This window comes from Sphingomonas sp. M1A8_2b (genome assembly GCF_053345535.1).
Window position 1 is genome coordinate 516,269 of record NZ_JBKFAH010000003.1, and the last position, 56,010, is coordinate 572,278.

56 protein-coding genes, 1 tRNA gene and 1 riboswitch (2 of these 58 only partly in view) are annotated in these 56,010 nt (G+C 66.0%); of the genes, 35 read left to right on the forward strand and 22 right to left on the reverse strand.

Annotated elements, in window-relative coordinates; all coding sequences use genetic code 11:
• Positions 1–48 carry the 3' portion of a translocation/assembly module TamB domain-containing protein gene (locus ACLBWL_RS14755; RefSeq protein WP_447794422.1) on the forward strand. It extends 4,032 nt beyond the left edge of the window, so only the last 48 of its 4,080 coding nucleotides appear in the window; the start codon falls outside the window, past its left edge; its stop codon occupies positions 46–48.
• A 38-nt stretch (positions 49–86) separates the two neighbouring features.
• A complete protein-coding gene (locus ACLBWL_RS14760) occupies positions 87–1,088 on the forward strand; it encodes a glycoside hydrolase family 3 N-terminal domain-containing protein (protein ID WP_447794271.1) in 1,002 nt (333 codons plus the stop codon).
• A gap of 150 nt (positions 1,089–1,238) precedes the next feature.
• On the opposite strand, the gene ACLBWL_RS14765 is transcribed toward ACLBWL_RS14760, so the two are convergent.
• On the reverse strand, positions 1,239–2,594 hold the full coding sequence (locus ACLBWL_RS14765; protein ID WP_447794273.1) for a voltage-gated chloride channel family protein: 1,356 nt from the start codon (positions 2,592–2,594) through the stop codon (positions 1,239–1,241).
• Between the two features lie 23 nt (positions 2,595–2,617).
• Positions 2,618–2,694, reverse strand: a riboswitch (Fluoride riboswitch).
• A 180-nt stretch (positions 2,695–2,874) separates the two neighbouring features.
• Here ACLBWL_RS14765 and ACLBWL_RS14770 point away from each other — a divergent pair.
• Genes ACLBWL_RS14770 through tatC form a run of 5 tightly spaced genes read left to right on the forward strand, consistent with a single transcriptional unit; the run spans position 2,875 to position 5,911 of the window.
• Positions 2,875–3,597: a segregation and condensation protein A gene (locus ACLBWL_RS14770; RefSeq protein ID WP_447794275.1), complete on the forward strand. Its 723-nt coding sequence runs from the start codon at positions 2,875–2,877 to the stop codon at positions 3,595–3,597.
• Entirely contained in the window at positions 3,594–4,196 is a 603-nt protein-coding gene (scpB, locus tag ACLBWL_RS14775; protein WP_447794277.1) for an SMC-Scp complex subunit ScpB, read from the forward strand. Before ACLBWL_RS14770 ends, scpB begins: the two co-directional genes overlap by 4 nt.
• Positions 4,197–4,231: 35 nt before the next feature.
• Positions 4,232–4,477, forward strand: coding sequence for a twin-arginine translocase TatA/TatE family subunit (locus ACLBWL_RS14780; RefSeq protein ID WP_447794279.1), 246 nt, complete (start codon positions 4,232–4,234; stop codon positions 4,475–4,477).
• Positions 4,478–4,515: 38 nt separating this feature from the next.
• Positions 4,516–5,070, forward strand: a complete 555-nt coding sequence (tatB, locus tag ACLBWL_RS14785) for a Sec-independent protein translocase protein TatB (RefSeq protein ID WP_447794281.1) — start codon at positions 4,516–4,518, stop codon at positions 5,068–5,070.
• A 58-nt stretch (positions 5,071–5,128) separates the two neighbouring features.
• Positions 5,129–5,911, forward strand: coding sequence for a twin-arginine translocase subunit TatC (tatC, locus tag ACLBWL_RS14790; RefSeq protein ID WP_447794283.1), 783 nt, complete (start codon positions 5,129–5,131; stop codon positions 5,909–5,911).
• A 73-nt stretch (positions 5,912–5,984) separates the two neighbouring features.
• Here tatC and ACLBWL_RS14795 read toward each other — a convergent pair whose 3' ends face one another.
• The 3 genes from ACLBWL_RS14795 to ACLBWL_RS14805 all read right to left on the reverse strand — a co-directional run bounded on the left by ACLBWL_RS14795 (position 5,985) and on the right by ACLBWL_RS14805 (position 8,138).
• Positions 5,985–6,119: an entericidin A/B family lipoprotein gene (locus ACLBWL_RS14795; RefSeq protein WP_132738056.1), complete on the reverse strand. Its 135-nt coding sequence runs from the start codon at positions 6,117–6,119 to the stop codon at positions 5,985–5,987.
• Between the two features lie 274 nt (positions 6,120–6,393).
• On the reverse strand, positions 6,394–7,977 hold the full coding sequence (locus ACLBWL_RS14800; protein WP_447794424.1) for a sensor histidine kinase: 1,584 nt from the start codon (positions 7,975–7,977) through the stop codon (positions 6,394–6,396).
• Between the two features lie 71 nt (positions 7,978–8,048).
• A complete protein-coding gene (locus ACLBWL_RS14805; protein WP_162233433.1) occupies positions 8,049–8,138 on the reverse strand; it encodes a NepR family anti-sigma factor in 90 nt (29 codons plus the stop codon).
• Positions 8,139–8,485: 347 nt separating this feature from the next.
• On the opposite strand from ACLBWL_RS14805, the gene ACLBWL_RS14810 reads away from it, so the two are divergent.
• The 3 genes from ACLBWL_RS14810 (at position 8,486) to ACLBWL_RS14820 (ending at position 10,292) form a co-directional block, all read left to right on the forward strand.
• Positions 8,486–9,289, forward strand: coding sequence for a response regulator (locus ACLBWL_RS14810; RefSeq protein ID WP_447794285.1), 804 nt, complete (start codon positions 8,486–8,488; stop codon positions 9,287–9,289).
• Between the two features lie 115 nt (positions 9,290–9,404).
• Complete coding sequence (locus ACLBWL_RS14815) at positions 9,405–9,542, forward strand: hypothetical protein (protein ID WP_447794287.1); 138 nt, start codon at positions 9,405–9,407, stop codon at positions 9,540–9,542.
• Positions 9,543–9,638: 96 nt separating this feature from the next.
• On the forward strand, positions 9,639–10,292 hold the full coding sequence (locus tag ACLBWL_RS14820; RefSeq protein WP_447794289.1) for a sigma-70 family RNA polymerase sigma factor: 654 nt from the start codon (positions 9,639–9,641) through the stop codon (positions 10,290–10,292).
• A gap of 30 nt (positions 10,293–10,322) precedes the next feature.
• Here the strand turns inward: ACLBWL_RS14820 and ACLBWL_RS14825 are convergent, their stop codons facing one another.
• Positions 10,323–10,574 carry a hypothetical protein gene (locus ACLBWL_RS14825; protein ID WP_447794291.1) on the reverse strand — a complete coding sequence of 84 codons (252 nt, stop codon included), beginning with the start codon at positions 10,572–10,574 and terminating at the stop codon, positions 10,323–10,325.
• A gap of 6 nt (positions 10,575–10,580) precedes the next feature.
• Here ACLBWL_RS14825 and ACLBWL_RS14830 point away from each other — a divergent pair, with 6 nt between their 5' ends.
• The 7 genes from ACLBWL_RS14830 to ACLBWL_RS14860 all read left to right on the forward strand — a co-directional run bounded on the left by ACLBWL_RS14830 (position 10,581) and on the right by ACLBWL_RS14860 (position 17,729).
• A complete protein-coding gene (locus ACLBWL_RS14830) occupies positions 10,581–13,277 on the forward strand; it encodes a bifunctional [glutamine synthetase] adenylyltransferase/[glutamine synthetase]-adenylyl-L-tyrosine phosphorylase (RefSeq protein ID WP_447794293.1) in 2,697 nt (898 codons plus the stop codon).
• The gene (locus ACLBWL_RS14835) at positions 13,270–13,722 is read left to right on the forward strand and encodes a peroxiredoxin (protein ID WP_447794295.1); all 453 of its coding nucleotides are present in this window, start codon (positions 13,270–13,272) and stop codon (positions 13,720–13,722) included. Before ACLBWL_RS14830 ends, ACLBWL_RS14835 begins: the two co-directional genes overlap by 8 nt.
• A 254-nt stretch (positions 13,723–13,976) precedes the next feature.
• A complete protein-coding gene (locus tag ACLBWL_RS14840; protein WP_447794297.1) occupies positions 13,977–15,164 on the forward strand; it encodes a M23 family metallopeptidase in 1,188 nt (395 codons plus the stop codon).
• Between the two features lie 175 nt (positions 15,165–15,339).
• Entirely contained in the window at positions 15,340–15,678 is a 339-nt protein-coding gene (erpA, locus tag ACLBWL_RS14845) for an iron-sulfur cluster insertion protein ErpA (RefSeq protein WP_447794299.1), read from the forward strand.
• Between the two features lie 7 nt (positions 15,679–15,685).
• Positions 15,686–16,456 carry an exodeoxyribonuclease III gene (gene xth, locus ACLBWL_RS14850; protein ID WP_447794301.1) on the forward strand — a complete coding sequence of 257 codons (771 nt, stop codon included), beginning with the start codon at positions 15,686–15,688 and terminating at the stop codon, positions 16,454–16,456.
• Between the two features lie 83 nt (positions 16,457–16,539).
• Positions 16,540–17,319 carry a transporter gene (locus ACLBWL_RS14855; protein WP_447794303.1) on the forward strand — a complete coding sequence of 260 codons (780 nt, stop codon included), beginning with the start codon at positions 16,540–16,542 and terminating at the stop codon, positions 17,317–17,319.
• An 89-nt stretch (positions 17,320–17,408) separates the two neighbouring features.
• Positions 17,409–17,729, forward strand: coding sequence for a hypothetical protein (locus ACLBWL_RS14860; protein WP_447794305.1), 321 nt, complete (start codon positions 17,409–17,411; stop codon positions 17,727–17,729).
• Between the two features lie 86 nt (positions 17,730–17,815).
• Here the strand turns inward: ACLBWL_RS14860 and ACLBWL_RS14865 are convergent, their stop codons facing one another.
• Positions 17,816–18,967 (reverse strand): N-acetyltransferase, encoded by a 1,152-nt coding sequence (locus tag ACLBWL_RS14865; RefSeq protein ID WP_447794307.1) that lies wholly within the window; start codon positions 18,965–18,967, stop codon positions 17,816–17,818.
• Between the two features lie 220 nt (positions 18,968–19,187).
• On the opposite strand from ACLBWL_RS14865, the gene ACLBWL_RS14870 reads away from it, so the two are divergent.
• Complete coding sequence (locus ACLBWL_RS14870) at positions 19,188–20,315, forward strand: fatty acid desaturase family protein (RefSeq protein ID WP_447794308.1); 1,128 nt, start codon at positions 19,188–19,190, stop codon at positions 20,313–20,315.
• 61 nt (positions 20,316–20,376) lie between these two features.
• Here the strand turns inward: ACLBWL_RS14870 and lptG are convergent, their stop codons facing one another.
• The 9 genes from lptG to ACLBWL_RS14915 form a co-directional block, all read right to left on the reverse strand.
• Entirely contained in the window at positions 20,377–21,474 is a 1,098-nt protein-coding gene (lptG, locus tag ACLBWL_RS14875; protein WP_447794310.1) for an LPS export ABC transporter permease LptG, read from the reverse strand.
• Complete coding sequence (gene lptF, locus ACLBWL_RS14880; RefSeq protein WP_447794312.1) at positions 21,471–22,664, reverse strand: LPS export ABC transporter permease LptF; 1,194 nt, start codon at positions 22,662–22,664, stop codon at positions 21,471–21,473. The genes lptG and lptF overlap by 4 nt, the downstream gene beginning before the upstream one ends.
• Before the next feature lie 111 nt (positions 22,665–22,775).
• A complete protein-coding gene (locus ACLBWL_RS14885) occupies positions 22,776–24,728 on the reverse strand; it encodes an ATP-binding protein (RefSeq protein ID WP_447794314.1) in 1,953 nt (650 codons plus the stop codon).
• A gap of 202 nt (positions 24,729–24,930) precedes the next feature.
• On the reverse strand, positions 24,931–26,193 hold the full coding sequence (spt, locus tag ACLBWL_RS14890; protein WP_447794316.1) for a serine palmitoyltransferase: 1,263 nt from the start codon (positions 26,191–26,193) through the stop codon (positions 24,931–24,933).
• Positions 26,194–26,318: 125 nt separating this feature from the next.
• Positions 26,319–26,564 (reverse strand): acyl carrier protein, encoded by a 246-nt coding sequence (locus ACLBWL_RS14895; protein ID WP_055880859.1) that lies wholly within the window; start codon positions 26,562–26,564, stop codon positions 26,319–26,321.
• Positions 26,565–26,622: 58 nt separating this feature from the next.
• Entirely contained in the window at positions 26,623–27,534 is a 912-nt protein-coding gene (locus ACLBWL_RS14900; protein WP_447794319.1) for an NAD-dependent epimerase/dehydratase family protein, read from the reverse strand.
• Between the two features lie 97 nt (positions 27,535–27,631).
• Positions 27,632–28,729: a glutamate 5-kinase gene (gene proB, locus ACLBWL_RS14905; RefSeq protein ID WP_447794426.1), complete on the reverse strand. Its 1,098-nt coding sequence runs from the start codon at positions 28,727–28,729 to the stop codon at positions 27,632–27,634.
• A gap of 118 nt (positions 28,730–28,847) precedes the next feature.
• Positions 28,848–29,894: a GTPase ObgE gene (obgE, locus tag ACLBWL_RS14910; RefSeq protein WP_056055836.1), complete on the reverse strand. Its 1,047-nt coding sequence runs from the start codon at positions 29,892–29,894 to the stop codon at positions 28,848–28,850.
• A 78-nt stretch (positions 29,895–29,972) separates the two neighbouring features.
• A complete protein-coding gene (locus tag ACLBWL_RS14915; protein ID WP_447794321.1) occupies positions 29,973–30,572 on the reverse strand; it encodes a TetR/AcrR family transcriptional regulator in 600 nt (199 codons plus the stop codon).
• 63 nt (positions 30,573–30,635) lie between these two features.
• On the opposite strand from ACLBWL_RS14915, the gene ACLBWL_RS14920 reads away from it, so the two are divergent.
• The gene (locus ACLBWL_RS14920) at positions 30,636–31,505 is read left to right on the forward strand and encodes a metal-dependent hydrolase (protein ID WP_447794323.1); all 870 of its coding nucleotides are present in this window, start codon (positions 30,636–30,638) and stop codon (positions 31,503–31,505) included.
• 271 nt (positions 31,506–31,776) lie between these two features.
• Here ACLBWL_RS14920 and ACLBWL_RS14925 read toward each other — a convergent pair whose 3' ends face one another.
• The 4 genes from ACLBWL_RS14925 to hspQ form a co-directional block, all read right to left on the reverse strand.
• Positions 31,777–32,322: a GNAT family N-acetyltransferase gene (locus ACLBWL_RS14925; RefSeq protein WP_447794324.1), complete on the reverse strand. Its 546-nt coding sequence runs from the start codon at positions 32,320–32,322 to the stop codon at positions 31,777–31,779.
• Positions 32,323–32,496: 174 nt separating this feature from the next.
• The gene (gene rpmA / locus ACLBWL_RS14930) at positions 32,497–32,799 is read right to left on the reverse strand and encodes a 50S ribosomal protein L27 (RefSeq protein ID WP_060527420.1); all 303 of its coding nucleotides are present in this window, start codon (positions 32,797–32,799) and stop codon (positions 32,497–32,499) included.
• Between the two features lie 13 nt (positions 32,800–32,812).
• The gene (gene rplU / locus ACLBWL_RS14935) at positions 32,813–33,160 is read right to left on the reverse strand and encodes a 50S ribosomal protein L21 (protein WP_107963253.1); all 348 of its coding nucleotides are present in this window, start codon (positions 33,158–33,160) and stop codon (positions 32,813–32,815) included.
• A 267-nt stretch (positions 33,161–33,427) separates the two neighbouring features.
• Positions 33,428–33,823 carry a heat shock protein HspQ gene (gene hspQ, locus ACLBWL_RS14940; protein WP_447794327.1) on the reverse strand — a complete coding sequence of 132 codons (396 nt, stop codon included), beginning with the start codon at positions 33,821–33,823 and terminating at the stop codon, positions 33,428–33,430.
• Between the two features lie 155 nt (positions 33,824–33,978).
• Between hspQ and ACLBWL_RS14945 the strand changes: the two genes are divergently transcribed.
• The 9 genes from ACLBWL_RS14945 (at position 33,979) to ACLBWL_RS14985 (ending at position 44,320) form a co-directional block, all read left to right on the forward strand.
• Positions 33,979–34,068, forward strand: a tRNA-Ser gene (locus ACLBWL_RS14945).
• Positions 34,069–34,256: 188 nt separating this feature from the next.
• Positions 34,257–35,390 carry an ROK family protein gene (locus tag ACLBWL_RS14950; RefSeq protein ID WP_447794329.1) on the forward strand — a complete coding sequence of 378 codons (1,134 nt, stop codon included), beginning with the start codon at positions 34,257–34,259 and terminating at the stop codon, positions 35,388–35,390.
• 107 nt (positions 35,391–35,497) lie between these two features.
• Positions 35,498–38,260: a TonB-dependent receptor gene (locus ACLBWL_RS14955; RefSeq protein WP_447794331.1), complete on the forward strand. Its 2,763-nt coding sequence runs from the start codon at positions 35,498–35,500 to the stop codon at positions 38,258–38,260.
• Positions 38,261–38,277: 17 nt separating this feature from the next.
• Positions 38,278–39,228 (forward strand): glycerophosphodiester phosphodiesterase family protein, encoded by a 951-nt coding sequence (locus ACLBWL_RS14960; RefSeq protein ID WP_447794332.1) that lies wholly within the window; start codon positions 38,278–38,280, stop codon positions 39,226–39,228.
• 358 nt (positions 39,229–39,586) lie between these two features.
• Positions 39,587–40,513, forward strand: coding sequence for a serine hydrolase (locus tag ACLBWL_RS14965; RefSeq protein ID WP_447794334.1), 927 nt, complete (start codon positions 39,587–39,589; stop codon positions 40,511–40,513).
• Between the two features lie 757 nt (positions 40,514–41,270).
• Complete coding sequence (locus ACLBWL_RS14970) at positions 41,271–42,521, forward strand: lipoprotein-releasing ABC transporter permease subunit (RefSeq protein WP_447794336.1); 1,251 nt, start codon at positions 41,271–41,273, stop codon at positions 42,519–42,521.
• The gene (locus tag ACLBWL_RS14975) at positions 42,514–43,227 is read left to right on the forward strand and encodes an ABC transporter ATP-binding protein (RefSeq protein ID WP_447794338.1); all 714 of its coding nucleotides are present in this window, start codon (positions 42,514–42,516) and stop codon (positions 43,225–43,227) included. The genes ACLBWL_RS14970 and ACLBWL_RS14975 overlap by 8 nt, the downstream gene beginning before the upstream one ends.
• On the forward strand, positions 43,224–43,814 hold the full coding sequence (locus ACLBWL_RS14980; RefSeq protein WP_447794340.1) for a GNAT family N-acetyltransferase: 591 nt from the start codon (positions 43,224–43,226) through the stop codon (positions 43,812–43,814). Before ACLBWL_RS14975 ends, ACLBWL_RS14980 begins: the two co-directional genes overlap by 4 nt.
• Positions 43,815–43,840: 26 nt before the next feature.
• The gene (locus tag ACLBWL_RS14985; protein WP_447794342.1) at positions 43,841–44,320 is read left to right on the forward strand and encodes a glutathione peroxidase; all 480 of its coding nucleotides are present in this window, start codon (positions 43,841–43,843) and stop codon (positions 44,318–44,320) included.
• Positions 44,321–44,568: 248 nt separating this feature from the next.
• Here ACLBWL_RS14985 and ACLBWL_RS14990 read toward each other — a convergent pair whose 3' ends face one another.
• Entirely contained in the window at positions 44,569–45,156 is a 588-nt protein-coding gene (locus tag ACLBWL_RS14990; protein WP_447794344.1) for an HdeD family acid-resistance protein, read from the reverse strand.
• A gap of 106 nt (positions 45,157–45,262) precedes the next feature.
• Here ACLBWL_RS14990 and dnaE point away from each other — a divergent pair, with 106 nt between their 5' ends.
• The 3 genes from dnaE (at position 45,263) to ACLBWL_RS15005 (ending at position 51,473) form a co-directional block, all read left to right on the forward strand.
• The gene (dnaE, locus tag ACLBWL_RS14995; protein ID WP_447794346.1) at positions 45,263–48,826 is read left to right on the forward strand and encodes a DNA polymerase III subunit alpha; all 3,564 of its coding nucleotides are present in this window, start codon (positions 45,263–45,265) and stop codon (positions 48,824–48,826) included.
• Positions 48,827–48,844: 18 nt separating this feature from the next.
• Complete coding sequence (locus tag ACLBWL_RS15000; protein ID WP_447794348.1) at positions 48,845–50,437, forward strand: long-chain fatty acid--CoA ligase; 1,593 nt, start codon at positions 48,845–48,847, stop codon at positions 50,435–50,437.
• 157 nt (positions 50,438–50,594) lie between these two features.
• Complete coding sequence (locus ACLBWL_RS15005; RefSeq protein ID WP_447794350.1) at positions 50,595–51,473, forward strand: IS1595 family transposase; 879 nt, start codon at positions 50,595–50,597, stop codon at positions 51,471–51,473.
• A 56-nt stretch (positions 51,474–51,529) separates the two neighbouring features.
• Here ACLBWL_RS15005 and ACLBWL_RS15010 read toward each other — a convergent pair whose 3' ends face one another.
• The gene (locus ACLBWL_RS15010; RefSeq protein ID WP_447794352.1) at positions 51,530–51,976 is read right to left on the reverse strand and encodes a hypothetical protein; all 447 of its coding nucleotides are present in this window, start codon (positions 51,974–51,976) and stop codon (positions 51,530–51,532) included.
• 415 nt (positions 51,977–52,391) lie between these two features.
• On the opposite strand from ACLBWL_RS15010, the gene rutB reads away from it, so the two are divergent.
• The 4 genes from rutB (at position 52,392) to rutA (ending at position 55,490) form a co-directional block, all read left to right on the forward strand.
• The gene (gene rutB / locus ACLBWL_RS15015; RefSeq protein WP_447794354.1) at positions 52,392–53,120 is read left to right on the forward strand and encodes a pyrimidine utilization protein B; all 729 of its coding nucleotides are present in this window, start codon (positions 52,392–52,394) and stop codon (positions 53,118–53,120) included.
• Positions 53,121–53,234: 114 nt separating this feature from the next.
• On the forward strand, positions 53,235–53,618 hold the full coding sequence (gene rutC / locus ACLBWL_RS15020) for a pyrimidine utilization protein C (protein WP_447794356.1): 384 nt from the start codon (positions 53,235–53,237) through the stop codon (positions 53,616–53,618).
• Positions 53,618–54,406, forward strand: a complete 789-nt coding sequence (rutD, locus tag ACLBWL_RS15025; protein WP_447794358.1) for a pyrimidine utilization protein D — start codon at positions 53,618–53,620, stop codon at positions 54,404–54,406. Before rutC ends, rutD begins: the two co-directional genes overlap by 1 nt.
• Before the next feature lie 10 nt (positions 54,407–54,416).
• Entirely contained in the window at positions 54,417–55,490 is a 1,074-nt protein-coding gene (gene rutA, locus ACLBWL_RS15030) for a pyrimidine utilization protein A (protein WP_447794360.1), read from the forward strand.
• A 354-nt stretch (positions 55,491–55,844) separates the two neighbouring features.
• Here rutA and ACLBWL_RS15035 read toward each other — a convergent pair whose 3' ends face one another.
• On the reverse strand, positions 55,845–56,010 hold the 3' end of the coding sequence (locus tag ACLBWL_RS15035) for a cation:proton antiporter domain-containing protein (protein WP_447794362.1). Its footprint extends 1,613 nt past the window's final position; the window shows 166 of its 1,779 coding nt (coding positions 1,614–1,779); its start codon lies off the right edge, out of view; its stop codon occupies positions 55,845–55,847.

The window sequence follows — 56,010 nt, forward strand, 5'->3', positions numbered from 1 at the left end:
ACGCTCGGCCGGCAGAGCGCCAACGTCCGCGTCTCGAAGGACTATTGACGCGTGATTGCGCGCGCCCGTTTCGCTAGGACCCAGTCATGAAGCCCGTCATCTTCGGCCTGTCCGGCCCCGTCCTCACGCCGCAGGAGCGCGCGTTCTTCGCGGAGTGCGAACCCGCCGGCTATATCCTGTTCAAGCGCAACATCGTCGACCGCGCGCAGGTCCGCGCGCTGACCGACTCGCTCCGCGACCTCGCTGGCCGCGACGACCTGGCGATCCTGATCGACCAGGAGGGCGGTCGCGTCGCCCGGATGGGACCGCCCGAATGGCCGGCTTTTCCCGCAGGCCCGGTGTTCGACGCGGCGTACGAACGCGCACCGATGACCGCGATCCAGGCGGCGCGCGCGAACGGGCAGGCGCTGGGCGCGATGCTCAGCGAAGTCGGCATCACCGTCGACTGCGCTCCGCTGCTCGACGTGGCGCAACCCGACACCACAGAGGCTGTCGCATGCCGCACGTTCGGCGCCGATCCGATGCGCGTCGCCGCGCTCGGCAGGGCGACGCTGGAGGGGCTCGCCGAGGGCGGAGTCGTCGGCATCGTCAAGCACATGCCCGGCCACGGCCGTGCCAAGCTCGACACGCACCATCACCTTCCGACCGTCACCGCGACCGACGCCGAGCTGGAAGTCGACCTCGAACCATTCCGCACGCTCAACCAGGCGCCGATGGGGATGACGTCGCATATCGTCTTCGACGCCTGGGACGCCGATCGCCCCGCGACGCTGTCGCCGCTTGTGATCGACCGGATCATCCGCCAGCGGATCGGCTTCGACGGCCTGTTGATGACCGACGACATCGACATGAAGGCGCTGTCGGGCACTGCCGGCGACAAGGCCGCCGGCGCGATCGCCGCGGGTTGCGACATCGTCCTCGACTGCTGGGCCCGCATGGACGAGATGATCGAGATCGCCGGTCGTTTGAGTGAAATCTCCGACGCCTCCCGCGCCCGTCTCGACCGCGCAATGGCGTCGGTCGGACCAGCAAAAGGCGACGTCGCCGACCTGATCGCCACGCGGGATGCGCTTCTCGCTGCCGCTTGATGGCCGCAGGCAGACCTCGTTACCGATCGCGGCGGGCGCAGTGCTCCAGTGCTCCTGCTTGTAGACGATCACCTTTTCGCCGAGCAGGTCGCCGACAGAAGACCTCGCGTTGATCGCGCTCGCCGACGGGACCTTCGATCGGTGCGGGCATCAGCGGTACGGGCGGCGGGTGGCGCGATGTGCCCGAGCCTCGCGCAACGTCGCGTTCGGGGTCAGGCCGGTTGCCGGCACCTTGGGGACAGCGATGCGCTGCGCCAGGTAGATGCCGTTGTGACCGGAGCATAGATAGGCGACGAAACAGGCGACCGCGATTGGCACCGCATAGGTCGCGCCGAACAGTTCTATCCCCATGAAGGTGCAGGCGAGCGGGGTGTTGGCCGCGCCGGCGAACAGCGCGACGAACCCGATCGCCGCGAACACGCCGGTCGGCACGCCGAAAATGGGAGCAAGCGCGTTGCCGAGCGCCGCACCGATGAAGAACAGCGGCGTGACCTCGCCACCCTTGAACCCGGCGCTGAGCGTGACGACGGTGAACAGCAGCTTCAGCGCCCAGCTCCAGGGATAGGTGTCCGGCCCGAAAAAGCTGAGGAGGGTGAGGCTGTCGGGGGTCGCGCCGAGCGTGCCGAGCCCGAGATAATCGCGCGTGCCGAACAGGTAGACGAGCGCGATGACCGCAACACCGCCGATGACGGGACGCAACGGACCGTAAGGGACGATCCGCTTGAGCCATCCCCCCAGTGCGTGATTGGCCTCGGCGAAGGCAAGTCCGACCAGCCCGAACGCGACGCCGGCGATGGCCGCCTTGCCGACGAGCAGCGCATCGACCGGCACCATCGCATCGACCCGGTAGATCCCGTGATGGATGCCCCAGGCGAGGCAGGTCCAGTCGCCGATCAGCGCCGCGACGAGGCACGGCACCAGCGCGCGGTATTCGACCCGTCCGATCGCAAGCACCTCCAGGGCGAACACCGTGCCCGCGATCGGCGTGCCGAACACCGCGCCGAACCCGGCCGCGATCCCGGTCATCAGCAGGATGCGCATGCCGTCCGCATCGAGCCGCAGCGCGCGACCGAAACCGCTGGCGAGACTCCCGCCCAATTGGACCGCGGTGCCCTCGCGTCCGGCCGATCCGCCGAACAGATGCGTAACTACCGTGCCGAAGAAGATCAGCGGTGCCATCCGCAACGGCACTCCGCCGCCTGGCTCGTGAATCTGCTCGACGATCAGGTTGTTGCCGCCTTCGACCGAGCGGCCGGTCACGTGATAGAGCAACCCGACCACGAAACCGCCCAACGGCAGCAGGTACAGCAGCCAGGGCCAGGCGAAGCGCAGCCGCGTGACGGCATCCAGGCTCCACAGGAACGCTGCGCACAGCGTCCCGACCAGCGCCGCCATCGGCACCAGGATCGCGGCCCATCGTACGACCGACAGGGCATGAGCCTGCCGGTCGCGGGCGAATGCCACGATGTTCAGTTGAGCGATGAGAGTTCGAAAGGTTGCGCGCACAAATCCTCCTTGCTGCCTGTCGGCGCCAAGTAGGAATCATCGGCTCGTGCTAGAGCGGTTCGGTCGAACGACCCGGCGGAAATCCATCGCCGTGGCGCCGCCTATGTCTTCCCGTCGCCCGCTCGTCAACGGTATGGCGTCACCGTGTGGTGGTCGCGTGGGGCGAAATGATCGATTTCGCGCGACGAGCACCCCAACATCTTAGCGATCTGGCAGGACGCGTCGTCCAAACGCGCTATTCCCAGATGTCGAACCGCCTGCGATCCTGTATCTCGCCCCGATGAGCGACGCACAATTGACGCTGGATCTGGACGGGTGGGAGGGGCCGCTCGATCTGCTGCTGTCGTTGGCCCGGGGGCAGAAGGTGGATCTGCGGACGATTTCAATCCTCGCGCTGGTCGAACAGTATCTGGCGTATGTCGACTCCGCGCGCGCGCTGAAGCTGGAACTGGCGGCGGATTATCTCGTGATGGCGGCGTGGCTGGCGTATTTGAAGTCGGCGTTGCTCCTGCCGCGCGATCCGCTCGCCGAGCCCGATCCCGAGGAAATGGCGTTGCGGTTGCAGCTTCGGCTCGAGCGGTTGAGTGCGATGCGCGAGGCTGGCGCGCGGCTGATGGCGCGCGATCGGACTGGTCGCGACGTGTTCGCGCGTGGCGCGCCGGAGGGACTGCGGACGGTGCGCAAGGCGGCCTGGCAGGCGGAGATATTCGACCTGATCGCCGCCTATGGCCGGATCTCGGCGCGAACCCGGCCGGTGATGCATGTCGTCGCCGACCGCGAGGTGATGACGCTGGAGGCGGCGCTTGAGCGCGTGTCGATGCTGGTCGGCGAACGGATCGACTGGAGCGTGATCGAGAGCTTCCTGCCCGAGGCGGGGGAACGGCTGCGGCGGTCGGCGTTGGCGTCGAGCTTCGTCGCGGCGCTCGAACTCGCGCGGCAGGGGAAGATCGAGCTCCGGCAGGCGTCGCCGTTCGCACCGCTGTACCTACGGGCTCGCGCATGACCCCGCCCGACGACTTCGCGCGCGCCGTCGAGGCGGTGCTGTTCGCCGCCGAAGCCCCGCTGACGATCGACGCGATCCGCGCGCATGTCGGAGCGGGCGACGTGAAGACCGCGCTCGAAACGCTGACCGCCGACTACGCCGGGCGCGGGATCGCGATCGTCCGGCGTGGTGAGCGCTGGCAGTTCCAGACCGCGCCCGACATGGCGCACATGCTCCGCCGCGATCGCGAGGAACCGCGCCGCCTCAGTCGCGCGGGGATCGAGACGCTGGCGATCATCGCCTATCACGAGCCGGTCACGCGCGCCGAGATCGAGGCGATTCGCGGGGTTCAGATTTCGAAGGGAACGCTCGACGTGCTGATGGAGGCGGGCTGGGTGCGTCCGGCCGGGCGGCGCGAAGTGCCTGGGCGTCCGCTGATGTTTGCAACCAGCCCCGAATTCCTCGTCCATTTCGGATTGGCGAGCCGCCGCGACCTGCCGGGGATCGACGATTTGCGCGCCGCCGGGCTGCTCGATCCGGTCGATCTCGCCTTCGATCGGCTCGAAGATGGCGAAGATGGCGGCGGGGATGGCGCAATCTCTGGCAATGAGGCGGGATGAGGCTTAGATAGGGCTCAGTTTTCAGGAGAATGGCCATGGGCGGTTTTAGCCCGATTCACTTGCTCGTCCTCGCGGTCGTCGCGATCCTCCTTCTCGGCGGCGGTCGGTTTTCCAGCCTGATGGGGGACGTTGCCAAGGGCGTGAAGAACTTCAAGAAGGGAATGGCCGAGCAGGACGACGATACGCCCGCCAAGCCGTCGGCGCGGATCGAAGCGCAGAAGTCGGCCGATCCCGCGTTCGACCGCGACGGCAATCGCGTTCGCGACGACCGCCCCGCTTGAAGTCGGCAGAGTTGAAGTTGCTAGATAGGCGCGGCTGAATGTTTGATATCGCGCCCTCCGAGTTCCTGCTTGTGGCTTTCGTCGCGCTCGTCGTGATCGGTCCGAAGGATCTGCCCAAGGCGATGCGCGTGGTCGGCTATTGGGTCGGCAAGGCGCGCGGTGTCGCACGTCAGTTCCGCTCGGGCTTCGACTCGATGGTTCGCGAGGCTGAACTCGAAGAGATGGAAAAGCGCTGGGCGTCGGAAAACGAACGCATCATGCGCGAGCATCCACAGACGGCCACGGACTCCGCGGTAGACACGACGCAGGTCGTGCATTCGCCCGAGAAGGAGGAGTATCGTCGCGACTATCGGTCGATCGACCATTCCGACGATCATACGGACGAGCCTGTGATGGTCGAGAAGCCGGTGGTTGCTCCCGCTACGGCAGGCGATGCTCCGGATCACGATGTCGGTCGCGGCGATCGGCCTGGGGTGGCCGCGCTTTCGCCTGATCGCGCCCCGGACCTGTTCGATGCGCAGGTGAAGGCTCCGGTTCCCGCACCCAAAGCGATCGACGACAAGACCGGCAAGTCCGACGTCGCGCCATCGTGATCGACCTCAACCTCCGCGCCCCCGGGGCCGCTGAAAGCAAGACAGCTGAAAGCAAGACATGAGCGAGATCGACGCAAGCCGGGCCCCGTTGCTCGACCATCTGATCGAGCTGCGTCGGCGGTTGCTGTATTGCATCGCCGCGCTGGTCGTGACGTTCGCGATCGCGATGTATTTTGCCGAGGATATCTTCGGTTTTCTGGTCCACCCGCTGCTCGCGGCCGGCCAGAACAAAGTCATCTATACCGAGATCTTCGAGGCGTTCTTTGTCCAAATCAAGGTCGCGTTCTTCGCCGCCATGATGCTGTCGTTCCCGGTGATCGCGAACCAGCTGTGGCAGTTCGTCGCGCCGGGACTCTACAAGAAGGAGAAGCGCGCGCTCCTGCCGTTCATCCTCGCGACCCCGGTGCTGTTCCTGACGGGTGCGGCGATGGCCTATTACGTCGCGATCCCGATGGCGCTGCACTTCCTGCTCGGGTTCGACGGCATGGTCGGCGGCATCCACCGCGAGGCGCTGCCGGCGATCGGCAATTACCTGTCTTTCACGATGCAGTTCCTGTTCGGCTTCGGGATCTCGTTCCTGCTGCCGGTGCTGTTGATGCTGCTTGAGCGGGCGGGGATCGTGACGCGCAAACAGCTGATCGGCGCGCGGCGCTACGCGATCGTCGCGGCGTTCGCGATCGCGGCGGTGCTGACGCCGCCGGATATCGGGTCGCAGCTGCTGCTCGCGATCCCGCTGGTGATCCTGTACGAACTCGCGCTGATCGGGATCTGGTTCACGGAGCGCAGCCGGGCGAAGGCCCAGGCTGTCGAGGGCGAGTCCACCGACGTCGTCGAAAGCTGAAACGGCCGATACGAAAACGGGGCCCGGTGCGTGTGCACCGGGCCCCGTTCTGTTAGCGCGAAAGCGCAAAGGCTTACTTGGCGCTGTCTGCGGTCTTCGCGACGGTCTTGCCTGCCGATGCGACGTCCTTGCCAGCGCCTTCGACCGTGTTGCATGCCGAAACCATGAGGGCGCCTGCGACGACGACCAGTCCAACCAACTTACGCATGATACTTCCTCCTAGAAGGGCTTGAATGCCACCGGAGATGCAATGTTCGGGCGGGAATTTCGTTCCGGACGCGAAACTCGGAAATTCAATGATTTAGATACGTAAAGGCCCGACTGCATCACCGGGGGGGAGGGTGATACGGCCGGGCCTGTGTTCCGGATAGCGAGAGCGGGGGGGCATAAATTCGCTATCCGCTTTATCAAACGGCGATCGCCGCAGTCGGTTCCCGGCTTTGAAGAATTTTCCCTTGCGGACCGAAAAATTCGAGATTCGGTCAGTCGCGCCCGGTGATCGCGAACGCGATCTCGTACGCACCGACCAGCGGATCGTGATGCAGCGGCGAGCGCAACTGGCGGGACAGACCCTCCATGACGCGGCCGTAGCGCGACACCGCCTCGCGCAGCGCATCGCTCTCGACCAGCGCGCGCGAGACGACGCGGAGCAGCCCGCGATCGGGCTTGTCGGCAATCTTCTCGGCGGGCTTCACGACGATCCGGATCTGCGCGACCGGATCGCAGCTGATCGCCAGTTCGATCATTTCGGTGACCAGGAACGCGATCGCCACGGCGACGTCCTGATTGACCAGATACGGGTCGATATCGAGCGTGATGCCAAGGCCGTGCGAGCGATCGGATGCGGTCGCGCGAATATTGGCCGACAATTCGCCGATCATCGTCCGCAGGTTGAGCCCGCGATTTTCCTCGAGCTCGGCGAAATGATTGCGGTGGACGACGGCCAGCGCATCGACGCGGCGCTGGATCGAGGAATAGGCCGCGGTCGCATCCGCGCTCGGTGCACTGCGCGCGTGGAAATTGATCAGGCTGGAGATCACCTGAAGGTTGTTCTTCACCCGGTGATGGACTTCGCGCGTCAGCTTGGTCTGGCGGACGAGGCCCTCGGCGAGCCCTGCCTCGTGCAGCGCGACGGTGCGGCTGATCGCCTGGAACGTTTCGCCAAGCTCGCGAATCTCCTGGGCGGGTAGCGTGCTGACAATGCCGAAGTCGAGCTCCTCGCCGGGCGTGAACGCGGCGACCGCCCCGCGCAGGCGCCGCAATGGCCGAATGAGCAGGCGATCGACCACGAACCAAGCGATGCTGGCGGCGGCGAGCCACATCAGCAAGGGCAACAGCATCGCGACGATTAGCGACGAGGTGACAGGTGCGCTGCGAACGCTGGTGCGCAGTGCGAGGCCAGCGACGCCGAGATCGGTCCGGGTCGTTTCCATGCGATCTAGCGGGCGTTCGTCGGGAATTGTCTCGAGGTGGAGCGCATCCTCGTCGAGCACGATGGCGCTGCTGACGGGCGAGGTCCGCGTCGATGGCTTGGCGATCTTCTCGAGGAAGGCGCGCGGGAAATAGGCGCGGGCCGAGGTGCCGCCGCCGGAACCAGAGCTGGGTCCGGAGATCGCAAGCAGCAGCCCGGCATCGGGAACGATCGCGGCCGAAATCGGCATATCGTCGCGCCGCAACGTCACCGGGTTGGGCAGCGCGACGCCGCACAGCACACGGCCGGCGCGGTCGGTGATGATGAAGCGCGTACCGGCCGAAGACTGTTGCGCGAACACGCCCTGGGCGCGAGCGCAGCTCGGTGCGTCGGCGGGATCGGTGCCGAGCGCATTCACCGCGACGCGCAGCGCGGTCATGTCGCCGACCAGCTCAATCGCGATCGCCCGTGCGCTTTCGTTGGCGGTGACGCGCAGTCGCGCCCGCGCTTCGGCGTCGGCGAGACGCGTGGTCTGCAAGGTGGCGAAAACCGCGATCAGCGCCAGCGGCAACAGCGCGGCGCTGATAATCAAGAACAGCTTGGCGCCCGTTGGCAGATGCCGCATCGTTGTCAGCAGGCGATGTTCGGTGGGCATTGCGAGATCTGGTGCGGCGGGCGACGGGCGTTCGTCCGCCGCGTCGGTTGGCGAGGCCATCCGGCCCGCCGTCAGTCTAGCTTGCCGAGGAGATCGAGCAGGTCGTCCGGAATCGCCTCGTCGACGGTCTTCTGGTAGACCGATCGCAGTGCCGATCCCATTTGTTGATCCTTATTTGGGACCGACTTTGGGCTCTTGGCAGGCAATGTCTTCTCCGTGTCGTGGCCCAAACTCAAAACTTCCCCCTGCACGACGCATACCGATGGTGTGGCTGCGAGTATGACACGGTCCTTACACAGGTCGCACACTCACAAAAAGCTGCTCGTGAAACCAAATAGCATCTCGATAGTTCCGCGTTGGAGCGAAAATTCCCTGTCTGCGTACAACGTTGTCATATGTTAAGGTGACTGCGCGACGGATCCGGGCCATTTTCGACCGACGCCATTGTAATGATGCGAGCCGCCCGACACATGAGGGGCCGTATAGGATCAGGGAGTATTCGTTACCCATGTCGCTTGGACAGCAACTCGCACCGCACCTGCCATTTTTGCGGCGCTATGGCCGGGCCCTCACGGGTAGCCAGATGCATGGCGACAAGTACGTGCGCGCCACACTCGAAGCGATCGTCGCGGCGCCCGAGGAATTCCCGCGCGATGTCGATCCACGTCTCGGACTGTATCGGATGTTCCAGGCGATCTGGAACTCGGCGAACTTCGACGAAGTTGCCGACGAGGGCGCAAACGAAGCCCAGGGCCATGAGGCCGTTGCGCGTGCGCGTCTGGCGCGGATGACCCCATTGTCGCGTCAGGCGCTGCTGCTAACCGCGATGGAAGGCTTCACGCCGGAGGACGCCGCGTATCTGATCGAGGTCGAGCCGAGCGAAGTCGACGATCTCGTCGCCGAAGCGCTGTCGGAAATCGAGAACCAGACCCGTGCCAAGGTCCTGATCATCGAGGACGAGCCGATCATCGCGATGGATATCGAGACGATCGTTCGCGATCTCGGGCATGACGTCACGGGTGTCGCGGTCACGCGCGACGAGGCAGTCGCGCTGGCGATGGAGATGCGGCCGGGCCTCGTGCTGGCCGATATTCAGCTTGCCGACGACAGCTCGGGCATCGATGCGGTCAAGGACATCCTGGCCGAGTTCGAAGTGCCGGTGATCTTCATCACCGCCTTCCCCGAGCGCCTGCTGACCGGCGAGCGGCCCGAGCCGACCTTCCTGATCACCAAGCCGTTCCAGCGCTCGACTGTGAAGGCTGCGATCAGCCAGGCGTTGTTCTTCGATCAGGCGACCGTGCCGGCAAACTGAATCATGGGTAATTCGGGGCGGTCAAAGCCTTGATTATGGCGCATTTATAATCCAGGTTGGGTCCGTGGTCGTTACGGACACGGACCCAAAACAGTTTCCGGGGGTTACACATATCATGGCTGACCCGAACGATCGTATCCACGTCGAAACCGATGATGCGCGCGCTGGCGCAACCCCCCACATGACGCGCTATATTTTGGCGATCTCGCTCATTCTGGTGATCGCAATCTTTGGCTTCCTCGTCATTCGCTAACTTTTGTTGGATGCGCGTCGCTGGCATTGACCAAAGCGCATCCCTATGCTTGTCGGACGTCGGCGGCATCCTACCATCGGGATTGATCGGAATACCATGACCCAGCCTGCTCCACGTACCGATGTCGAGGATGATATCGACGAAGTCGTCGTGCCGGTCGAGCATGTCTCGCTGTCCGATGCGGAGTTCAAGGTTCAACTCGCGCAGGTCATCCCGCATCTCCGCGCGTTCGGGCGCTCGCTGTCGGGCAGCCGCGATCTGGCCGACGATCTCGTGCAGGAAACGCTGTTGAAGGCCTGGGCGGCACGTCTGCGTTTTCAGGCCGGTACGAACATGCGCGCGTGGACGTTCATCATCCTGCGTAACCTCTACTTGTCGCAGATGCGCCGTGCGCGCTTCAAGGGCGAGTGGGACGATCTGGTTGCCGATCGTATCCTTGCGGCCCCCGCGAGCCAGGATCGCCATGTCGAACTCGGCGATATGCAGCGCGCGCTCATGCATCTGCCACAGCCGCAGCGCGAGGCGCTGATCCTGGTCGGGGCGGGTGGCTTCGCGTACGAGGAAGCCGCTGAGATCTGTGGTGTCGCGGTCGGTACGATCAAGAGCCGCGTCGCGCGTGGCCGGGTCGCGCTCGAGACGATCCTCAACGACGGATCGTTGCCGTCGCGCCGCGATCATGAGACTGACACGACGAAGACCGCGCTCGACTCGATCATGGGCGATGTCGAAGAACTCAGCCGCGGACGGTAGAGCCTCGCCGGTGATCAGCGGACGGTCTCGTCAGTTCAGACGATGCGGAATGCTGTCCAGTCTGCAGACCAAATGCATCATTTCAGGCGGCAAGGTGTGCGACTCGTCGAAAGCGCCGCGCAGCGTGTAGCCGATCACATCGGTCACGCGCGGGCGATCGACGATCTGCCGACCGTCCTCTTCGCGTCTGATCGTGAGGAATGCATAAGACATAGTATCATAACGGCCGATGCGGCTTTTTGTTGCTTTGTCGTGACACGCTGACGCCGCGGTCTGTATCACCCGTCCATGTCCGCAATAGCTCCCGATCTCTCCCAAGCCGATCGTATCGTCGATGCGACCCAGCGCGCTCGGCTCTGGTCGCCTTTCCTGGCAATGGTGCTCGACCGCGAGCCCGCGCTCGAGGCGTCGCTGCTCGGCGGAGAGTTGGACGTCTCGGCGTCGAGCGCCGAACCCGACATGCCGACTGCGAAGCGCCTGCGGATCGAACGGCGCGCGGTCGCCTTGACGGTCGCGGTCGGCGATCTGGCCGGCGTGCTCGACCTGACCGCGGTGACCGGCGCGCTCACCGACTTTGCCGATCGTGCCCTGGATACCGCGATCCGAACCGCGATCGAGGAGCGAACCCCCGGCGCAGAGATGCGCGGCTTCACCGCGATCGCGCTCGGCAAACAGGGAAGTCGTGAGCTCAACTACTCGTCGGATATCGATCCGATCCTGCTGTTCGATCCCGCCACGCTGCCCTGTCGTCCGCGCGAGGAGCCGGACGAGGCTGCGGTCCGGATCGGCAAGCGCGTTGTCGAACTGCTGCAGGCGCGCGACGGCGATGGTTATGTCCTGCGCGTCGATCTGCGGTTGCGGCCTTCGCCCGAGATCACCCCGATCGTCCTGCCGGTGGAGGCGGCGATCGGCTATTACGAGGCGCAGGCGCTGCCCTGGGAGCGCGCCGCGTTCATCCGGGCCCGGGCGGCGGCGGGCGATATCGCGCTCGGCACGCGGTTCCTGGAGACGATCCGGCCGTTCATCTGGCGGCGCGCGCGCGATTTCGGAGCGATCGGCGAAATCCGCGGCATGTCGCGGCGAATCCGCGATCATCATTCGCAGGGGCAGGCGTTCGGCCCGGGCTATGACCTGAAGCGTGGTCGCGGCGGCATCCGCGAAGCCGAGTTCTTCGCGCAGATCCACCAGTTGATCCACGGCGGTCGCGATCCGGCGCTGCGGGTGCCCGCAACCCGCGATGCCTTGGCTCGGCTCGCCGAGGCGGGCTGGATCGTCGGCGCGGAGGCGACCGCGTTGATCGACGGTTATACGCTGCTCCGCACGATCGAGCACCGCGTGCAGATGATCGACGACCGCCAGACTCACACGCTGCCGACCGGCGATGCGCTCGACCGGGTGGCGAAGCTCCATGGTCTGCCGGATAGCGATGCGTTGCTGGCGCTGCTGCTGCCGCGCGTGGCCGCGACCGGGCGGATCTACGACGCGCTCGACGATACCGTGCGCCCGGCGTTCTCGCACGATCCGGTGACGCTCGACGCCGATCTGACTCGCGCGGGCTATGCCGATCCCGAGGCGGCGCGTCGCCGGATCGAGGCGTGGCGTGGCGGCACCTATCCCGCGCTGCGCAGTCCCGCCGCGCGCGAGGCGCTGGAGGCGGTCCTGCCGACGCTCGTGCCCGCGCTCGCTGCGGCGCCCGAGCCGCAATCGGCGCTGCTCCGGCTCGACGCGTTGCTCGAACGGTTGCCCAGCGCGATCAACGTCTTCCGCCTGCTTGAGGCGCGACCGGGGCTGGCGACGTTGCTCGCCGCGATCCTCAGTCATGCGCCGACGCTGGCCGACGATCTGGGGCGACGTCCCGATCTGCTCGACGGACTGATCGACGCCAGCGCGTTCGACGCGGTCGGCGATGTCGCGGCGCTGGAGACGATGATGCGCGCAGGCGATGCGGGCGCGGACTATCAGGCGCGGCTCGATCATGTCCGGCGGGTGGTCGGCGAATTGCGCTTCGCGTTGGGCGCGCAGATCATCGCGGGCACGTCCGATCCACTCGACGTCGCCGCGGGTTACGCGCGGGTCGCCGAGGCGGCGATCGGCGTGCTGACGCAGGCGACGATCGACGCGTTCGCCAAGGCGCATGGTCGCGTCCCCGACAGCGAACTGGTGATCCTGGCGCTCGGTCGGATGGGCGGCGCGATGCTGACCCACGCGTCCGATCTCGACCTGATCTACCTGTTCACCGGTGCGTTCTCCGCCGAATCGGACGGCGCGAAGCCGTTGGGGGCGACGCTGTACTACAACCGGCTCGCGCAGCGCGTGACCGCGGCGCTGTCCGTGGCGACCGCGGCGGGCCCGCTCTATCAGATCGATACACGGTTGCGGCCGTCGGGCGGGCAGGGGCCGCTGGTCGTCACGCTCGACAGCTTCGCACGCTATCAGCGCGAGGACGCGTGGACGTGGGAGCATATGGCGCTGACCCGTGCCCGGCCGGTGTTCGGCTCGGCGGCCGCCCGCGACGCGGTCGCGACAGTGGTTCGCGATGTTCTTGCAGGCGATCGGCCGTCGCGCGATCTCGTGGCCGATGCGCGGTCGATGCGAACCGAGATGGCCGCGCACAAGCCTGCAAAGGGTCCGCTCGATGCCAAGCTGTTGCCGGGCGGGCTCGTCGACCTCGAATTTGCGGTGCATGTCGTCCAGCTCGTCCATCGCACCGGATTCGACCCGAACCTGGGACGCGCGATCGACCGCCTGGTCGAGGCGGCGCTGATGTCGCCGACGATGCGCGCCGCGCATGACCTGCTGACGCGGCTGCTGGTGACGCTGCGGCTGGTCGCGCCCGATGCGACCGCGCCGGGCGCCGCGACCGAGGCGCTGATCGCACGCGCGATTGGTGTCGACGACTGGCCGGCGGCGATTGCCAAGCTGGAAACGACGCGGCAGGAGGTCCGGCGATTCTGGGCGCACGTGACAGGAGAGCAAGATGGATGACGGTGCGACGATCCCCGACGTGACGGTGACGATCGACGACGAGGCGGTATCGCTGGCGAGCCTCGGCGCGCCGCTGGTGGTGTATTTCTATCCGAAGGACGACACGAGCGGTTGCACTGCCGAGGCGAAGGACTTTTCCGCGCTTGCCGACGCATTCGCGGCGGCCGGCGTCGGTGTCGTCGGCATCTCGAAAGACACCCCCGCCGCGCATGCCAAGTTCACCGCGAAGCATGCGCTCACCGTGCGTCTTGCGAGCGACGTCGACGGCGGGGCCTGCGAGGCGTTCGGCGTCTGGGTCGAGAAGGCGATGTACGGCAAGAAATACATGGGAATCGAACGCGCGACGTTCCTGTTCGGCGCCGATGGCACCTTGGCCAAAGCGTGGCACAAGGTTCGCGTGCCGGGTCATGCCGAAGCCGTCCTCGCCGCCGCCCGAGCGCTGTAAATCGTCCGGTCTGAAGAGGCCGCGGTAACCCCCGCAGATTCGCGCATTTTTTGCCGTTTGACGTCAGTGTTCCATCGACTCGCCGCACCACTGCGGCGCTCCGCCGCGCGACCGGCGGGGCGCTATTGCCGAAATCGGTTGTATCCGGCCTAAACCCGCAAGTCTGGCGCGCGGAGGGGCTGCGAATCAGGACAGAGTTTCGGAGCCGTCCGCTTTGGGGGCGAACGGTCCTGTATTTATTGTGTCGGGGACCAATGGTCGAATTTTCCGCTGCAGCCTTCGGAACGCGCCTGAAGGCGCTGTTCGCGACGCGCGATGTTCTCTTCCATGACGGTACGACGGTGCGGCGCATCCGGTTCGGCGGCAAACGCCAGGCAGCGATCGCCGCGATCGGTGCGGTGACGCTCGGGTTCTCGGGCTATGGGGCAGCGCAGGCCGCGTATGGCGCCGCCGCCGCGACCGGCGTGGTCGTGCCGCCGACCGCCGATATCAAGCTTGCTCAGATGCAGACCCAGATCGTCCAGATGCATCAGCGCGTCGCGACGATCCGTGAAACCGCCGAGGCGCACGCCAAGCGCATCGAGCAGCGTCAGGCCCTGATCACCGCCGCGCTGACCGGGACCGGCGACGCCAAGTCGCTGGCGCTCGCGACGCGGCCGATCGATCCCGCGGCGGACAAGCTCGCCGCCGACGTCGTCAAGCCGCTGGTCAAGGCCGAAGGGCGTCAGGTTCAGCTCGCCAGCGCCGCGCAGCAGGTCCTCGACCGGCGCTATGCCGAAACAGCGGCGACGGTGCGCAAGCTCGGTCTGCGTCCCGAGCGTTTGGCGAAGCGGTCGCGCGCGACGGCGATGGGTGGTCCGATGATCGCCGCGAACAGCGAAGAAGCCTCCACCGATCTTCGCGCCGATGCGCAGTTCCGCACGCTGTTCCAGACCTGGAAGAAGCTCGATACCTTGCAGCAGGGCGTGATCGCGATCCCGTCGGTCCAACCTGTGCATGCGCTGTCGTTCACCAGCAATTACGGGATCCGGACCGATCCGTTCCGCGGCACCGCGGCGATGCATGCCGGCGTCGACATCCCCGGCCCGATGGGTACGCCGATCTATGCGACCGCCGACGGCATCGTCGCGCACGCCGGTCGCCAGGGCGGGTACGGGAACATGGTCGAGCTGAACCACGGCAAGGGCATCGCCACCCGCTACGGCCATCTCTCGAAGATCCTCGTTGCCGACAACGCACGGGTGACGCGCGGCCAGCTCATCGCGCTGATGGGCTCGACCGGCCGCTCGACCGGGTCGCATCTGCATTACGAGGTGCGCATCGATGGCCATGCGGTGAACCCGGTGCCGTTCCTGACGACCGCCGACTACCTCCTCGCCGCGCAGGATCGCGGGGTAAGGGCGATTCCGGTGTCGACGACCGGCCCCGCCGCGCAGGACTGATCGCTGCAGCGACATATTGGGGTCAATTCCGGCCACACCCCCGTCATCCCGGCGAAAGCCGGGACCTCGACCCGCGGGGACGGACTCGCAGCATGAGACTCTAGCTTTTGCCGGGATCACGCTTGGACGGTGGCCCGAGGTTGCCGCGGATAGCGCGACCGCCTATCTCCTGATCATGGCAACGCTGGCACCCGACATCATCCTCACCCCCTCCGCCGCGGCGCGTGTCGCGGCGATCGCCGTCAAGCAGGGGAAGCCGGCGATCCTGCGTCTCTCGGTCGACGGCGGCGGCTGTTCGGGGTTCCAGTACAAGTTCGGGTTCGCCGACTCGGTCGAGCCCGACGACGTGATCGCCGAGCATGACGGTGTTCGTCTGGTCGTCGACAGCGTCAGCATCGACCTCGTCCGCGGCTGCGCAGTCGATTACGTCGAATCGCTCGCCGGCGCCGCGTTCAAGGTCGAGAACCCCAACGCCGCGTCGGGGTGTGGTTGCGGCTCCAGCTTCTCGGTCTGACGCATTCATGAAAATCGTCACGTACAACGTCAACGGCATCAAGGCGCGGTTGCCGCGGCTGATCGAATATCTGACCGAAGACCAGCCCGACATCGTCTGTCTTCAGGAATTGAAGTCGAGCGACGACACCTTCCCGATCGCCGATATCGAGGCGGCCGGCTACGGCGCGGTCTGGCATGGCCAGAAGGCGTGGAACGGCGTCGCGATCCTCGCCAAGGGGCGCGTGCCGGAGGTTCGGCAGCGCGGCCTCGACGGCGGACCGGAGGACGAGCACAGCCGCTATATCGAGGCCGAGGTCGACGGCCTGATCGTCGCGGCGCTCTATCTGCCCAACGGCAACCCGCAGCCCGGGCCCAAATTCGACTATAAACTGCGCTGGATGGACCGCTTGGCTGCGCGCGCGCGCGTCCTGCTCGCCGAAGAGAAGCCGACGATTCTCGCGGGCGACTACAATGTGATCGCCAACGACGACGACACCTTCTCGGTGCGCGCGATGCAGGACGACGCGCTGATGCAGCCCGAAAGCCGCGAGCATTACCGAGCGCTGGTGGCACAAGGCTGGACCGACGCACTCCGTACGCAATTCCCCAAAGGCGGCGTCTGGACGTTCTGGGATTATCAGGCGGGCGCCTGGCAGCGCGATGCGGGGTTCAGGATCGATCACCTGCTGCTTAGTCCGCAGGCTGCCGACCGGATGATCGATGCCGGCGTCGACAAGGCCTATCGCGGCCGGGAAAAGGCCAGTGATCATGCACCAACTTGGGTTCGGTTGCGCTAGCAATCGTCGCCACCCTCGCGCATGACTCCCCGCAACAGGGGAGTTTCGTGGTGGGGAAGTTTGGGATAACCGCCGTCGGGCTGATGGCGGCAGCGATTTTCGTGGCGTCGCCTGCGGTTGCGCAGGACGATCCGGTATTCTGTCCGAACCGGCCCAGTCTGGGATCGAACGCGTGCATCACCGCGCCCGGTCACGTCCAGGTCGAACTGTCCACGCTCGACTGGCAACGCGACGACAATGCCGATCAGCGCGAGGACACGATCCTGGCGGGCGATTTCGACGCACGGTTCGGCGTTGCCAAGAGCACCGAGCTTCAGCTGTCGTGGACGCCGTTCGGGCGGGTCCGCACGCGCGACAAGACGACGGGCCTGATCGATACGACGACCGGGATCGGCGATTTCCGGCTTGGCCTGCGCCGGAATTTCCGCAATCCGGACGGCAAGGGCTTTTCGTTCGCCGCCGAACCGTTCGTCACGCTTCCGATCGGTCGCGACCCCGTCGGCGCGGGCGACTGGGGCGCGGGTATCGTCCTGCCGGTCAGCTACGAAGTGAGCGAAAAGGTCCAGCTGTCCTTAACCGGCGAGGGCGACGCGGCGGTCGACGAGGACGGCAACGGGCGGCATCTGGCCTATAGCGGCATCGTCGGCCTCGGCTATTCGCTGGCCGAAACGCTCACCGCTACGGCCGAACTGTCGGTGCTGCGTGACGATGATCCGACGGGGCACCATACCGAAACTGCGGCGGCCGGATCGGTCGCATGGAAGGCGCGCAAGACCCTGCAAGTCCACGTGCTGGCGGTAGCGGGCCTGAACCACGATACGCCGGACCTGCGACTGGTGACCGGCGGCGCGGTCCTGTTTTAGGCTCCACGCGATCTCGGACGACCGCGCGGCGCTCCCGACCCTGCCGCGCCGCTTGACTTGACCTGCGTCACGCGGTTCCTTGGTCGTCGATGCTGATGGCCCTGCTGCTCCAGTCCGTTGCCGGGCCACCCGTCCCGCGCGAATTGCGCAAGCCGACGCCGCGGGTCGCGCTGCCGTGTCCCGTCACCCAAGCTGGGGAGGATATCGTCGTCTGCGCGCGTCCGACCGATCAGCGGCTCGCCAGGCTCCCCGAGCCGATCCAGCCACCGCGCGGCGACCCGCTCTCGTTCCGGTTACCCGGTGGCGGCAAGGGCAATGTCCACGCGATCCGCACCGAACTGCCCGGCGCGCGCGGGCAGGGGGTGGCGGTGACGCTGAAGATCCCGTTTGGCAGGGGGAAGCGGGAGTAGGGCGCGCCGGGACGCGCGATCGACATTCAATCTTTGCCGTTCCCAGGCAGCCTCGGCTCCAATCGCTATCGCCCCGATCCGCGCGGCTAGAGCGTCCGCTCGTACACCTGATACACCTTGTTCACCCGGCTCTCGATCGTCTCGGCGATCGAGCGCATGCCCTGGTTGTCGTCGAGAATCCAGCCGATCTCGCCGCGCACCGCCCCGTAATGTTCGACCGAGGCGCGGCGGATATATTCGATCATCATGAAGGCGAGCTGGCTCGCGAGCCGCGACGCCTGCAACTCCTTTACCACGCCCATCAGCGGCACGCGCACCGTCCGCACCTTGGGTTTGCGCAGCCACCACAAAAGCTTGGCCCAGCCGAACGGGAGCAGGCTGCCGTTCAGCGGCTTGATCGCCTCGTTCAGATCGGGAAGCGTGATCATGAAGGCGACCGGCTTGCCGTCCAGCTCTGCGATGCGGATCAGGTCGTTGAACACGATCGGCTTCAACTTCACGCCGACGTCCTTGATCTCCGGCGGGGTCAGCGGGACGAACCCCCAATTGTCGCGCCACGCGTCGTTGAGGATCGCGAGGATGATCGCGGCCTCCTCCTCGAACTTCGTCTTGTCGACCTCGCGGATGACGATCCGCGGGTTCTTCTCGCCCGACTTGATAATGCGCTGGACGATCGGCGGAAACTGCTTCGTGATATCGACCTCATAGGTCATCAACCGCTTGATCGGGCGATATTGCGCCCACTCGATCCAGCCGCGATATTCGGGCTTGGCGTGGCCCATCATGATCGTCGGCGGGTGATCATAGCCGTCGATCAGCAGGCCCGGCTCCTCCCAGATCGACATGCTGATCGGCCCGAGCGCGCGCGTCATGCCCTGATCGCGAAGCCATTGCTCGGCGCGCGCGAGCAGCGCCTGGAAGATGTCCTGCCGCTCGGCCTCCATCAGCCCCCATTGGCCGACGCCGGGGCCGAAGCCTTGCTCGGCGGGCATCGTCAGCGCCAGCGTATCGATGTGCGCGGATATGCGACCGACCACGCGGCCCTCTTCCTCGGCGAGGAACAACTGCGCCTTGGCGTGGCTGAACCAGCCGTTCTTTTCCGGCGTGATCAGCCCGAGCGCTTCGGACTTGAGCGGCGGCACCCAGTTCGGGTCATCGGCGTAGAGACGGAACGGGAGATCGATGAAGATCTTGCGATCCTTCTTGGTCTCGACCGGTCGGATGGTAAATTTCGCCATGTGTCGTTCCTGTGCGCCTGGACGCGGGTATCTAGCCAGACGCATCGACAAAGGCGAGCGACTCGTACATCGTCTCTCCATCCCGGCCCGGTACCGAAGACGGCCGCTGTCGGTTACCTTTGCGTGATCGCCGTGTGCGGTCACTGTGATCGCCTTTCCTTTGAATTTGATGCATTTGCCGCGCCTGTAAATGCCACGCTGCGGCCACTATGTTCGGACAATGGATACGCCCATGGACTCTTCGCTCAGCCTTTCGCGCGGCATGGCCGCTCCGGTCACACCCGTCGCCGGCGTCAGCCCCGTTGCCGGCAGCGGCATGGTGCGGATCGCCGACGACAAGGTGATGCTGCGCGCCGCCGCCGACTTGACCCGCGATCTCGTGAAGCCGCGACCCGCGGTGTATTGGGCCGATCTGATCGCGTCGGTGGTCATCGGTTACGGCGCGCTCGTCGTCGCGGCGACCTCGGGCTCAACTGCGGTCGCGATCGTCGCCGGTATCGTCGCGATGCTGGGCATCTACCGCGGGCTGAGCTTCATCCATGAAGTCAGCCACATGAAGCACGCCGCGGTGCCGAACTTCCGGCTGGGGTGGAATATCCTCGTCGGCGTGCCGTTGCTGACACCGTCCTTCATGTACGAAGGGGTCCATAACCTGCATCACGCGAAGACCCGCTACGGCACGGTCGAGGATCCGGAATATCTGCCGCTTGCGTTGATGAAGCCGTGGACGCTGCCGCTGTTCATCGTCGTATCGGCGCTCGCCCCGATCGCGCTGCTGTTCCGCTATGCGGTGCTGTCGCCGCTGTCGCTGCTGTCGCCGACGCTGCGGACGATGGTGGTCGAGCGCTATTCGGCGCTTGCGATCAACCCGCAATTCCGTCGTCGCAGTCCCGAAGGGGACGCCAAGACCTATTGGAACCGCCTCGAGGTCGCCGCCAGCCTGTGGGCGCTGACCTTGATCGGGCTGACCGCCACCGGCGTCCTGCCGTTGCGCGCCTTCCTGACGTTCCTTTGCGTGGCGTCGGCGGCGGCGGTCATCAACCAGGTCCGCACGCTGGTCGCGCATCTCTGGGAGAATGACGGCGAAGTGATGACGGTCACCGCCCAGTATCTCGACACCGTCAACGTGCCGCCGCCGGCCCTGCTGCCCGCGCTGTGGGCGCCTGTCGGGCTGCGCTATCACGCATTGCATCATCTGCTCCCGGGCCTGCCCTATCATGCGCTCGGCGAGGCGCATCGGCGGATCTCGGCCGAACTCGACGCGATGTCGCCGTATCACAAGGCGAGCTATCCCGGTCTGCCGGGGCTGGTAGGCAAGATCGCGCGGAGCACGATGATCCGCCGCTGACGCGATCGAATGCCAAGCGACAGAAACCAAGGGATCGCAGCGCCGCGCTGCGATCCCTTTTTTATTCCTCGGAGCGGATCAGGACGGCCTCGCCGATCAGGAAGAACAGCAGGAACGGCGCCCAGGCGGCGAGGAACGGCGGGTAGACGCCCAGATTGCCCATCGCGAGCGCGAAATTGTCGGCGACGAAGAACGCGAAGCCGAGGCCCATGCCGATCACCGCGCGGACGAACAGCTTGCCCGATCGCGCGATCCCGAACGCCGCGACGGCACCTAGCAGCGGCATCAGCACCGCCGACAACGGCCCCGACAGCTTGTGCCAGAGCGACCCCTCGAGCCCCTTGGTCGGACGGCCGGCATCGGACAGGTCGCCGATCGCGGACTTCAGCGCGCCGAACGACAGGCCGTCCGCGTCGACCGACGCCAGCGTGAACTGGTCCGGGCGCACGTTTTTGGCGATCACGACCGAGCCGAGCTTGGTCAGCGTACCGTGCGCCACCTCGAACCGCGTCGCGGGGCCGACCAGCCAGCCGCCCTCGACGCGCCGCCCATGATCCGCGCTCAGGATCGCCACGAGATTACCGCCGGTGCGATCGTACAGCGTGATCCCGCCGAGCCGCGTCGCCGCGCCGCGTCCGCGTATCTGCGCTACTTCGATCAGATCGTCGCCATCCCGGACCCACACGTTCGCGCGGTCGCCGCGATCGATCGGCAGCTTGCCGTAATTGACCTTCTGCCACTGGTTGAGCGTGGCGGTGGCGCGCGCGACGACGTGGTCGCTGAAGGCGAAGCTGATCGCCGCGACGCCCAGACTGGCGACGAGCAGCGGCGCCAGCACCTGGTGCGCGGACAGACCGGACCCCTTCAACGCGACGATCTCGCTGTTCTGGTTCATCGTGATCAGCGTCAGAATCGTCCCGAGCAGCACCGAAAAGGGCAGGAACCGGGCGATGATCTGCGGCACGCGCAACGACACGTAATACCAGATCTGCGCATCGCCATTGCCGGGGAAGGCAAGGATGTCGCCCGACTCGCTCAGCAGGTCGAGCGCCTGCAGCACGAGGACCAGCGCGGCGAGGACCGCGAACGTCCGCAACAGGAACATCCGGCCCATGTAGATCGCGACCGTGCGCGACGGGAAAAAGCTGACGAGTTTCATGCGACGCTTGCCTTGCGGCGTCCGGGCATACGCTTGGCGATGGCCTTGAAGGACTTGGAGAAGACGCGTTCGAGCGCGCCGATCGGCTGGCCGCCCGGAACATAGGCGATCGTGTAATACATCCAGAGCACCAGCCCCGCGAAGATCGTGAACGGTACCCATAGCGCGATGATCGGATCGATCCGTCCGAGTTCGCCGATGTCGGCCGCGTACTGGTTCACCTTGTGATAGGTGACGATCATCACGATCGACAGAAACACGCCGAGCGCGGAAGTCGATCGCTTCGGCGGCACACCCAGCGCCAGCGCGAGCAAGGGCAGCAGGAACATCGACGCGACTTCGGCCAAGCGGAAATGGAACTCCGATCGGCTGCCCTCGCGCTGCTCCAGCGTCGGCGCGCGCTGACCCTGCCGGGCGAGCTCGGGCAGCGTATATTCCAGGTTGCGCCCGCCGCGCACGCGGAAGCTCTCGAACTTGGGCAGGTTGATCGGCAGATCGTGGCTGGTGAAGGTCAGCACGCGCGGTGTCTTGAACTCTGGGCGATTGTGGATCAGCGTGCCGTTGGCCAATCGGAAGGTGATGACGTTGGGATCGTCGGTCGCGAGGAACTTGCCCTTCTCCGCGGTCACGCCGAGCCAGTCGCCATTCTGGCTCGACGCATGGACGAAGATCCCTGACAGTTCGCGGCCCTTGTCCTTGCTCTGCTCGATCCGCAGCGTCATCCGGCTGCCCAGATTGGTGAATTCGCCGACCTTGATCGACGCGCCGAGTGCGCCGGTGCGCAATTCGAAGCGCAGCCCTTCGTAATAATAGCGCGCGATCGGCTGGACATAGCCGACGATCGCCAGGTTCGTCAGTGCCAGGGCGATCGTGTACATGTACGGCACGCGCAGCAGCCGGTTGTAGCTCATGCCGACGCCGCGCAGCACGTCGAGCTCGGACGAGGTCGCGAGCCGGCGGAACGCGAGCAGGATGCCAAGCATCAGCCCGATCGGAATACCGAGCCCGAGATATTCGGGGAGAAGGTTGGCGAGCATCCGCCAGACGACGCTGATCGGCCCACCTTGGGTGGCAACGAAATTGAACAACCCGAGCATGCGATCGAGCACGAACAGCATCACCGCGATCAGCAGCGTCGACAAGAGCGGCACCGCGATCAGCCGGGCCATGTAACGGTCGATGGATTTCATGCGGGACGGCGCTCGGTATGCTGGATCGTGGGGGTATAGGGATGCGCGGGCGGGGCGTCATCCCCAATCGCACCGCCTTCGGGTGACGTCGTCCGCCGTCCTGCCGCGCGCCTATTCCGCGGCGATTCGGTCGCTTGCCGCCGGCCGTTCCGCTGCCAGCGCGGTCGCCACGGCGCGCTCCAGGCCGTTGAGCGTGAACGGTTTGCGCAGGACCTCATGCCCGCCGAACTGGCTGGCGTTAGCCTCGCCCGCGAACCCGGTCACGAACAGCACGGCAATGTGCGGGTAGAGTGGGCTCAGCGCGGCTATCATCTCGGGCCCGGTCTGGCGCGGCATCAGCACGTCGGAGATGATAAGCCCGATCGCCGGGTGCGCGGCGAGCAGCGCAGGGGCGGCCAGCGGATCGTCGCACGCGATCGCGTCGTAGCCGATCTCCTCCAGCGCGCCGGTGGTCGCGGCCAGCACGCGCGGATCGTCCTCGACGACCAGCACCTGCAACGCTTCGGGCAGGGCTGCCGGTACCGGCACGACCGCGACGATCGGCGCGGGCACGACGGGGATGGCCGTCGTGTCCGCCGCGCGCGGGAGGTACAGCGTGATCGCCGTCCCGCTGCCCGGCGTCGACACCAACTCGACCTGGCCGCCAAGCTGCTGGACCAGCGCGAAGATCTGGCTGAGGCCGAGCCCGGTGCCCTTGCCGACCTCCTTGGTGGTGAAGAACGGTTCGAACACGCGCTCGGCGATGTCCGCGGTCATGCCGCAGCCATCGTCCGCGACGCTGATCGTGACGTAATCGCCCGCCGTGCACTGGCCGACCTCGTTCGCCGCGAGCATTGCCGTGCCGGTGACGATGGTCAGCGTTCCGCGCCCGTTCATCGCGTCGCGCGCGTTGACCGCGAGGTTGAGGATCGCGTTCTCCAGCTGGACCCGGTCGCCGCGGACGCAGCAGCCCGTCACCTCTTCGCGCGCGACGATCGTGATCGCGTCACCGAGCGTCCGGTCGAGCAGATCCGACATCCCGGCGACCAGCGCGGCGGCGTCGATCGTCTCGGGCTTCAGCGAATCCTCGCGGCTGAAGGCCAGCAGGCGACGGGTCAGCGCGGCGGCGCGGTTGGCACCTTCGGTCGCGCTCTCGATATGGCGACGCGCGGTGGTCGGATCGCTGGCGAGGCTGCGCTTCGCCAGTTCGAGACCACCCAACACGACCGCGAGCATGTTGTTGAAGTCGTGCGCGATGCCGCCGGTGAGTTGGCCGACCGCCTCCATCTTCTGGACCTGACGCAGCTTGGCCTCCTGCACGCGCAGTTCCGCGGTGGCGGTGGCGACCGCGGTGGTCAGCGTCTCCGCACGCTCGCGTTCGAGTTCCGCATCGGCCTGCGCGACTCCGCGTTCGCCGACCGCGCGGATCGTAAACCAGCCGAGCAGGATCGCCCCCAGCACGATCAAGACGCCGAAGAGCGCCAGCACCCCCGCGACCCAACTTGAGCGCTCGACCGACCCCATCGCGGTCGCGGTCCGTTCGTCGAGCAGCGCGCGCTCCCGCGCGATTAGCGTGTCCAGCGTCTGGTTGATTTCGATGAGCGTCGGTGCCTTCCGCGCCTGGTAATAGCGCGCGAGCGCCTGGCCGTTCCTGCCGTAGCTCGTGTTCAGCGCGGTCAGCGACAGTTCGCGGCCACGCGCGTCATAGGCGGCGCGGAGCCGGTCGATCCGCGGTTGCTGCTCGACATTGTCGTTGGTGATCTGGTCGAGCCGGTCGATCTGCGTGCCCGCCAGCAGCCATTCGTCGAAATAGAGCTGACCGAGCTGTTTGTCGCCGCTGATGACGTAGCGGCCGAGCGAAGCCTCCGATCGTGCGATCGTGCCCGACAGCGTCCGCGCGAGGATCATGACGTCGTAGCTGTGCGCCTGCAGCCGCAGCGCGCGATCCCGCTCGCGGTTGGCATTGCCGAGCGTGACGATGAGCGCGACGAGGACGGCCGCGCCGAGCAGCCCCATCGCGACCAGCATGACGGTCCGCCACGTCGTCCCGTCACCCAGTGCCGCAGTCTCGGCCTCATTTCGCATCAGGCCGCCATCCTAGCGCGCCGTCGCCATCGCGCAATGACTTCGATTGTAGGGGGGAGGCGGCCCTTCCGATTCTCCCCCGCCAGGGGGAGGTGGCACCGAAGGTGACGGAGGGGGAGGACACGGAACAAGGGTTTTCCCTTACCTCCCCCTCCGTCTGGCAAGCGCCAGCCACCTCCCCCTTGCGGGGGAGGATCAAGGGTCAGCCGATCACGCCGACCGCGCGTCCCGCCGCCTCGAACATCGCGAGGATCGTCGTGCCCTGCTCGTCGGTATGCTCCGCGCACAGGGAACAGCGGAGCAGGAAGGTGCCGGCCGGCGTCGCGGGTGGCCGCGCCATGTTCACGTACAGCCCGCCCTCGAGCAGCGACTGCCAGATCGCGATCGCCTGTTGCTGATCAGTCAGGATCACGGCGATGATCGCCGAATCCGACGTCTCGGTTCCGAGCTTGAAGCCCATCGCCTTCAGCCCGCCGTGCAGCCGGCGCGCGTTCTTCCACAGCTGCGCGCGCTTGTCGTGCGCGGTCATCAGCTTGCGGATCGATGCGGCGGCGGTCGCGACCACCGACGGTGGCAGCGAGGCGGTGAAGATGTACGGACGGCACGCAAACCGCACCATCTCGAACTTCGGGTGGTTCGACACGACGAACCCGCCGACCGTGCCGACCGACTTCGAAAAGGTGCCGACAATGAAATCGACTTCGTCGGTCAGCCCCATCTCCTCGTACACGCCGCGCCCGTTGGGGCCGAAAAAGCCCATCGAATGCGCCTCGTCGACCAGCACCATCGCGCCATGCTTCTTGGCGACCGCGACCATTTCCTTCAGCGGGGCGATGTCACCGAGCATCGAATAGACGCCCTCGAGCACCACCAGCTTGCCCGCTTCCTTCGGCAAACGACCGAGCCGCTTGTCGAGATCGGTGACGTCGTTGTGGCGGAAGCGGACGATCTCGGCATTGCCCTGCTTGCAGCCGTCGTAGATCGAGGCGTGGCTGTCGGCGTCGAGGATGACGTATTCGCCCTTGCCGGCGAGCGTCGAGATGATCCCGAGGTTGGCCATGTACCCGGTCGAGAACACGATCGCGCCAGTCATGTCGTAGAATTCGCGGAGGGCCTGCTCGACGTCGACATGATCGTGGAACGTACCGTTGAGCATCCGGCTGCCGTTGGTGCCCGACCCGAACGCGTCGAGCGCGTCCTTGCCCGCCTGGATAACGTCGGGATCGAACGTCATGCCCATGTAATTGTAGGTGCCGAGCAGGATCGTGTCCTTGCCGCGGATCACCGCCTCCGTCGGGCCCTTCACCTCGTCCATCACGATCGCGAACGGATTGCGCACGCCACTGGCGATCAGCGCCTCGCGTTCGGCGATCAGCGCGTCGAATTTCGACATGAGGTCGCGTTCGGCGGCGACCTCGGGGGCGTCGACGGGGAGGGCGTGGGCGGTGGTGGCGGCTTCGGTCATGTTAGATTCCATGAGGTTGGAATGTGTCGTCTTTTCCCCCACCCCGTTCGGGCTGAGCGAAGTCGAAGCCTCGCCTCACGGGGCCACCCTTCGACTTCGCTCAGGGCGAACGGGGGAGGGTAGTGTTAGGCGGCCTTCAACTTCGCGACCGCATCGACCAGCTGGCCGACGGTCTCGATCTCGGCCTGCATGTTCATCGTGATGATGATGTCGAACTCGTCCTCGATCGCGGCGACGAAATCCATGACGGTCAGGCTGTCCCACTCCAGATCGCCCTGGAACGTCGTCGCATCTGTCAGCGCGACGCCTTTCTTGTTGAACGGCTCGATCTGCGCGGTGACGGTGTCGTAGATCTGCTGACGGTCGCTCATGCTATTCCCTTCGGTGTCGCACACATCTCTGGCAGGAAATTGCGGCGGCTTTTCGGCGCTATAGCAGCCCCGCCGCGCGATACCACGCTGCGGTTTGCGCGAGCGCCTGCGGGGTCGGGACCGAGGGCGTCCAGAGCGCGGGCGGCGGCGGCTTGTGCGAAACCCAGTCGGGGTGACAGAAATAGCTGACCCGGTCGCGGGTGAGCTTGGCCTTGCCCCGCCGAACGAGCCGGTCGGCGGCAGACGCCAGCGTCAGGAGCGCGCGCGGCGTGGAGAACACCTTGACCGACTTGCCGACCGCCCCGTTCACCGCCACGCCGATCGCGCGCGCGAAGTGGCGATTGTCCCAACCGTTGGGCGTGCCGTCGTCGGGCTCCATGATCGACGGTGCGTCGGCACTCTCGGCGAGCGCGAGCAGCAGCGCGGTCAGATCCTCGACATATAGCAGCGAGACGCGCGTGCCCTTAGGAGGCATCGGCACATAGCCCGATCGTGCCGCCTTGAAGACGTCGAGCAGCTCGTGGTCACGCGGGCCGAAGATCGCGGGCGGGCGGACGATCGTCCAGTCCAGCGCCGATATCTGCACGCGCGTTTCCGCCTCCGCCTTCGACCAGCCGTAATTGGAGAGCGACGGTTCGCGCGCGGCGAGCGAGGAGACATGGACGAAGCGGCGGATGCCCGCGTGCTTCGTCGCCTGGAGGATGCCTTCAGTGCCGGCGACATTGCCCTTGGCGAAGCCGGCGCGGTCGGGCGCGTTGACGACGCCGGCGACGTGGATCACCGCGTCCGAGCCTTCGACCAGCGCCGCGAGGCTCTTGGGCCGATCGAGCGCGCCTTCGATCCAGGTCACGCCGATCCGCTTGGCCTGCGGTTTGCGGGCGAGCGCGCGGACGGTGTGGCCCATCTCGAGCGCGTGGTCGATCAAATGGCTGCCGACGAACCCGGTGCCGCCGGTAATGGCCAGGATCATGACGGCGCTCCCGAGGTAGCAGTAGAAGTATGTTCACCCGCGAAGGCGGGTGCCCAGTCTGGGCACCCGCCTTCGCGGGTGAACAAGGCCCGGCCGGTCATACGAGCGCCAGGTGATTGCGGTGCACGAGTGCGGATCTTGGCGCGTAGCCAAGGATTGCAGCGTGGTCGTCGCTATGACGACCGAGCAGGCGTGCGGTGTCGGCCGCGTCATACTCGGCGAGCCCTCGTGCGACAGTCCCGCTCGGCCCTTCAATCGTCACCAGATCGCCGCGCGTGAACCCGCCATCGATTCGGGTCGCACCAGTGGCGAGCAAGCTCCGTCCCTGACCAAGCGCAGCCGCAGCCCCCGCATCGACATGGATCGCACCCTTCGCGGTCAGCCCCCCCGCCAGCCAAGCCTTCCGTGCAGACGCCGTCCGCTCGGCCGTAAAGATCGTGTGGCGGGCAGGGGTGGAGAGCGGATGCTCGATCCGCCCCGACGCGATCGCCAGCGGAATACCAGCGCCGGTCGCGATCCGCGCCGCGGCGATCTTCGAGGCCATCCCGCCCGACCCCATTCCCGAACCCGACCCATCGTCCGCCATCCCCGCCACCGCATCGATCCGGCCCACGCTGGCGATATGCGTCGCGGACGGGTCGGTATGCGGGTTGGCGGTGTAGAGCCCGTCGACGTCGGACAGCAGGATGACGCCCTGCGCACCAGCCGCCTGCGCCACCCGCGCGGCGAGGCGGTCATTGTCGCCGAAGCGGATCTCCTCGGTCGCGACGCTGTCGTTTTCGTTGATGACGGGTACGACCTTCAGCGACAACAGCCGGTTGAGCGTCGCGGCGGCGTTGAGATAGCGGCGACGGTCTTCGAGATCGTCGAGCGTCACGAGCATCTGCGCTGCGTTCAGCCCCTGCGCGGCGAGCAGTTCGGCCCAGACCTGGCTCAGCGCGATCTGGCCGGTTGCCGCCGCAGCCTGCGCATCCTCGAGGCTGGCCCGGCCACCCTTGGCGAGGCCGAGCCGCCGCGCGCCTAAGGCGATCGCGCCGGACGACACGATCGCGACCTGCTGGCCGTCGCCAGTCCGAGCGGCAATGTCGGCGACGAGCCCGGCCAGCCACTCCCGCCGAACGCTCCCATCAGGATCGACGAGCAACGCCGACCCGATCTTCACGATAAGCCTCGCGCAAGACGAAGGTGGAAACATCACTGCTCCCTCTCCCCTGCGGGGAGAGGGCCGGGGTGAGGGGCAGCCACGAACGGTGCCGCCGGAAACAGCCCCTCACCCAACCCTCTCCCCGCAGGGGAGAGGGCTAAGGCAGACGCTAAAGCGGCGACCATGCGACCGGCACTTCGCCTTCTTCTAGTTCCTTCGCCGCGCCCGGAGCCGGCCCGATCGCCTCGATCAGCTGGTCCAGCACCGCCTCGATACCAGCACCACTCGCGCCCGAAATCGCCATCACCTCGGCACCGCTGGCTTCCGCCAGCTCCGCCGACAGCGCCGCGATCAGCTCGGGATCAAGCATGTCGATCTTGTTCAGCGCGACGATCACCTTCTTGTCGGTGAGCCCCTCGCCGTAATTCTCCAGCTCGTCGCGGACGATCCGGTACGATTCGGCCACGTCACGATCGTTCGCATCGACCAGATGCAGCAGCACCCGGCACCGCTCGATATGCCCTAGGAACCGATCACCGATCCCCGCACCTTCCGCCGCACCCTGGATCAGCCCCGGAATATCCGCGACCACGAACTCGCGCTGCTTGTGGCGCACCACGCCCAGCTGCGGCCGCGTGGTCGTGAAGGCGTATTCGCCGACCTTGGCCTGCGCGTTCGTCACCTGGTTGATGAAGGTCGACTTGCCCGCATTCGGCAGCCCGACCAGACCCGCATCGGCGAGCAGCTTCAGCCGCAGCCAGACCCACGCCTCGCCGAACGGCCAGCCGGTGCCGTGCTGGCGCGGGGTGCGGTTGGTCGAGGTCTTGTAGCTCGCATTGCCGCGCCCGCCATCGCCACCGCGGAACAGCACTTCGCGCTGGCCGACCTCGGTGAAGTCGATCAGCACCTCTTCCTTGTCCTCCGACAGCACCTGCGTGCCGAGCGGAACGCGGATGACGAGGTCCTTGCCGCCCGCGCCGGTGCGGTTCGAACCCGATCCGCCCGAGCCGCGTGGCGCGCGGAAATGCTGCGTGTAGCGGAAGTCGATCAGCGTGTTCAGGCCGGCGATGCATTCGAACACGATGTCGCCGCCCTTGCCGCCATTGCCGCCGTCGGGGCCGCCATATTCGATATATTTCTCGCGGCGGAAGCTGACGGCACCGGGGCCGCCCTCACCCGAACGTACGTAGATCTTGGCTTGGTCTAGAAAATGCATCGCCGCCCCATAGCGAAATTGGCGAAAATCTCCACCCTCTGCGATTCGGCTCGCGATTCGAGCCCCGAACCGATGCGCTCAGCAGCGGGAAGGGGCAGCCGCGTCCTTGCTGGCGAGCAACGCATCGAGCGCGAGTTCGCGTGCCTTGCCGACCGGCAACCCGAGCGCACGCGCCATCGGTGCTCCCATCAGCGCATCGCCGAGTGCCATCAATACCAGCGTCAGCGTCTGCTCCTGGATCGGCTGATCGCCGGGCATGTCACCCTCCGCCAGCTCGTCGACGAGATCGTGGATAGCGGTCAGGATCGGGTCGAGCGCATCGGTATTGCCCGACAGGATCATCCAGCTCGCCAGCGCGCCCGCGCCGCCCTTGCCGAACGCGTCGAAGGTCATCTCCACGACCTCTCGCGGGTCCAACTCGCCCGCCCGCACGCGCAGCACCGCTGCACCTATAGTGCCGACGATATCCGCCGCCATCCGCGTGATCAGCGCGGTATGCAGCGCCTCGGCCGAGCCGAAATGGTGGAGCAAATTGGCGTGCGTCCGCCCGACGCGGCCTGCGACGGCCTTGAGCGTGACGGCGCCGGGACCGCTCTCGACAAGCAGGGCTCGCGCAGCCTCGACGGCAGCTTCACGCGATTCGGTGGGGGAGAGTCGCTTGCGCGGTGTTGACGTCACGGACCGGGAAACCTATTTACATCAATGTAAGTAACGAGTGTTCATTCCTGTTTGGAGGTTTCCGTGGCGAAAGCAACCACGCCTGCCGATCTGACGATCACCCCGCGCGACCGCCGCTTCGGCCGCGGTGCCGCGATTCGCCGCTGGTGGCTGAACGACGATCCGATCGCGACCGCGTTCTACAACGCGCTGTCGGTGACATTTCCGAAGGGCGAGGGCTATTTCGTCGACAGCGTGCGGAAGTTCCGCGAGGGCACGCCGCCGAAACTCCACGCCGAGATCAACGCCTTCATCAAGCAGGAGGTGATCCACACCCGCGAGCACGTCGCGTTCAACCGCCACGTCACCGACCAGGGCTACGACGTCGCGCCGTTGATCGTCGATGTCGACGCGGCCCTGGCGCTGACCAAGGGACGGCCGGAGATCGCGAGCCTCGCCGCCACCACCGCGCTCGAGCATTTCACCGCGATGCTGGCGCACGAACTGATCGCGAACCCGAAGCATCTGTGCGGTGGGGACGGGCAGGCGGCGGCATTGTGGCTGTGGCATGCGGCGGAGGAGATCGAGCACAAGGGCGTCGCCTACGACACGTGGCTGCACGCGACTCGCGATTGGCCTAGGTTCACGCGCTGGCGGGTGAAATCGCTGGTGATGCTGATCACGACGTGGCGGTTCTTCACCGGGCGCGCGAGAGGCATGGCGGAACTGCTGCGGCAGGACGGGCTTACCGGGCCGCGGGTGTGGGCGCGGATGGCGTGGTATGCGTTCGGTAATCCGGGGATGGCGCGTAAGATCGCGGGTGTGTGGGCGGCGTATTTCCTGCCGGGGTTCCATCCGTGGAAGCATGACGATCGCGCGCTGATCGGCTTGGCGGAGAGCGAGTACGAGGCGGCGGTGCTGCCGGTCGCGAAGCGGGGAGTGGCGGTGGCCTGAGCCTCAGGCTTGTCCCTCCCTTCCTAGTTCTCCCGCGAAGGCGGGAGCCCAGGATACCAAACGACACCGCTCGTAATTCCTGGACCCCCGCGTTCGCGAGGGAACGGCTAAAGGGGGGCGTACTATCAGCAAGGCCACCACCCCGGCGAAGGCCGGGGCCCAGTTGGAAAGCTCGCAGTAACGCAGCGCTGTCCTTCGTCAGCAACGTCCCCCAACTGGGCCCCGGCCTTCGCCGGGGTGGGGCTATCCGCTTACTGCAGGATCGCGCGACTCACGCCGCAAGCGGCATCGGCGCGCATCGATCGTCGTCCAGATCCAGCTCGAACATCACCGCAGGCGCCTCACCCCCACGCCCGCGCGACGTCCGCGGCTCGACCCGCCCCGTAGGCCGAAACCCGAGTTTCGCCAGCACACGCCCCGACGCCGGGTTGTCCACGAAATGAAACGCATCCAGCCGCCGCAAGCCCAGCGCATGCCGCGCCATCGCCACCACCGCCTCGCCAGCCTCGGTCGCATAGCCGCGACCCCAGGCATCGGGCGTCAACCAATAGCCGAGCTCATGGCCCCGACCCGCAGCCTGAAGTCCGATCCCGCCGACGAGTCGCGGCGTGCCCGCTTCCATCGTCTCGATCAGGAAATGCGGGTCATGGGCGCCGCGCGGGGCTGCCAGAAATGCCTCGGCATCGCCCAGCGCATACGGCCACGGCGCCCGCGCCAGCTTGGCGACCACCGACTCATGGCCGATCGCCCGCGCCAATGCAGGCGCATCCTCCGGCCAACCCGGCCGCAACGTCAGTCTCTTGGTGCGCGCGAACACGGCTCTCTCCTATCGCGTCATTGGCTGCGCGCATGCCACGTCGGGATGACGGGACCGCGACAGCCGCGTGGAGGGAGCAATAAAAAAGGGAGCCGGGGTGACCCGTCTCCCTTGTTCAGGTTCGCTTTCGCGACCCGGGTCACCCTGGTGGGCAACCCGGATGGTTACCCGATGTTATTCGGCTGCTGCTGCCATGTCGCCAGCGTCTTGGCCGACGTCGTTCGCTGCCAGCTCGACCGAGCAGAACTTGCGCCCGAGTTTGCCCTGGCTGAATACGACGCGGCCATCGACCAGCGCGAACAGCGTGTGGTCGGTACCGATACCGACGTTCGTGCCCGGGTAGAACTTCGTCCCGCGCTGACGCACGAGAATGTTGCCGGCGACGCACGCCTGGCCACCGAACTTCTTGACGCCGAGGCGACGACCGGCCGAATCGCGACCGTTGCGCGAAGAGCCGCCTGCTTTCTTATGTGCCATCTGAAGCTACTCCTTATGCCTGAGCGGCCGGGGCGGTGTCGCCCTCGTTGCTCTTTGCAGTCTGGCCGCCGACCGACACGATCTTCAGGATCGTGTGCTGCTGGCGATGGCCGTTCTTGCGACGATAGTTATGACGACGACGCTTCTTGAAGACGATTACCTTGTCCGCCTTCGCCTGCGCGATGATCTCTGCAGCGACGACGAAGCCCTCGACGGACCGCAGCTCCGAGCCTTCGCCCGCCAGCAGAACGTCACCCAGCGTCACCGACGCACCTGCATCGCCCTCGATCTTCTCGATGACGATCTTATCTCCGGCGGCGACGCGATACTGCTTGCCGCCCGTGCGCACGACTGCGAACATGGCCCTTGTCACTTTCCAAATACATGTGCCCCACGAACGCGGGGTCCGCCGGGAGAAGCCGGGCAGCTAAGCGAGGGGGCGCGCGTTGTCAACCGCGAAGGGGCGGGGGAGGGGCGGTTTAGCGTGGGCTAAACACAGCGACGTCCTTACGCTCTCCGTCACCCCGGACGTGTTCCGGGGTCCACGGCGCCGCGAATCAACGGCCAGTGATCGAGTACAGCGGTGGATGCCGGAACGAGCCCAGCATGACGGAAGCCGCGATTCGCCTCAGTGCCGGTGAACCTGCCGCAACGCGTACCGGCCGTCGGCATAGTCGCTGAACAACCCCGAGATCGCCGGATGATCGACTGGTTCGTCGCTGTCGTCCGGCACCAGATTCTGCTGGCTCACATACGCGACGTAGCTCGACTCCATGTTCTCGGCGAGCAGGTGGTAGAAGGGCTGGTCCTTGCGCGGCCGGATGTCCTCCGGAATCGCCGCATACCATTCGTCGCTGTTCGCGAAGACCGGATCGACGTCGAAGATCACCCCGCGGAAATCGAACAGCCGGTGCCGCACGACGTCGCCGATCGAGAAGTTCGCATGCGAGATCGGCGGCGCGACCACCTCGGCGGGGATAAGCGGGCTCGTGATGTCGTGAGCGATACTGTCGTGTCGGGGCATATCGGCCAATTTAGGGTCTGTTTTGCGCCGCACAAGGAAAACGCGCCGGACCGGGCCCAGAACCCCGAAATCCGCTTGCGTCCCCAGGGGCACTTCATTAGAGGCCGCGCTTCGACCGATCGGAGGGACTGTTCGCAGCGCCTTGGATGACCTGCGGAGAGGTGGCAGAGTGGTCGAATGTACCGCACTCGAAATGCGGCGTACCCGCGAGGGTACCGTGGGTTCGAATCCCACCCTCTCCGCCAAATTCTCAAGATAAATCTGCCTCGGTGCATCTCGTACAACGCTACTGCGGCACTGCGCGAGCGCCAGGCCGGGCCGGCTAGGTCGTCGACCGGGCGCAGGTGTTTTTTTGACTATTCACGAATTTAATCGAGCGCCGATGGAGCGGCGGTCCTAAAGCGTGTGCGCTTTCAGCCACCCGGATGATCCCATGCGCCCGAAGCCCGAAATCCTGCTGTCCGAAGATCAGAAACGTATCGTCTGGGATCTGCGGATCACCGGGCCCAGCGCGCGGACCGTGCTCGCCGACCGGCTCGACATGCACAATGGCGCGGTGACCCGGTTGAGCCGCGAGCTGATCGCGCTCGGTCTGGTCGAGGAGCATCTTCAGGATCAGCGCGGCGGGCGCGGCCGGCCGATCGTCCCGCTCGGCATCTCCAGCCGCGGCGGGTATGCGGCGGGCGCGACCGTGCATCCGGGCTGGCTCGAGATCGTGCTGGTCGATTTCGCCGGCACCGTGATCGTCCGCGACCTCGAACCGTTCGACAGCCCGGATCCGCGCGCGTTCGTCGCGGCGGTGGATCGGCGGTTGCGCGGGCTGAGCATGAGCCACAACGTGCTGCGATCGCGCTTCCTCGGACTGGGCGTGGCGGTGACCGGGCCGACGCTGGCGGGCGATCCGACGCGGCGCTGGGCGGTCGACTGGTTGCAGGGCTGGCGCGATCTCGACGTGCAACGGCTGTTCGCCGACTATCTGGGCCTGCCGGTCTGGATCGAGAACGACGGGACGCTCGCCGCGCTCGCCGAATATTACGACAGCGGGCTGATCCGGACGTGCAGCTCGGCGATCGTCTTCTTCATCGGTCACGGCGTCGGCGGCGGGATCATCGTCGATCGCGCGATCCTGCGCGGCGAGCACGGCAATGCCGGCGAGATCGGTCGGTTGTTCCCGGGTGGGGCGACCCGACCGTCGGGGATCGACCTGCTCGCGGCGTTGCAGGCCGCCGGCGCGTCGATCCACGCGCTGAACGAAGTCGACATCCATCAGGACAGCTATGCGGCGGTGATCGCAGACTGGGTCGAGCGCGCCGGGAAACAATTGGCGGTCGCGGCCGATAGCGGCGTTGCGTGGCTCGATCCGGGGGCGATCGTCGTCTCTGGCGCGCTACCCTTGCCGATCCTGCGCGCACTCGGCGACGCGCTCGAACGCGCCGAATGGGCAACCGCCTTCCCGCATCTGCCCCGGCCCACGCTGTACGTGTCGCGGCTTGGGAGCTGGGCGGCGGCGGTCGGTGCGGCGCTGTTGCCGATCCACCAACTGGTCGCACCGAACGCCGAACGCTAAGCTGATTTATTTCGCGATAAATAAATAAAACTGCCACAACCGCCGCCTACCCGCGCCGTCATTGGGGGCGGGCAGTCGATGCCGGCCGGACGGGCAGGGATCTACGCATGGCAGGGTTTTCATTTCGGTGGCTGGCGCTCGCCGGCGCCTCTTCGGTCGCGATCGTCGCGCCGGCAGCGGCGCAGCTCGCGCTAGCCGCGCCCGAACAGGCCACTACACATTCAGGCGACATCGTCGTCACCGGCATCCGACGCGCCAACAATGTCGCGATCGAAGCCAAGCGCCAGGCGACCAACATCATCGACGTCATCGGCTCGAACGACGTCCGCGCGTTGCCGGACGCGACGATCGTCGAGGCGTTGCGGCGCATCCCCGGCCTGTCGGTGCTACCCGCGACCGACAACGAGCATCCGCGTGACGAGGCGGCGACACCGGTGATCCGCGGGCTCGGTCCCGCGTACAACAACGTCACGATCGACGGGCTGCAACTCGCCTCGCCGGGCACGCCCAACGGTACGCTCGGTTCGATCTCGCGCGGGGTTCGGCTCGACATCCTGCCCGCATCGATGATCAGCCAGTTGCAGGTCGTGAAGACCTTCACCGCCGATCTCGATCCGAACGCGGTCGGCGGCGCGATCAACATCGTGACGCGCAGCGCGTTCGAAGGCGGCGGCAAGCCGTTCGTGACGACCGAGGCGTCGCTCGGCCACGCCAGCGACACCGGCCTGCCACGCCACCAGCCCGATTTCGGTACGCGGCTCGGCGCGACGGTCAGCACGACGTTCGGTGCGAACCACCAATACGGCGTCGTCCTGTCGGGAAATTACCAGACGCTCAGCAGCTACACCGACACGCACATGACGACCGATACGATCCATTATTCCTTCTACGATGCGGCGGGTCGGCTGCAGACCGGCGCAGGGCTCGGCAACGGCTTCGCGGTGCCACAGCAGGACAAATACTGGTACGTGATGGACAAGCGCGATCGCTACGGCCTGACCGGCAAGTTCGAGGTCCGGCCGACCGACACGCTTCAGGCCTATGCCTCGCTCGGCTATTATTATTTCAAGGACAAGATGGACCGCAACGAGGTCCTGATCGACCCGCGCAACCGCGGTACGGTCCAGACCCAGACCGCGACCTCGGGCAATTATCCCGGTGGCGACGTCGAGGTGGGCTGGGAGAACGCCGATATCGTCACCCGCACGCGGGTCGGGCAGGCCGGGCTGACATGGACGCCCGGCGATCGCCAGACGCTTTCGCTGAGGGGCAGCGCGTCGCGCGCGACCTATGACGAAGTGTTCCAGATGATCAAATACGCGACCGGCGTCGCGCGTCCCGCGCCCGGCACGGCAGGGGCGACGCCGACCGCGACGTCGAACTTCGCGTTCGCCTACGACACCAGCCGACTCGACCAGAAGTTCGCCGTCGATCCGGCCGCCTATAACAATTTGTCGAACTACAGCCTGCTCTATTACCGGCCGAACGGCGAGCGGCATGCGAGCGACACGGTGCTGACCGGGCGGCTCGATTACGGCTTCAACCAGGGCGCGGACGCCGACGGGCTCGGCTTTGCGACGGGCGCGAGCTACACCGACGATCGCCCGAAGTTCAATCTCGACCGCATCGACCTCGAGCCCAACACGACCGGGCAGCCGATCGGCTTGGCGACCGCGGTCGGCCCCGGTGGCGCGCCGCTGAACTACTCGAACGGACTCTATCTGCTGACGATCGATCCGGTCGCCGCAGTCCGCGACATCAATGCGCAACCCGGATCGGTCCTGAACAGCACCGATCAGTCCAGCTACAACAACCAGGACGATTTCCGCCACGTCGAGAAGATCGCGGGCGGCTATGCGCTCGCCAGCTACGTCTCGTCGGCGATCAATGCGCAGGCGGGCGTCCATCTCGACCATACCGACCAGTCGACCGTCGGCAGGATCCGGCGCAACGGCGTGTTCGTCGATCAGCCAACTGCATCGAGCTACACCTATGTGCTGCCCTCGGCGATCGCGACCTGGCATGCGACGCACGCGATCGACCTGCGCGCCGCGGCCAGCCAGACGATCGGGCGGCCCAGCTATGACAGCTATGCCGCGCGCAGTTCGATCGGCTTCGTCAACGCGAGCGATCTCGGCAACGGGGCGGCGACCGGCGTCACCGTCACGATCGGCAATCCCGACATCAAGCCGCGGCGCTCGACCAATCTCGACCTCGCCACCGATTGGACGCTGTCGAGCCGCTATGGCGGGATCGTGTCGCTCGCGGCGTTCTACAAGGACATCAAGGACGAGATCTTCAACGCCGCCTCGGTCGGCTATACCTACGAGGGCGTGAACTACGTCAACGCGGTCGTCACCCGGCCGACCAACGCGACCAAGGCGAGCATCAAGGGGGTCGAGGCGAGCGCGGTGGTCAACTCGCTCGACTTCATCCATCCCTTGCTGAGCGGCTTCGGCGTCAGCGCGAACGCGGCGTTGCTGCGCGGGCGGATCGACGTGCTGAACAGCGCGGGCGTCGCACGCCGCGTCGACCGGCTGGTCGGCCAGCCCGACAGCACGCTGAACGCCAGCGTGTTCTACGCCAGGCACGGCCTCGAACTGCGCGCGGCGTACAACCGGCAGGGCAGGGCGCTGCGCACGATCATCAACGATGTCTATTGGCAGGACCTGTACTGGGCGCCGCGCGAACAGGTCGACCTGACCGCGACCTATACACTGCGGAACGGCGTCGCGGTGATCGGCCAGGTCAGCAACCTGACGCACACCCGCCTGACAAGCTTTGCCGGGCCGGACAAGAACCTGCTCAAGGACAGCTATTCCGTGCCGACGACGGTCTGGCTCGGGCTCCGTTTCACGCCCAAATTCTGATCCCGGAAAGGTCTTTCATGACACGGTCGCACTTCGGGACGTTGTCCCTGCTCCTGCTCGCCGCACTGCCAGTGGCACCGCTCGCCGCGGCGCCGGCGCCGGTACGCAACACCCGCGAAATCCACGCGGCGCTGCTCGATCCGAACGGCCGCCTGCTGATCGCGGCGCATCGTGGGTGCCACAATCCGGCGCCGGACCACGCCTTGTCGAGCGCGCCGGAAAATTCGCTGCTGGGTCTCGATCACTGCGTGGCGCTGGGCACCGACATCATGGAGACCGACGTGCGGCGGACGCGCGACGGCTATCTGGTGATGATCCACGACGCGACGGTCGACCGGACCACCAATGGCACGGGCGCGGTGGATCATCTGACGCTGGCCGAGATCAAGGCGCTCCGGCTGCGCGAGAACGAGGGGGAGAAGGGCGCGGGGCTGACCGACCAGCAGGTCCCGACGCTCGACGAGATCCTCGCGCATGCCGGCACCCGGATCGTGCTGAACCTCGATATCAAGGACGCGATCTATGCCGAAGTGGTCGACGCGGTGATCCGCGCGGGCGCGACCGACCGGGTCATCGTGAAGACCGCGGCGGGCATCGGCAGCGCACCGCTCGCGGCGATGGCGCCCTATGACCGCGTGCCGTTCATGCCGATCCTGTCCAGCGGCGATGCGACCGGGTCCGACCTGGCGGCGATCGTCACGCGCCAGGCCTCGGGCACGCGGCGTCCGATCGGGTTCGAAGTCCCGCGGATGCCGGCGGAGGCGCTGCCCGGCGTCGTCGCGGCGGCGCGTGCGGCCCGCGCGCGGATTTGGACGAACACGCTGTGGGAGGGGTATATCGGCCAAGCCAACGGCGACATCGATGCGCTGCGCGATCCGGATGCGGTCTGGGGCCGCCTGCACCGCGCCGGTGTCAGCATCTTCCAGACCGACGAACCCGAGGCGCTCGGGCGATACGCTGCGCGGTGATCACGATCTCCGAACGGCGCCCGTAATCAACGCGACACGATCGTTTGCGACGAGAACCGTCTTAGACGGCCTTCTCAAGGCGCATCGCTGCCTAGGGTACCGGCACAGCTCGCCGGGCATCGTTCACCGCTGGGAGTTCGAGCGTGACGGGCGTGCGGTCGAGCGCAGGACCCGCCGCGACTTCGTGACGAACGACGCCGACGTGAGGCGACCCCGCAGTGGGTAGGTTTGGCGTCGCCTGTCGGCCGCTGCCGCATGTCGCGTCTCGGCGCGCCGCGCGCTTCGCCCCCAAAAACCTGCCGGGCCGTAGCTAAAACGCACCGGCCTCGATACCCGCAGTTGTCCGGACTTCATCGGCATGCAACACGAAGCGTTCAGCCTTGTGGCGTATGATGGCGGGCTGAAGGACAATTTTCGAGGACGATCGATGCGCGCGCCCCTGCTTTCCCGCCTGCTTCTGTCCGGTCTCGCCGCAAGCATCCTGATCCCCGCACCGGCGGCCGCAAGCTCTCCCGAACTCCTCGGGCTTGAGCGCCAACTCAGCAAGCTGCTCGCCGAACGCCCCGGAGACTATGGGATCGCGGCGCTCGACCTTCGCGATGGCTCGATGGTTGCCATCAACGGCGACATCCCGTTTCCGATGGCGAGCACGGTCAAGCTCGCCATCGCCGCGGCCTACCTCGCCCAGGTCGATCAAGGGCGACGCGGCCTCGGTGACCTGATCGTTGGCCGACCCGCGGCCAAAGTCATGGAGCTGATGATTATCCGCAGTGACAACCAGGCGACCGACCAGTTGCTTGCCGCGCTTGGCGGGCCCGTCGCGATCCAGCAGTGGCTGTGGTCTCAGAAGATCTCCGGCATCCGGATGGATCGGACCATAGCCCAGTTGCTTCGAGAGCGCGGCCACCTCGCCGACAGCAGGGATGTCGCCACGCCGGTTGCCATGGTCACGCTGCTCAACAGGCTCGACAACGGTACCGTCCTGACCGCGCAAAGTCGGGCCTTTCTGCTCGAACTGATGAGCCGGTGCGCGACGGGAACCCGTCGTATCCGTGCCCTGCTTCCCGCAGGTACCCGGGTGGAGGACAAGACCGGCACGCTGGACGGTATCACGAATGATGTGGGGTTCATCACCATGCCCGACGGTAGACGGGTGGCCGTCGCCGTGTTCGCGCGCGGTGGACGGGATCGCCAGCCCGTCATCGCCGAGGTCGCCCGGGTGATCTACGACCGCTTTGCGGACAGCGTCCGCAACGCGGTCGCGCTTTTCATGCAGATACGGTGACTGGAGTTTCGGCAGCTTATTGAGCCAGCAGCCGATCTACGACCTGCCGCTCGCGTCGATCAGGGTGCGTGGCCGAGTCGTGCGACGATGTTTCGCAGGATGCAGTCGCGCAAATATTCGCTGCGCCGAGCGGCAGAGCGCCAAATTTCTTGGCTGTACGATGCGGCGATGGAGCCCTGGCGCACCGAGCGCTTGCCCTAAGGAGAGCGTCCATGACCGACCGCGGGGCAAGGCGCGATTTTTATGCGGTCTCTGCCGCAGATGTTTGACAGCGGGGCTGCGCAATAGCTTCAAGCAGCCGCGCTCGACAATGTAGTCACAGTATAGAATGCCGAAAGATTGGTGCCGGACAAGCAAACGCCCGGACCGTTTCCGATCCGGGCGCCTGCGTGACGATCGCTCGTCAGCCCCCATTTTTTCGCTTCCGCTCTGCACCTTGCGGCGCGGCGTAAAAGCAGTCCCCGAACCACGGCCGTTGCCTGTGTCTCAGCGAGTTTTTTGCTAGTTATGTCAGCGGGCTTTGTCACGGTGTTTGCGCAGGTGACGTCACGATTGAATTGCGCGTGTGGCGCTTTCGCAACAGACCAATCTAGACACTCCCGGATCGGCACTAATCGACTCTTCGCCTGTGCGCGCACGCGCCGACCCGGGGGCCGACCCGGGGGCCGACCCGGGAAAGCCGCGACAGTTGCCTCGCACAGGGCTGCGCCGTAGAGCCGGTTCGCACCGTCCACTCACAGATCGAACCCGGCCGCCCATGATCCTGTCCCGCTACGAACGGATGATAGCCCGTCGCTATCTGCTGCCGGGTAAGGGCGAGGCGTTCATCTTCCTCGTCGCCTCGATCAGCCTGGTCGCGGTCATGCTCGGCGTCGCCGCGCTCGTCATCGTGATGAGCGTGATGAACGGCTTCCGCGCCGAGCTGTTCGACAAGATCGTCGGGCTCAACGGCCATGCGGTGGTCCAGCCGATCGGTGGACGCATGCCCGACTGGCGCGAGATCGTCGCGCAGGCCAAGGCGACCCCCGGCGTGACGAGCGCGGTGCCGCTGATCGAACAGCCGCTCGCCGCCACCTACAACGGTCGCGCGGAAGCGGTGCTGGTGCGCGGCATGCGGGTCGACGACATCCGCCGCAATTCGACGATCAGCAACAAGATCGTGATGGGCAATTTGTCGAGCATCACGCAGGGCAGCGGCCGGATCGCGATCGGCTCGCGCCTCGCCGAGGCGCTCGGCGCGCAGGTCGGCTCGGAGATCTCGCTGTTCAGCCCGCAGGGCCAGAGCACGCCGTTCGGCACGGTGCCACGAATCATCAGCTACACGGTCGGCGCGATCTTCGAGATCGGCGTCTATGATTACGACAAGGCCTATATCATCATGCCGATCGAGGACGCGCAGACGCTCCTCCTGATGGGCGATGCGGCGGGCATGGTCGAGGTCAACACGGTCGATCCCGATCGCGTCGGCCAGATCCTGAAGCCGCTCGGCGACAAGATCGGCGGGCAGGCGGTCATCCAGGACTGGCGGACGATGAACGCGCAGCTGTTCGAGGCGCTGGCGGTCGAGCGGGTGGCGATGTTCACCGTGCTGTCGATCATCATCCTGGTCGCGGTGTTCAACATCCTGTCGTCGCTGATCATGCTGGTGCGTGCCAAGACTCGCGACATCGCGATCCTCCGGACGATGGGGGCGACCCGCGGCGGGATGATGCGGATCTTCATCGTCGTCGGCACCACGATCGGCGCGCTCGGCACGGTCGCCGGGCTCGGACTCGGTTTCGTCTTCCTGTTCTACCGGCAGGGGGTGGTGAACTTCGTCCAGCTCGTCACCGGCCAGGATTTGTGGGATCCGTCGATCCGCTATCTGACCACGCTTCCCTCGAAGCCTGCTCCCGTCGAGATCGTCGTGATCGCGATCATGGCGCTCGTCTTCAGCTTCCTCGCGACGCTCTATCCGGCCTGGAAAGCGGCGAGTACCGATCCCGTGCAGGTGCTGCGTTATGAATGATGGCCTCCGAATCGACCGCCAGATCGAGAAGTTCGACGATTACGTCCTCCAGACCAGCGGGCTTACCAAGAGCTTCACCCAAGGCGGCGCGACGATCGAAGTTTTGCGCGGTGTCGACCTGGCGATCGCCCCCGGCGAGATCGTCGCGCTGCTCGGGCCGTCGGGCTCGGGCAAGTCGACGCTGTTGCAGGCGGTCGGCCTGCTCGAAGGCGGGTTCCAGGGATCGATCCGGATCGCCGGCACCGAGGCGTCGAAGCTCAACGCGCATGAGCGCACCGTCGTGCGCCGCGACAGCCTCGGCTTCGTCTACCAGTTCCATCACCTGCTCCCGGATTTCAACGCCACCGAGAACGTCGTCCTGCCGCAGCTCGTCCAGGGCGCGTCGCGCGCTGATGCGGACCGGCGGGCGTCGGAGCTGCTGACCCAGCTCGGTCTCGGCCACCGCCTGACCCACCGTCCGAGCCAGCTCTCCGGCGGCGAGCAGCAGCGCGTCGCAGTCGCCCGTGCGCTCGCCAACAAGCCCGCGCTGGTGCTCGCCGACGAGCCGACCGGCAATCTCGACGAGCATACCGCCGACATCGTCTTCGCCGAGTTCATCCGGCTGGTCCGCGAACAGGGGACTGCGGCCGTGGTCGCGACTCACAACGAGCGGCTCGCGGCGCGGATGGACCGCGTGATGCGGCTGCACGAGGGGCGGCTGGCGTGACCTGGGACGAGACGCCGACGCTCGCCGGGCGTCACGTCACGCTCCGCCCGCTGGTCGCCGACGACATGGACGCGCTGGTCGCTGCGGCGTCGGCGGACAACCTCTGGGATACGTTCTACGCCAATGTCGTGATGATGAAGGCGCCCGACCGCTGGCTCGCGGCGGCACTGCGCGAACAGGACTTCGGCCGCGCACGTCTGTTCGCAGTAGTGGCGGGCGGGACCGTCGTTGGCACCACGCGATTCATGCGGATGAATCAGGCGAACAAGCGGCTCGAGATCGGCGGCACCTTCTACGCCAAGGCCGTGCAGCGCACCGGCGTCAATACCGAAGCCAAGCTCATGCTCCTGACCCACGCATTCGACGCGCTAGGCTGCGAATGCGTCCAGATCCGCACCGACTCGCTCAACAAGAACTCCCAGCGCGCGATCGAACGCCTCGGCGCCAAGCGCGACGGCGTTTTGCGCGGGCATCAGGTGATGGCCGACGGCCGCTTGCGCGACACTGTGGTCTACAGCATCCTCCGCCACGAATGGCCCGGCGTGCGTCAGAACCTGACCTACCTGCTGGCCCGACCCGCCGCCTGACTGCCCGCCTGACTTGAGGACCGCCCATGACCGCGATCACCGACTTCACCGTGAAGACCGCCGACGGCAGCGCGGCCTCGCTTGAACCCTATCGGGGCAAGGTGCTGTTGATCGTCAACACCGCGTCGAAATGCGGCTTCACGCCGCAATATGAGGGGCTCGAAGCACTCCACCGCGACTATGCCGAGCGCGGGTTCGAGGTGCTGGCGTTTCCCTGCAACCAGTTCGGCGCGCAGGAGCCGGGCGATGCGGCGGAGATCGCGAACTTCTGCACGTTGACGTACGATGTGACGTTCCCGGTCTTCGCGAAGGTCGACGTCAATGGGGCGGCGGCGGACCCGCTGTTCGAGCGGCTCAAGTCCGATGCGCCGGGCGTGCTGGGATCGAAGGCGATCAAGTGGAACTTCACCAAGTTCCTGGTCGACCGCGAGGGCAACGTCATCGACCGCTATGCGCCCACGACCAAGCCCGAGGAAATCCGAAAGGATATCGAGAAGCTGCTGTAAATTCCCGCTACCAACGGCAATCTATCTCCACCCCGGCACTCTATCTCCACCCCGGCGAAGGTCGGGGCCCAATTGGGGGACGGCAGTGAAGACCGCTGCGCTCCGTTACTGCATCCTCTCCAATTGGGCCCCGGCCTCCGCCGGGGTGGTGTGCGCTTAGTCGCGGCGGACATCAGCCCAAGCGTGTTCCCCCGCGAAGGCGGGGGCCCAGACTGGACTCCCGCCTTCGCGGGAGAACACACTAAGCGTCAAACCGAAAACGCCGGCGCGCCCTTCTTGTGGGCGAGCGCCGAAGCAACCGAAGTCACCCCACCAAACAGGAAGCTGATCCCCAGCACATACCCCGGCAAAGTCAACGCCGACCAAGGCAGCGTCGCCAGCACGATCACCGCCAGCAGTATGTTCACAACACCCAGCGCGATCATCAGCCCCTTACCCCGCCGAAACCGCGACCCGAGCCCGATCTCCAACGCCCCACGAACCCCAAGCCAAACCGCAATCAGCAACGTCAGCGATATCGCACCGGTAGCGGGCTCCAACGCCATGATCAGCCCGATCACCAGCGACACCAGCCCGAACCCGATCGCATAGCCGCGCCCCTCATGCCCCTTGCCGGCAAACCCCGACACGATCGACACGATCCCGGCCGCAATCAGAAACGCCCCAATCACCAACGTCGCGGCATAAGTTGCGGAAAACGGCGACGCGAACGCCATGATCCCGAGCACCACCGACAGCACGCCATATGCCAGGATCCACCCCCAACCAGCGCCCGCGCGAGGCGTCCCGGCGGCAGTGGTTTCGGTATCGGCAAAGTGCCCGCGTGGATCCGTCATAAATAAAGCTCCCAGAAGTCCCCGCCGCAACGGCTCGTCGTGTCCACAGTTCCGATCGGACTCAACGACGCTGGTCGAATCACGCCACAGCGCCTACCTCCGGTCGATGCATTCCGGTTACGTCCCCCTCCGCGTTTTCTCCTGCTACACCATGCTCGACGGCGCCATCGATCCGAAAGCGATCGCCAAGCAGGCACGCGCGCTGGGCTTCCCAGCCGCCGCCCTCACCGATCGCAACGGGCTCTACGCGGCGATGGCCTATTCGGACGCCGCCAAGAAGGACGGCGTCCAGCCGATCATCGGCGTGATGCTCGGCGTCGGCCGCCCCGACATGCCCGACAGCGTCGCGACGCAGTTCGACTGGATCGCGCTCTACGCGCAGAACATGACGGGCTACGACAACCTCTGCGCGCTCGTCTCGATGGCGCATCTCGACCGCCCGATCGAGATGCCCGCGCATGTCGACTTCGCCGCGCTAGAACGCCACACCGACGGCCTGATAGCGCTGACAGCCGGCGGCGAAGGCGGCCTCGCCAGGCTGTTCGCGGAAGGCCAGCCCGACCGCGCCCGCGCCTATCTCGATCGCCTCCAAGGCCTGTTCGGCGACCGCCTCTACATCGAGCTGTCCCGCCGCAACGACGCCACCGAGATGGCGGCTGAGAACGACCTCATCGACATCGCCTACGAGCGCAACCTGCCGCTGGTCGCGACCAACCCGTGCTGCTTCACCGAAAGCGCGTTCGGCGACGCGCACGACGCCATGCTCTGCATCGCGCACTCGACCTATGTCGAAACCGAGGACCGCATCCGCAGCTGCCCCGAGGCCTGGATGAAACCGGCCCAGATGATGCACGAGATGTTCGCCGACCTGCCCGAGGCGATCGCCAACACGCTGGTCGTAGCCCAGCGCTGCGCGGTGATGGCACCGTATCGGAAGCCGATCCTCCCCAGCCTCGCCGGCGATATCGAGGGCGAGGCGAAACTCCTCCGCGACGACGCCGAAGCCGGTCTCGAAGCGCGTCTCGCCCGTATCACCGAACTTCACGGCGAAGGCGAGGACGGCTGGCGCGACGTCTACCGCAAGCGGCTCGCGTTCGAAGTCGACGTGATCGTCCAGATGGGCTTCCCGGGATACTTCCTGATCGTCGCCGACTTCATCAAATGGGCGAAGGACCACGACATCCCCGTCGGCCCGGGCCGTGGTTCGGGCGCCGGCTCGGTCGTAGCCTGGTCGCTGACGATCACGGATTTGGATCCGATCAAGCTCGGCCTGCTGTTCGAGCGCTTCCTCAACCCGGAACGCGTGTCGATGCCCGATTTCGACATCGATTTTTGCGAAACCCGCCGCGTCGAGGTGATCCGCTACGTCCAGGAGAAATACGGCCGCGATCAGGTCGCCCAGATCATCACCTTCGGAAAACTGAAGGCGCGCGCGGTGCTCAAGGACACCGGCCGCGTGCTTCAGATGAGCTACGGCCAGATCGATCGCCTCGCCAAGCTGGTGCCGAACCACCCGACCGACCCCTGGACGCTCGAGCGCGCGCTCAACGGTGTCGGCGAGCTGGCGAAGGAATACGCCAACGACAACGGCGTCCGGAAACTTTTAGATCTGGCGATGAAGCTGGAAGGCCTGCCGCGCCACTCGTCGACGCACGCTGCCGGCGTGGTCATCGGCGACCGGCCCTTGGCCCAGTTGGTGCCCCTCTACCGCGATCCACGGTCCGACATGCCCGTCACGCAGTTCGACATGAAATATGTCGAGGGTGCGGGCCTCGTGAAGTTCGATTTCCTCGGCCTGAAGACGCTGTCGGTGCTGCAGAAGGCGGTGCAACTGCTCGCCAAACGCGGCATCGTCGTCGACCTCGACGCGCTCGAATGGGATGACGCCGGCGTCTACGCGCTCCTGCAAAAGGGCGACACGGTGGGCGTGTTCCAGCTCGAATCGGAGGGCATGCGCCGCACGCTGTCCGCCGTCCGCCCGTCCAATTTCGGCGACATCATCGCGCTCGTGTCGCTCTATCGACCGGGCCCGATGGACAACATCCCGTCGTTCGGCCGCCGCAAGAACGGCACCGAGGCGATCGACTACCCGCATCCGCTGCTCGAACCGATCCTGTCGGAGACCTACGGGATCTTCGTCTACCAGGAGCAGGTCATGCAGGCCGCGCAGGTGCTGGCCGGCTTCTCGCTCGGCGGCGCCGATCTGCTGCGCCGCGCGATGGGCAAGAAGGTGAAGGCCGAGATGGACGCGCAGCGCGCGGGGTTCGTCGAGGGCTGTCTGAGCGTCAACGGCATCAAGAAGGCCGAGGCGAACGCGCTGTTCGACTTGATCGACAAGTTCGCCGGCTACGGCTTCAACAAGAGCCACGCCGCCGCGTATGCGCTGCTCGCGTACCAGACCGCGTGGCTGAAGGCGCACCACCCGCACGAATTCTTCGCCGCCTCGATGTGCTACGACCTGCACCAGACCGACAAGCTCGCGATCTTCACCGACGACATGCGCCGGCTGGGAATCACGGCGCTACCGCCCTGCATCAACGCGAGCCAGGCCGAGTTCGACGTCGAGGTCTTGGCTGATGCTGACGCTCCACCAGCAGAATGTTCACCCGCGAAGGCGGGTGCCCAGTCTAAACCCCCGCCTTCGCGGGGGGACAATCTAGCGGTGCGCTACGCATTGGGCGCCCTGAAGAGCGTCGGCGAAGGCGCGATGGAGAAGCTCATCGTCGAGCGTGTGCAGAACGGCCCGTTCGCCGGCCTCGACGACCTCGCCAAGCGAGTCGACCCGCGCCTCCTCAACAAGCGCCAGCTCGAGACGCTCGCCGCCGCCGGCGCGTTCGACTCGTTCGAGCCCAACCGCGCCGGCATCCACGCCACCGCCGAAACCATCCTAGCGATCGCCGCCCGCACGCACGAGCAGAAGACCAGCGGGCAGGGCGGCCTGTTCGGCGACGCGGAACCCGCCGGCGACGCGATCAAGCTTCCCCCCTCGGTCCGCTGGACGCTCAGCCAGCGCATGGACCAGGAAAAGGAGGCGTTCGGCTTCTATTTCTCCGCGCACCCGGTCGATCGCCACCGCCACATCGCCAACAGCCACGGCGCCCGCGCCTACACCGCGCTGTCGGAGCTCAACATCCCCGACGACGGCAGCCGCGCCGGCGCGACGATGGCGGTACTGGTCGAGGACGCGCGCTACCGCACGTCCGCGCGGGGCAAGCGCTTCATGATGGCGCAATGCTCCGACGCCAGCGGCCAGTTTATGGCGACCTGCTTCGACGAGCAGGTCTCGCGCGATCTCGAAGAAGCGGCCAAGGCCGGCGGCTGCGGCCTCATCACCGTCGAACTCGACCGCAAGCCCGGCGAGGACACACCGCGCGTCAGCATCAAGCGCATCCAGCCCTTCGAAGGCCTCGCCAACCTCGCCCGCTTCCAGGTGGTCGTGACGATCTCCGACATGACCGCGTTCGCCGGCCTCGCCTCACTGCTCGCCGAGCATCGCGGCGCCCGCGGCGAGGTCCGCGTGCGCGCGCCGACGCCCGACGGCGAGGTCTGTATCCTGCTCGGCCGCGACTTCCTGCTCGACGGAGAGCTTGTCGAGCACATCGAGTCGTTGCACGGTGTCGCCAAGGTCGAGATGAAGACCTCGGAAACGAGGCTCGCTCTGGTCGGATAACAGCTTGGGAGAGCGAGAATGCTGGGTGGAATGCAGGATTTCGAGCTTCGTGTTCCCCGCCTGATCGACCACGCGGCACGCGAACACGGCGCGCGGGAACTCGTCAGCTACTGGGCCGACGGCCGCGAGACACGCACCAACTGGGCCGGTATCGCGCGCGACGCCCGCAAACTGGCCCAAGCGCTCGAAAAGCTCGGCGTAGCCCCCGGCGACCGGGTCGCGACGCTGGCGATGAACCACGCGCATCACCTCGTCGCCTGGTACGGCACGATCGGCATGGGCGGCGTGATCCACACGATCAACCCGCGGCTGTTCGACGAACAGCTCGTCTACATCGCCAACCACGCCGAAGACCGCGTGATGCTCTACGACAAGGCGTTCCAGCCGCTCGTCGATCGCCTGCGGAGTCAGTGGGGCAGCATCCGCCACTTCATCTGCTTCGATGACCTGGGACCTGACGGCTTCCAGGCGCTGCTCGACGCCGAGGACGGCGACTATGACTGGGTCGAAGGCCCCGAGCGCGACCCGTGCATGCTCTGCTACACCAGCGGCACCACCGGCAATCCGAAGGGCGTGCTCTACACGCACCGCTCGACGCTGATCCACGCGATGGCCGAGGTCGCGCCGTGGGTGTTCGATCTCTCGCCGAACGCGGTCGTGCTGCCGGTCGTCCCGATGTTCCACGCCGCCGCCTGGGGCCTGCCGTTCGCCTGCGCGCTGTCGGGGGCGAAGGTCGTCTATTCCGCGGTCAACGATCCCGCCGTGCTGTGCCGCCTGATGAACGACGAGAAGGTGACGCACTCCGCCGGCGTACCGACTGTCTGGCTCGCGATGTTCGGCCACATGGACGCCTCGGGCGATGCGCCCCGCCACCTCAAACAGGTAACGATCGGCGGCTCGGCAGCCCCCCGCGCGATGATCGAGCGGATCATGGGCATGGGCGCCACGGTCAAGCACCTCTGGGGCATGACCGAGACCTCCCCGATCGGCACCGCCGGCTTCGCCCCGCCGCACTGGGACGACATGAGTCACGACGAAAAGCTCGATCTCGTCGGCAAGCAGGGCAGCGTCCCCTTCGGCATCGAACTCCGCATCATCGACGACGAGGGCGTGGTCCTCCCCCGCGACGGTTCGATCGCAGGCCGGTTGCAGGTGAGGGGCCCCTGGGTCGTCCAACGCTATTTCGGTGCCGACGAGGACGCGGTCGACAAGGAAGGCTGGTTCGACACCGGCGACGTCGCGATGCTCCACGCAGACGGCACGATGCAGATCACCGATCGCTCGAAGGACGTCATCAAGTCCGGCGGCGAATGGATCAGCTCGGTCGACCTGGAGAACGCCGCGATCGGCTGTCCGGGGGTCGCGGAGGCGGCGGCGATCGGCGTTCGCCACCCCAAATGGGACGAGCGCCCGCTGCTTCTCGTGGTACGCAAACCCGGGAGCGATGTCGGCGAAACCGAGATCCGCGAACACCTGGCCAGGCACGTCGCCAAATGGTGGCTCCCCGACGCGATCGTTTTCGTCGACGACCTGCCGCACACCGCAACGGGCAAGCTCCTGAAGACCGCCCTACGCGAACGCTTCAAGGATTTCGCGCTGGCGACGGCTTAGCCGGAAGCTTCCCACAATTTCCTCCGTCATGCCGGGCTTGTTCCGGCATCCACCGCTCCGCACACTCTCAGCGTCCGAGTTTGCGGAACGGTGGACCCCGGAACCAGTCGGTAATTATCCCCTTGCGACATGTAAGCGCATGTGGCATACAATAGCCATGTCGAACAAAGCGCCCACGCTCCGCCAGTTTCAAGCGCAGTTCCCGACCGAGGAGGCGTGCTTGGATCACCTGTTCCAGGTGCGGTACGGCCACGATTTCGACTGTCCCGGTTGCGCCCGTCCGGCGAAGTTCTCGCGCGTTAAGGCTCGCCGTTCGTATCAGTGCAACTGGTGCGCCCATCAGGTTTACCCGACCGCTGGCACGCCGTTCGATCGCACGCGCACGCCGCTGCGCGATTGGTTCTTCGTGATGTTTCAGTTCTGCACTTCGCGTAACGGCGTTGCGGCCAAGGAAGTCGAGCGTCAACTCGGCGTGACGTACAAGACGGCGTGGCGCATGTGCCATCAGATCCGCGAGTACATGGGTGACGTTGACGGCGACGATTTCCTTGGCGGTGCGGGCGTTACTGTCGAGATTGACGAGACGATCGTTGGCGGCTCGATCAGCGGCAAGGGCAACGGCTACATGGGCAACAAGGCTGTTGTCGTTGGCATGAAAGAGCGCGGCGGTAAGCTGGCCATGCGTGTCGTCGCGAGCCGCACGCGCGGTCCCATGGAAGCGCTCATTCACGCTTCCATCGCCCCCGGCACGACGATCAGCAGCGACGAGTTCGGCTCTTATCGCTTCCTTGGCCAACAGGGCTTCGATCACATCACGGTCAGCCACAAGTCGGGCGCGCATGTCGGCGCACGCGGTGCTACCACGAACGCCATCGAAGGCATGTGGGCGCAGCTTAAGCGCGGGATCAACGGCACGCACATTCATGTCAGCCAGAAGCATCTTCCGAAGTATCTCGCGGAGTTCGAGTATCGTCACAACATGCGTCAGACTCCGCATCTGATGCTTGCTCGGCTGATGGTTTCTTTTTCTCGCTAGGAGCTTTGCCGGAAAGCATCGCCTTAAGGAGTGTGTCGAAGCGGGCATTGGGATCTTTAGTCATTAGCAATCTTTCGAATAATCTTCCCGGTCGCTCCGTTGACGCCAATCTGTTTATTGACAGGCCCCCGCTGCATCGATGCAAAGAGATCGCCAAAATCAATTAGCCATTCGTCAAATACTACAGGAATATGGGGAACAGGTTTCCGTGTAAGTTGGAACTGAGCGAATGATATGGTGTCGTTTACGACATGTGATACCTCGGCGAAACCGATATGCACATCGTTTTGATACACCGCCCCATTCTCTCGCGGCGCGCGATTATACACATTGTTTACGCCCCCGCTTGGGAAGTTTATACTTCCAGGTGAATGGCTGACGCTATGTATTGGCCCAATATGCGTCGACTCTTCCTCCGGTTTGTGCGGCCAAAATATCGCCCAAACCAAAACGACAAGGCAAATGACCGTCAGGCCTATTGGAATTATGGCTGGCGCGCTCACAAGGACTTTCCACGCATCGCTTGCGTCCCCGGGTAAGTTGGCGACGGAAATTGTGAGGGTTGCCCAAGCCCACCCTGCCGAAAGGATTGTGCCAATAAGGCTTGCGGCTCCTGAGCGACTTCTCGACATGCAGGTCTCCCCACCGACTCGCCTAACGCGACCGGCTCCGTTACAAAACCTCCGTTACCGGATTTAGGGTTACATGTCCAAGGGGGATAAGTACCGAACCAGTCCGGGGTGTCGGGGTCTGCTTGGCGGACGGCAACGCACCCTTCCTTGTTCTCCCGCGAAGGCGGGAGCCCAGTCTGGATCCGCGCCTTCGCGGGGAAACATGCTTGTTAGCGTGATCGGACGCGCCGCACCCCCCAATCATTTCGCACTTGCACAATTCCCGCGATGCAGCGAGCTTGTGCGCATGACAGCGGCCCCTCCGATCATCCGTACCGGCGCGAACGAGGCGAACGCCGTCACGCTGCCCGCACGGCCGGAAGCGCTCCGTCTCGACCCCGCCGAAACCGCCGTCGTCGTGATCGACATGCAGAACGCTTACGCCTCCCCCGGCGGCTACGTCGACACGGCCGGCTTCGACATCGCCGGCTCGGCCGCCACCATCGCCCAGATCGCCCAGGTCCTAGACACCGCGCGCGCCGCGGCAATGCCGGTGATCTTCCTCCAGAACGGCTGGGATCCGGACTATGTCGAGGCCGGCGGCCCCGGCTCGCCCAACTGGCACAAGTCCAACGCGCTCAAGACGATGCGCGCCCGCCCCGAACTCCACGGCCAGTTCCTCGCCCGCGGCGGCTGGGACTACGAGATCGTCGACGCGCTAAAACCCCAACCCGGCGACATCCGCGTCCACAAAACCCGCTACAGCGCGTTCTTCAATTCACAGCTCGACAGCATCCTGCGAAGTCGCGGCATCCGCAACATCGTCTTCGTCGGCATCGCCACCAATGTCTGCGTCGAAAGCACGCTGCGCGACGGCTTCCACCTCGAATATTTCGGCGTGATGCTGGAAGACGCGACGCATCACCTCGGCCCGCCCGAGATGCAGGCGGCGACCGTCTACAACGTCGAGAAGTTCTTCGGCTGGGTCAGCACGGTAAGCGATTTCTGCGGCAGCTTCGGGCAGTTGCCGAAGTGACCGGCATCCTTCTGTTCCCTCGCGAACGCGGGGGCCCAGGATCACGAACGATGACGCCTGCGACCCTGGACCCCCGCCTTCGCGGGGGAACGGTGATGACCTGAAAGGATGACGATGCCGTTCGAAGCCATCAACCCACCCCAGTTCCCGACCCCGATCGCGCCCTATTCCGCCGCTGCAAAAGCCGGCAACACGGTCTACGTCTCGGGCGTGCTGGCGCTCGGCGAAGGTGGCATAGTCCTGCATCCAGGCGACGCCGCCGCCCAAACGCGCGCCGTGCTCGACACCATCAAGACCACGCTCGAAGCCGCCGGCGCGACGCTGGAAGACGTCGCCTTCAACCACATCTTCCTGAAGGACCTCGCCGACTACGCGGCCTTCAACGCGGTCTACGCCGAGTATTTCCCCGGCCCCAAACCCGCGCGCTACTGCATCAAGACCGAACTCGTGAAGCCCGAGTGCCTCGTCGAGATCGCCAGCATCGCCCACCTCGCCTGATGGCGCTCGCGGGCGGCATCTACTGGGAGGAACACGGCCAGCCCGACGGTCCCGCGATCCTGTTGTCGAGCGGCCTCGGCGGCTCGGGCCGCTACTGGCAGCCCAACCTCGCCGCCCTCGGCGCCGGCCACCGCGTCATCACCTACGACCACCGCGGCACCGGCCGCTCGGACCGCCACGTCCCCGGCGACCTCACCGTCGAGGCGATGGCCGCCGACGTCGTCGCGCTTATGGACGCGATCGGCCTCCAAAGCTGCACCTTCATCGGCCACGCGCTCGGCGGCCATATCGGCCTCGCGCTCGCCTTGGCTGCACCCGAACGCCTCGACCGCCTCGTCGTCATCAACGGCTGGGCCAAGCTCGACCCGCACACCGCCCGCTGTTTCGACACCCGCCTCGCGCTGCTGAGCGACAGCGGGCCCCGCGCGTATCTCCACGCGCAACCGCTGTTCCTCTACCCGCCGCAATGGATCTCCGATCATCACGACCGGCTCCAGGACGAGGAAGAGGATATGCTCGCGCATTTCCCCGGCGCGGAAATGGTCCAGCGGCGAGTGGCCGCGGTCCGGCGGTTCAACATCGCCGGCCGGCTCGACGAGATCCGCGTGCCGACGCTGCTGGTCGCCGCCGACGACGACATGCTCGTGCCGCCGTCCGCGTCCGAAAAGCTTGCCGCCGGCATCCCCGGCGCGCAGCTTGCCCGGATGGCGGCGGGGGCGCACGCCTGCAACGTGACGCGCCAGGAGCATTTCAACATGTGGCTGCTCGACTGGCTCGACGGCGAATAGGGGGCATAAAATGCAGGTCGGCGTCTTCGTGCCCATCAACAACAATGGCTGGCTGATCAGCGAGAACGCGCCGCAATACAAACCGAGCTTCGATCTCAACAAGGCGATCGCGCAGGCCGCCGAGAAGCACGGCCTCGATTTCCTGCTGTCGATGATCAAGCTGCGCGGTTTCGGCGGCAAGACCGAGTTCTGGGATTATGGCCTGGAGAGCTTCACGCTGATGGCCGGCCTCGCCGCCGTCACCGAGCACATCAAGATCTACGCGACCTGCGCCACGCTGCTGGTCCCGCCCGCTTACGCCGCGCGGATGTGCAACACGATCGATTCGATCAGCCACGGGCGGTTCGGCCTCAACCTCATCACCGGCTGGCAACCGCCCGAATACACGCAGATGGGGATGTGGCCCGGCGACGAGCATTTCCGCAATCGCTACACGATGCTCGACGAATACGCCCACATTCTCCGCGAGCTGTGGGAGGAGGGCACGTCCGATTTCAAGGGCGACTATTACCAGATGACCGACTGCCGCGTCTGGCCCAAGCCGACCGGCGACATGAAGATCATCTGCGCCGGATCGTCCGACGACGGCCTCGCCTTCTCCGCCAAATGGGCGGACTACGCGTTCTGTCTAGGGAAGGGCGTCAACACGCCCACCGCCTTCGCCTTCAACAACGAACGCCTGGCAGTGGCGACCGCGAAGACCGGCCGCGACGTGCAGATCTTCGTCCTGATCATGATCATCGCCGCTGAAACCGACGAAGAGGCGATGGCGAAATGGCAGCATTACAACGCCGGCGTCGACGTCGACGCGATCGCGTGGCTGATGGACCAGGGCGCCAAGGACACGCACAACAAGGACACCAACGTCCGCCAACTCGCCGCCCCCGAAGGCGCGGTGAACATCAACATGGGCACGTTGGTCGGCTCGTACGAAAGCGTCGCGCGCATGCTCGACGAGATGGCCGCGGTCCCGAACACCGGCGGCGTGTTGCTGACCTTCGACGATTTCCTGGAAGGGGTGGAGTCATTCGGTCAGCGAATACAACCACTTATGAAGAGCCGCGCAGGCGTAGGCACAACCTGAAGCAACCGCACGTTGGCCTAATCCTCCCTAACCTTCTTTTCCCCTTGCCCTCTCCCATCGGGAGAGGGAAGGGCCCCGCGGCATCTTCGCCGTGGGAAGGGTGAGGGCAAGAGGAGGGCGCGCGTAGGGCGATCAAAACACTGGCACCACCCCGGCGAAGGCCGGGGCCCAGTTGGGAAACGAAGATAAAGGAGGGCAGCCCTCCGTTACGACCATTTTTCCAACTGGGCCCCGGCCTTCGCCGGGGTGGTGCCGCCCCCGGAGCGCCGCCCCAAACCTTGTTCTCCCGCGAAGGCGGGGGCCCAGACTGGACTCCCGCCTTCGCGGGAGAACAAAGGGCGCTTGAAGCGCGGGTTACGCCGCCCGAGGCGTCCGCTTGGCCTTCCGAATCCGCGGCTCTGCAATCATATCCGCCGCCTTCTTGATCTCCTGCCGCAGCTCGTCCCGCTTCTCATGGATCGACGCGATCACCGGCCCCATCGCCACCCCAAGATCGACCAGCACCGCCTCAGCCAGCTGC

Excerpts from the sequence above, each read along its gene's own strand:
- ACLBWL_RS14760 (WP_447794271.1), top strand. The coding sequence starts at position 87 with ATGAAGCCCGTCATCTTCGGCCTGTCCGGCCCCGTCCTCACGCCGCAG.
- ACLBWL_RS14770 (WP_447794275.1), top strand. The coding sequence starts at position 2,875 with ATGAGCGACGCACAATTGACGCTGGATCTGGACGGGTGGGAGGGGCCG.
- scpB (WP_447794277.1), top strand. The coding sequence starts at position 3,594 with ATGACCCCGCCCGACGACTTCGCGCGCGCCGTCGAGGCGGTGCTGTTC.
- ACLBWL_RS14780 (WP_447794279.1), top strand. The coding sequence starts at position 4,232 with ATGGGCGGTTTTAGCCCGATTCACTTGCTCGTCCTCGCGGTCGTCGCG.
- tatB (WP_447794281.1), top strand. The coding sequence starts at position 4,516 with ATGTTTGATATCGCGCCCTCCGAGTTCCTGCTTGTGGCTTTCGTCGCG.
- tatC (WP_447794283.1), top strand. The coding sequence starts at position 5,129 with ATGAGCGAGATCGACGCAAGCCGGGCCCCGTTGCTCGACCATCTGATC.
- ACLBWL_RS14795 (WP_132738056.1), bottom strand. The coding sequence starts at position 6,119 with ATGCGTAAGTTGGTTGGACTGGTCGTCGTCGCAGGCGCCCTCATGGTT.
- ACLBWL_RS14800 (WP_447794424.1), bottom strand. The coding sequence starts at position 7,977 with ATGCCCACCGAACATCGCCTGCTGACAACGATGCGGCATCTGCCAACG.
- ACLBWL_RS14805 (WP_162233433.1), bottom strand. The coding sequence starts at position 8,138 with ATGGGATCGGCACTGCGATCGGTCTACCAGAAGACCGTCGACGAGGCG.
- ACLBWL_RS14810 (WP_447794285.1), top strand. The coding sequence starts at position 8,486 with ATGTCGCTTGGACAGCAACTCGCACCGCACCTGCCATTTTTGCGGCGC.
- ACLBWL_RS14815 (WP_447794287.1), top strand. The coding sequence starts at position 9,405 with ATGGCTGACCCGAACGATCGTATCCACGTCGAAACCGATGATGCGCGC.
- ACLBWL_RS14820 (WP_447794289.1), top strand. The coding sequence starts at position 9,639 with ATGACCCAGCCTGCTCCACGTACCGATGTCGAGGATGATATCGACGAA.
- ACLBWL_RS14830 (WP_447794293.1), top strand. The coding sequence starts at position 10,581 with ATGTCCGCAATAGCTCCCGATCTCTCCCAAGCCGATCGTATCGTCGAT.
- ACLBWL_RS14835 (WP_447794295.1), top strand. The coding sequence starts at position 13,270 with ATGGATGACGGTGCGACGATCCCCGACGTGACGGTGACGATCGACGAC.
- ACLBWL_RS14840 (WP_447794297.1), top strand. The coding sequence starts at position 13,977 with ATGGTCGAATTTTCCGCTGCAGCCTTCGGAACGCGCCTGAAGGCGCTG.
- erpA (WP_447794299.1), top strand. The coding sequence starts at position 15,340 with ATGGCAACGCTGGCACCCGACATCATCCTCACCCCCTCCGCCGCGGCG.
- xth (WP_447794301.1), top strand. The coding sequence starts at position 15,686 with ATGAAAATCGTCACGTACAACGTCAACGGCATCAAGGCGCGGTTGCCG.
- ACLBWL_RS14855 (WP_447794303.1), top strand. The coding sequence starts at position 16,540 with ATGGCGGCAGCGATTTTCGTGGCGTCGCCTGCGGTTGCGCAGGACGAT.
- ACLBWL_RS14860 (WP_447794305.1), top strand. The coding sequence starts at position 17,409 with ATGCTGATGGCCCTGCTGCTCCAGTCCGTTGCCGGGCCACCCGTCCCG.
- ACLBWL_RS14865 (WP_447794307.1), bottom strand. The coding sequence starts at position 18,967 with ATGGCGAAATTTACCATCCGACCGGTCGAGACCAAGAAGGATCGCAAG.
- ACLBWL_RS14870 (WP_447794308.1), top strand. The coding sequence starts at position 19,188 with ATGGATACGCCCATGGACTCTTCGCTCAGCCTTTCGCGCGGCATGGCC.
- lptG (WP_447794310.1), bottom strand. The coding sequence starts at position 21,474 with ATGAAACTCGTCAGCTTTTTCCCGTCGCGCACGGTCGCGATCTACATG.
- lptF (WP_447794312.1), bottom strand. The coding sequence starts at position 22,664 with ATGAAATCCATCGACCGTTACATGGCCCGGCTGATCGCGGTGCCGCTC.
- ACLBWL_RS14885 (WP_447794314.1), bottom strand. The coding sequence starts at position 24,728 with ATGCGAAATGAGGCCGAGACTGCGGCACTGGGTGACGGGACGACGTGG.
- spt (WP_447794316.1), bottom strand. The coding sequence starts at position 26,193 with ATGACCGAAGCCGCCACCACCGCCCACGCCCTCCCCGTCGACGCCCCC.
- ACLBWL_RS14895 (WP_055880859.1), bottom strand. The coding sequence starts at position 26,564 with ATGAGCGACCGTCAGCAGATCTACGACACCGTCACCGCGCAGATCGAG.
- ACLBWL_RS14900 (WP_447794319.1), bottom strand. The coding sequence starts at position 27,534 with ATGATCCTGGCCATTACCGGCGGCACCGGGTTCGTCGGCAGCCATTTG.
- proB (WP_447794426.1), bottom strand. The coding sequence starts at position 28,729 with ATGTTTCCACCTTCGTCTTGCGCGAGGCTTATCGTGAAGATCGGGTCG.
- obgE (WP_056055836.1), bottom strand. The coding sequence starts at position 29,894 with ATGCATTTTCTAGACCAAGCCAAGATCTACGTACGTTCGGGTGAGGGC.
- rpmA (WP_060527420.1), bottom strand. The coding sequence starts at position 32,799 with ATGGCACATAAGAAAGCAGGCGGCTCTTCGCGCAACGGTCGCGATTCG.
- rplU (WP_107963253.1), bottom strand. The coding sequence starts at position 33,160 with ATGTTCGCAGTCGTGCGCACGGGCGGCAAGCAGTATCGCGTCGCCGCC.
- hspQ (WP_447794327.1), bottom strand. The coding sequence starts at position 33,823 with ATGCCCCGACACGACAGTATCGCTCACGACATCACGAGCCCGCTTATC.
- ACLBWL_RS14950 (WP_447794329.1), top strand. The coding sequence starts at position 34,257 with ATGCGCCCGAAGCCCGAAATCCTGCTGTCCGAAGATCAGAAACGTATC.
- ACLBWL_RS14955 (WP_447794331.1), top strand. The coding sequence starts at position 35,498 with ATGGCAGGGTTTTCATTTCGGTGGCTGGCGCTCGCCGGCGCCTCTTCG.
- ACLBWL_RS14960 (WP_447794332.1), top strand. The coding sequence starts at position 38,278 with ATGACACGGTCGCACTTCGGGACGTTGTCCCTGCTCCTGCTCGCCGCA.
- ACLBWL_RS14965 (WP_447794334.1), top strand. The coding sequence starts at position 39,587 with ATGCAACACGAAGCGTTCAGCCTTGTGGCGTATGATGGCGGGCTGAAG.
- ACLBWL_RS14970 (WP_447794336.1), top strand. The coding sequence starts at position 41,271 with ATGATCCTGTCCCGCTACGAACGGATGATAGCCCGTCGCTATCTGCTG.
- ACLBWL_RS14975 (WP_447794338.1), top strand. The coding sequence starts at position 42,514 with ATGAATGATGGCCTCCGAATCGACCGCCAGATCGAGAAGTTCGACGAT.
- ACLBWL_RS14985 (WP_447794342.1), top strand. The coding sequence starts at position 43,841 with ATGACCGCGATCACCGACTTCACCGTGAAGACCGCCGACGGCAGCGCG.
- ACLBWL_RS14990 (WP_447794344.1), bottom strand. The coding sequence starts at position 45,156 with ATGACGGATCCACGCGGGCACTTTGCCGATACCGAAACCACTGCCGCC.
- dnaE (WP_447794346.1), top strand. The coding sequence starts at position 45,263 with ATGCATTCCGGTTACGTCCCCCTCCGCGTTTTCTCCTGCTACACCATG.
- ACLBWL_RS15000 (WP_447794348.1), top strand. The coding sequence starts at position 48,845 with ATGCTGGGTGGAATGCAGGATTTCGAGCTTCGTGTTCCCCGCCTGATC.
- ACLBWL_RS15005 (WP_447794350.1), top strand. The coding sequence starts at position 50,595 with ATGTCGAACAAAGCGCCCACGCTCCGCCAGTTTCAAGCGCAGTTCCCG.
- rutB (WP_447794354.1), top strand. The coding sequence starts at position 52,392 with ATGACAGCGGCCCCTCCGATCATCCGTACCGGCGCGAACGAGGCGAAC.
- rutC (WP_447794356.1), top strand. The coding sequence starts at position 53,235 with ATGCCGTTCGAAGCCATCAACCCACCCCAGTTCCCGACCCCGATCGCG.
- rutD (WP_447794358.1), top strand. The coding sequence starts at position 53,618 with ATGGCGCTCGCGGGCGGCATCTACTGGGAGGAACACGGCCAGCCCGAC.
- rutA (WP_447794360.1), top strand. The coding sequence starts at position 54,417 with ATGCAGGTCGGCGTCTTCGTGCCCATCAACAACAATGGCTGGCTGATC.